The organism is Amycolatopsis sp. La24, from assembly GCF_029087445.1.
In the GTDB taxonomy this organism is placed as follows: Bacteria; Actinomycetota; Actinomycetes; order Mycobacteriales; family Pseudonocardiaceae; genus Amycolatopsis; species Amycolatopsis nivea.
Map to the genome: position 1 here is coordinate 111,569 of NZ_JARACH010000013.1, position 43,632 is coordinate 155,200.

Genomic DNA, 43,632 nt, shown 5'->3' on the forward strand with positions numbered 1-43,632 from the left:
TGCTCACGAAACCCAAGAAGCCCGACATCCCCGGCGTCGACGACTTCGCGGGCACGCTCATGCACACCGCCCGCTGGGACCACGGCGCGGATCTGACAGGCAAACGCGTCGCGATCATCGGCACCGGCGCCTCGGCGGTGCAGATCATCCCGTCCATCGCGCCGGACGTCGAGCACCTCACCGTTTTCCAGCGCACCCCGATCTGGTGCCTGCCCAAGCCCGACGCCGGCATCGCCGGACCGCTTCGGACCGCACTCGGACTCGTCCCGGGCAGCAAGGCCGTCGCCAGGCTGATCAGCCAGTCCTATGTGGAAGTCACGTTCCCGCTCGCCGCGCACTTTCACGGCTATGTCCCGACGGCCAGCTTCGGGGAAAAACTCGGCCGCCTCCACCTCAAGCGCTCGGTCAAGGATCCGGAGGTGCGCCGAAAGCTCACCCCCGCGTACTCCCTGGGGTGCAAGCGTCCCAGCTTCTCCAACAGCTACCTCAAGACGTTCAACCGCTCGAACGTCCGCCTCGAGACAACCTCCATCGAGGCGATCGCCCCGACCGGCGTGCGCACGACCGACGGCCACACGCACGAGGCCGACGTCCTGATCCTGGCCACCGGCTTCAAGGTCTTCGAGAAAGGCAACATGCCGGCGTACCCGGTGCGCGGCTCCGGCGGAACCGACCTGGAGACGTTCTGGACCGAGAACCGCTTCCAGGCCTACCACGGCGTCAGCGTGCCCGGCTTCCCCAACTTCTTTTCGATTCTCGGCCCCTACGGATACAACGGATCGTCCTACTTCACCCTGATCGAAACCCAGAGCCAACACATCATCCGCCTGCTCAAAGCAGCCAGAAAACGCAACGCGACCCGGATCGAGGTCACCCAGGAAGCGAACGCCGAGTACTTCCAAGCGATGCTCGGACGACGCGACAAGCAGATTTTCTTCCAAGGCCAGTGCTCCTCGGCGAACAGCTACTACTTCGACGAACACGGCGACGCGCCTCTCCGCCCGGCGTCCACATTGGAAACCATGTGGGACGCCAACCACTTCCCCCTGAGGGCCTACGAATTCGGCAGTTCCGCCCGATGACCGCGGCTGCTCGCGTCTCGCGGCCGGGACGCGAAGAACGCATAAAACCCTTTGCGCAATGCGGATTTCACGTTGACAGTGCATGATCAACTGCTCGATTCGGGTGTTGATGGTCCGAGGCACGGACAAGTGCCTGAGCTGGCGAGCGAAATCATCCGCGCGGAACGTGTTGGGTATGTCCGAAGTTCCCGGAATCGCCCTTGACCGGCGCGATCGCTCCCTCGATAGTGGGCGCATGCATGACTTCGACTTTCTCTTCGGCTCCTGGAACGTGGCCAATCGACGACTGGCTGCCCTCCTCGAGTACTCGACGGAGTCGGCAATATCGATGAGGTGACCTTCCCGACGCACGGGTTCGGCGGCGTCACCCTGCGCCTGTTCGACCTGGAGAAAAAAGTGTGGCGCATTTACTGGTCGGACACCCGCACCGGCGTGCTGTTCCCGGCGGTCGAGGGGGTCTTCCGGCACGGACGCGGCGACTTCTACGGCGACGACGTTCACGACGGCGCGCCGGTCCGGGTCCACTTCGTCTGGTCCGGCACCACGACGGACACTCCGCGCTGGGAGCAGCGGTTCTCCCGCGACGGCGGCGAGACCTGGGAGACGAACTGGACCATGGACCTATCCCGGGCTTGACCCGGGACTGGGGCATCCGGAGCCGGCGGTTGCTTTTCGTTGCCGGAAAAGGAGACCCGGACATGGTCGCCGACTGCCATACTTCAGTGTTGCCAATGCCGCGGCAGACAGTCGACCGGTTGATCGGCCGGTCATGAGACGACGCGGATAACGGCAAGGTTCGATCGCAAAGGGCTCGCGAGGAGGAACAGTGGTCACTGCCGAGGACATCCGCGCGCTCACCGCGTCGTTGCCGCGAAGCGAGGAAGGAGTCGTGCGAGACCAGGTGAAGTTCCGCGTCGGACGGCTCGTCTACCTCGCGTTGTCACCGGACGAATCGACGATGGGGTTCGCGTATCCGAAGGAGCATCGCGCCGGACTCGTCGCTGCCGAGCCGCACAAGTTCCAGCTTCCCCGTGAGTCGGACCTGCGCTTCAATTGGGTCCGTGCGGTGCTGAGCGAACTCGACGCTGACGAACTCGCCGAGCTGGTGGTCAACGCTTGGATGATGTGCGTGCCCAAGAAGGTGGCGGCGGCGTATCTGGACGCGGGCTGAACCGAGACGGCCACTGCCTGGCGCGCACCGCCGCGGCTGCGTGACCTCGACCCTGATCAGTGCCTCGTCCGGCCGCGGGCGGAAAGCCGAAGTATCCCGGCACGCCCGAGGCAGAAGCGTCGGGCGGCACCGTGATCGTGACTGAGCCGGAACCCCGCTCGCGGACGACAGCCGCTCGAACCTGGACCGCGATGCGTCATGCTGATCGTGCCGACTGGTCGATCACGAGCGCAGCGGCTCCTGGACGTCTTCGAAAACTGCGGAAACCTCGGCTGGAAAAGGAAACAAATACGTTTTGCATCGATATTGAGGTGCAAATTATCGCGTTTCATGGAAGCATTCTGAGCAAGGTGGCGTTGCTTGAGCCTATGCGACGACGCCTTCGCGGGCGGCGAGGAAGTCACGAGTCAGGGGAGTGCCGACGGGGTATGCATTCAGTATGGGAGGACGAAGACCAGAGGAGCTGGAACCCGGCGAAACGGTCCTGTGGACCGGCCATTCCCCGTTCCGGAAGCGGCCCCGGTGGCCGTGGGTGTTGTTGCTCGGATACGTGACCGGACTCGCGGTGCTCGGGTTTGCCTGGCGTTGGGGTGTCGCCATCCAGGCGGGCCTTACGACGTTGACCTTGACGCTGGCCGATCGGCAGTGGACGAAGGCGACTCTCACGCGCGGCCGCTACACCGTCACCACCCGGCGGGTTCTGGTCGAGGCAACGTGGTGGGGACGTCCGATCTGCCGCGCCGAGCGCCTGTCGGACCAAAGTACTTGGGATACACGAAGACCGAGCAGGTGTCCGCAGGTAATACAGCGATCTGGGAGAACATGGATGCCGTTTTCAAGGGTGCGAATTTCCGAAATCCCTTCCAGCCGACTAAGGACTCAGCTCGAGATGGAACCTGCGGACTGGACATCGGGCCTGATGGAGAGCTGTGAGGGCTGACATGGCTGGCGAAATGAGCAAGGAGTTGATCATCAGCCCTCGCAGTGAGCGAGTGAGAGAGGGGTTGGCAGACGCAGATGCCTGGAGTTCGTATGCGGCAGCACTGCGCCAGGTGCTCACTGCGGTGATCGCGAAGAGCGGCATTGACTTTCTAGAGGTCGGCGAGCTACTGGTGAATGACCCCCTTCCTGACAGGCACCGCGGCCTTCGCAACGGCGCGGAGGTCCAGTTCCCGCAGGCGATTGACCTTGTCGAGGGAATGGCAGCGGGGCGCGGGCCGTATTGCCAGCTTTCCATCCCGGAGCGGCTTCAGATCGAGTCGGGATGGGACGGGGCTGTACACCTCTACCTGACGCGAGCGGTGGCCGCCGATCTCGCGAGACTCCGTTCCCAGGACGCGATTCTCCAGTGGCGCGACGCAGCTCCTGAGCCCACCGCGATCTCGAATCCTGTTGGTGCCGTCGCGGACGAGAGTTTTTGGGAGACGGTGGCGAAGATATCCGAACGCCTCACCTTAGTGTGTGAGCGCTGGGCGTACGGTACCTCCGGGTGCCGATGGTTCCGCGTAAGTCGGGAGAACGCAGCCGAGGTGGCCCGGCTCATGCGGCCACGTTCACTGGTTTGCGTGATAAGCGATCCGGCGTTGCAACCCCGGAATGAGCTATTGGAGGACGACTTCACGGCCTTCGCAGCCCCACTGCTGCCCGGTGAGCTGCGCTATCGGGCCTACCCCGGTGGTGCCGATACGCTCTCTGAGGTTACGGGTGAGGGTTTCTCCCTCATGCTGGCGGACAGATTGATGGGCGATTGGTGCGCCGTGATGCCGGACTCGGACGGGGTGAACAGGGCGCAATGGGAAAGCCCAGGGGCCTAGTTTATAGGCCAACACTCTAGGTCGGCGTCCTCAGTTAAGTGCTCAACGGTTGGCCTGAGGTCGGGTTGTAGCGGAGTGAGCCGGGTGGGATGTTCCGAATACTTCTCCGTGACATGCTGATGCCCGTATAGCCCCGGCGGCGTTCGGATACCTTCGCCCTGAGCCGCAACAGAAGCGCCAGCGCGTGGGCGCGTGTGCTCGGACGCAATACTCGCGTCGGTCGATCCCCGGATCCGCGCTGCCGTGCGTGCCGCAGCCGACGCGCTCGAGAGGGCCGGGCGTGAACTGGTCGAAACCGACATTCGGTTGAGTGAAGAAGCGACCGCCGCTTATTTCACGGCCTGGGTCGCATATGTCGCGCAACTGCCGGTCCCTGTCGGACGCGAGAACGATCTGCAGGAGGTGACCAGGCTACTGCGGCGGCTCGGAGCCGCTGTGGTGCCGGCCGACCTATCAGGCGAGGTCGCGTTGCTGGACGCTGCCCACAACCGAGTGGATGTCGAGCTCGGTCCCGGCTGTTCGCGTCCGAAACTGGCGATCGGTGAGCTGCGGCGTTCCGACCCGGTGGCTGCTGTAGCAGCGCAAGCTGAGTTCGCGCCGTTCACGATCCCTGCCAACGTCGAAGGCAGACCAAGCATCACAGTCCCGGTTGGGCTCCCGGCGGACCCGGGCCCCCTTTCGCTGTAATGCTGTCCGCACGCCGTGGATATGATTGGTGGCTCTTGGTATTTGCAGCCGAGGTCGAGCACGCTGTGGATGGCTTCCGACGGCCGGAATGCCCATCGCGCACGTGCACCACTGGGGGAGATTCGTGGTGACAGCATCGTCCAGTACAGCGGAGAAAGCCGTGCTTCCCCGCATTTTTCACGTCTGGCTGGGCGGTGCTCTGGTGTCGCAACTCGGCGACGCCGCTTTGTACTTCGCATTGGGGTGGGCGGCCTCGGCTCACGGCGGCCTGGCGGCCGGTTGGATTCTGTCGGCGGTCGCGCTGCCGCGGACGATTCTGCTCTTGTTCGGCGGCGCCGTCGGCGATCGGCTCGGTGCCCGACAGGTCATGATCGTCGGTGATGCCGTGATGCTGGTTGTCGCCGTAACACTGGCTGTCGTGTCGGGGGCAGCTGGGGCACCGTTGGCCATTCTCGTGATAGCTGCCCTCATAGTCGGCACAAACGACGCCTTCTACCTGCCCTCGTCCGGATCGATGCCCCGCCGGCTCGTCGAGCCCGAATTGCTCCCGCGGGCAGTCGCGCTTCGTCAGAGCGGAACGCAGGTGATTAGTCTGGTCGGTGCTCCTATCGGTGGTGCCTTGGTGGCATTCGCCGGGCTCTCCGCAGCGGCATGGGCCGACGCGATCACCTTCGCCGTGGTACTGGTCGTGCTGGTTGTGGTGCGTCCGCCGTTCACCCCGCCGTCGCCCGCGCAGCGCAAGCACATCCTGCGCGAGGTGTGGGAAGGGATCCAGGTCGCGGTCAGGACCTCCGGACTGGGACCCGTCCTGTTGCTCGTCGCGGGCGCGGCGGGATTCGTGCTGCCTTTTGCAACTTTGCTGATCCCGCTGCTGGCGCGAGAGCACGGATGGGGTTCGACCGGTGCGGGGTTTGTGGTCGGAGCCCAGAGCATGGGCACGATCGTCGTAACCCTGATCATCAGTCGCCGCGGGATCTTCGCCCGCTCCGGCATTGTTGCCGCGCTCGCGCTGGCGGTGGTCGCCGTGGGCGAACTGGCGGTTGGCCTCGCGCCAGCGCTGCCAATGGCCATCACGGGCGCGTTAGGCGTCGGCGCGGCGAGCGGCATGTTCGTCAGCCACCCCAGCCCGCTGCTCCTCAGCGCCGCTCCTGATACTCATCTCGCTCGTGTACAGGCAATCCTCTCGGTGATCCAGAGTGTGACCCTGTTGGCGACCAACAACATCATCGGCTCGGTTGCCCACGCGCTCGGACCTCAAGCCGGGACCCTCGTGTGTACGGCCGCGCTGCTTATGTGCGCCGCGGCGGGACTCTTCAGCCGGCCCGTCCGCAGGATCGCCCGACCGGCTGGCCGAGCTGTGCGTTCTTGATGGTCTGTCCGCAAGGGCATCGTCTGAACAAGGACAGCGGACGATGGTGCTAGCCACGACACTCGCGGTTGAAATGTCGGCGGCGCATGTCGGTTTTCGGCAGCGGCATCGCGACGTTGCGCGCGTATGAGCCTGCGAGGCCTGGCCGCGGCCGGATCACGTTCCCCCGCCACGAGCCCGTGCGCCCGCTCAACACGAACAGCCGGCCCGACGAACTGCCTGGCGTGCTCACTCCGGACGGGAATCCGTCCGGGGCGCTAGTCCTGGGGCAGTTGTCGTTCGGGGATGCCTGCGCTGACGTTGGTCGCGGAGCGGCGGAACGCGGTCGGCTCAGGCGGGCGGGAGCGCTGTTCGCGGTCGGCGCACTGTTGGACATGATCCGCAGGTCCGCGATGGACATCCTATTGCGCTGGCTAATGGACACCTACGAGCAAGGTGGTCGGCCCGCTGTCCACCATGGACGGCATCGCGTTCTTCGTCGAGACGATCTTCCCCGGCCTCGATTTATACGCCTGGGGCCATCTCCTGCCACGACGGCACCTTCATCTGGAGCAAGTGCTGGCCGAGTATGTCGATTACTTCAACCCCCATCGACCTCATCGCTCCTTGCATCAACGGCCGCCCGATCAAGTCTCGGTACCCGGCCGCATGACCGGCTCGGGGCGGGTTCGGCGTCGTGATCGGCTCGGCGGACTGATCCATGAATATCAGCAGGTCACATGACGTGACACAGTTCTCGGCACTCACAGGATGCTGCGGCATTCCTCGATCACCGTCACCTCCGACACCTACACGACGGTCTTGCCTCAGGTGGCGTTCGCGGCGGCGGAAGCGACGGCGGCGATCATCCCGCAGCAGTCGGCGAGAAGTCTCGGGCTCGCCAACGACCACAATGGACAATCCAGAACCGGAAGAAAACCCTGTGGGTGCCGGAAACGCTGTCATAGGTTCTGACCAGCTGGTTCGTGGCGTGTGGGCGGGTGGTTGATGGGGTGACTGCCCGGTGGTCGATGATCACGAGTTGTGGTCATAAGGTTTCTGTATCTGCTGGTGGCGCGGGTGTTCGGGTGGCTGGTGCTGTGTGCGCGGCCCGCGGCCGCGAAGGATGTGGAGATCCTCGTGCTGCGTCATCAGTTGGCTGTGCTGCGGCGCCAGGTGACGCGGCCACATCTGACCTGGGCTGATCGCGCTGTGTTGTCGGCGTTGGTGCGGCTGGTGCCGAACTGGCGTCGGTTGCCGTTGATCGTGTCGCCACGGACGATCTTGCGATGGCACGCCTCGTTAGTGCGGCGTAGGTGGACCTGTCGACGCCAACCAGGGCGCCCGGCGGTCGCGGCAGCGATCCGCCGGTTGGTGCTGGAGATGGCCCGGGACAACCCACGATGGGGCTACCGACGAATCCACGGTGAACTCGTCGGGCTGGGGCACACAGTCGCGGCATCGACGGTATGGACGATCCTCAAGGGTGCAGGCTTGGACCCGGCGCCGCGCCGAACGGGACCGACATGGAAGCAGTTCCTCACTACCCAGGCTAAGGGCATCCTGGCGGTCGACTTCTTCCACGTCGACACGGTGTTGCTGCGCCGGTTGTACGTGTTGTTTTTTGTTGAACACGACCGTCGTCGTGTCCATGTTGCAGGGGTGACCGCTCATCCGACTGCGGAGTGGGTGGTTCAGCAGGTCCGGAATTTGCTGATGAAGCTTGATGGTCGCGTGGACAGTTTACGGTTTCTGATCCGTGACCGAGACGCGAAGTTCACCACTGCGTTCGATGCGGTGTTCGCCTCGGTCGGCATCGACATCCTGCGCAGTCCTGTTCGGGCGCCGCGGGCGAACGCGATCGCTGAACGCTGGGTGGGCAGCGTTCGCCGCGAGTGTCTGGATCGGATGCTTATCGTCAACCGGCCTCATCTCGAACAGGTCCTGGCCGAGTATGTCGATCACTTCAATCACCATCGACCTCATCGCTCCTTGGGCCAACGACCGCCCGAACGGCAGGTTCCGGTCCGGATGCGTGATGCCAGATCGGTACGTCGGCACGGTCGACTTGGCGGTCTGATCTACGAATATCAGCAGGTCGCATGATGTGACATAGTTTTCGGCACCCACAGGCATATCAGGACTTCCGGTGGCGGCCGTTCACCGCGGAAGAGCAGGAGATCGCGTGGGCGGCCAGTCTCTGGCCCGCGGTGCACGACGTCCGATGGGAAGCTTTGCACGGCGCTTCTGCGGGGGCTGGCGACGCGGTTCGCGCGCAGGCAGCCTAACGCCTCCGCCGAGCCAACGCCTAGCCCGGCCGCGAGCGCCCAGTTCCGGAGGACGGACTGTTCCGGTTCGCGGTTCTGGCGCAGCTTCGTCATCGTTCCTCCTCGAGATCAGCGAGGAGAGTCGACGGAGGCCGAGATCCGGCCTTTCCGCCCCGCGTCGCGGCCCGATTTCTGGGGATGAAGACGTCGCTGTCGTAGGCGATCCCATCCGCATGCGCGTGGCTGCGCGCGAGAGGCTTCTTGAATACGTGGAAACGGTGCGTCTTCACCGTCTCGACGAGCAGGAACTCTCTTTGCGCTAAAGGGAGCTGCTCAATGTCCTCGTCCAGCTGACGTCGCCGTTCGCTCCGTCGTTGAAGGCGATCACCATTTCTCTCGGTCGACGCAAAAAGTACACGACCGGCAACGCCGGTCGAAGGGGGGCGGCATGCTGCGCCGGCAGAGGTGACCGTGCGGTCTCCGTCCGTGCGGGGGTCGTCTGTCCGGCGGCAGCTGACTACGGCCGGCCGGTTGCGGATCAAAGGCTGAACTTCGCCGCGTCGCTCTGGGCGGTTTCCGAGGTCTTGGAGCCCAAGGGCGCACACCAGGCCCAACGGTTCCCGCGGTGCGTTGTCGGCGCGAGGTAACCGGGTGGACGAGGCAGAGAGCTGCGTTCCGGGCGGCGGCCGCCGGCGCGGGGACGCTAGTCCCGAGGCGACTGCTTTCCGATCTCGAACTCGCCGCGGTCGGCGCGTTCGCGTACGCCGCGCCAGAACTCGAGGGCGGCGTATTCCATGCCGAGCCCGAGTTCCAGGGTGATCATCCGGCCGGCGACTTCCTCGATGTGGCCGAAGCGGCGCTGCATCTCCTCGTATTCGGCGATCCGGCGCTCGTGCTGCTCGACCTGACCCTTCGCGAGCTGTGCCACGTCGTCCGGTCCGGCCAGCTCGCTGAAGAACAGCTTGATCTCCGCTACGTCGCGCAGTTCGAAATGCTCGTCGACGGGCTCGGTCATCCAGCCGCGCAGCGCCTTCTGGCCGGCTTCGGTGATCGAGAACGTTTTGCGCCGGCGCCCCGAATCTTCCTCGTCGAGTTCCAGCAGGCCGGCTTCCTCGAGCCGTTTGGGTTCCGAGTACAGCTGCGCGTGCGGGAAGTTCCAGAAGTAGCCCACTGAGCGGCCGATCGCGCGTTTGAGGTCGTAGGACGTGGAAGGACCGCGCAGCGCGATCATGCCGAGCACCACGTACGACGTCGTCGACAACCGAACCGTTGACATGCTCCGAACCATATCGTAGCTTCGCAACCATCCGAAACAGACGGTCAGAATCGTACCGTGTGTTACGTACGGTAGTTCCGATCGGCACGACCGCTGTCGCGATGGAGGGACGGTCATGGATCTGGGCACGGTTCTGCGCTGGACGGCGGAGCGTTATCCCCGGCGTCGCGCGGTGGGCGGCAGAAGCCCCATGACCTATGCGGAGTGGGATGCGCACACCGACCGGCTGGCACGGGCGCTGGCCGAGCTCGGCGTCCGGCCCGGCGAACGGGTGGTGCTTTCGCTCGCCGGTGGCGAACCGCTGGCCAGCCTGCACCTGGCCGTGCAGAAGCTCGGTGCGGTCTCGGTGCCCCTGTCCTTCCGGTTCGCGCCGCCCGAACTTGCCTACTGCGTCGCCGACGCCGCGCCCGCCCTGGTGATCACCGACGCCTCGACCGCGGCTCTCGCGGACGAGGCGCTGGTTGGGCTGCCCCCGGTGGCCCGGATCGCCTCCGGGTCAACGGGCGAGGACACCGTCGAGCGCCGGGCGCTGGCTCAGCCGAGCGGCTGCCTGGGCATCCGAGTGTCTGATCAGGACATCAGCGTGATGCTCTACACCTCGGGCACCACCGGGAAGCCGAAGGGCGTGCCGCGCACGCACTCCGCCGAGCACCACGCGGCGATCGCGCATTTGATCCAGAGTGGACAGTCTCGCTTCGACGCCACGCTGGGCGTCATGCCGCTGTTCCACACGATGGGGCTGCGCACTCTGCTGGCCACTCTGGTCGGCGCGGGAACCTGGGTGCCGCAGGTGAAGTTCGACGCGGACGAGACGCTCGAATTGATCACCGCGGAGGGGATCGGTTCGCTGTACCTGGTGCCGACGATCTACTGGTCGCTGGTGCGCACCGGCCGGCTCGCCGAGGCGCGAACCGTGCGCAGGCTGGCCTACGCCGGCTCGTCGATGACGCCGGCGTTGGCCGAGCAACTCGCTGGCGCGCTGGAACCGGAGTCGTTCGTCAACCACTTCGGCAGCACCGAGATCTACACCTTCACGATCGGCCCGGACGTTGTCGCGAAGCCGGGGTCGGCGGGCCGCGCCGGCATCTTCTCCCGGGTCCGGCTGGTGGACCCGGATCCCGCGGCGCCGCCGGACGCCGAAGTGAAGCCGGGGGAGCAGGGGCAGATCGCCGTCTCGATGTCCAGTCCCGAGGCGTTCGCCGGGTACTGGCGCCGTCCCGACGCCGACGCCAGCTCCATTCGCGGCGGCTGGTATTTCCCCGGCGACCTGGCGATCGCCGACGAGGACGGGGACCTCTGGGTCGCCGGCCGGGTCGACGACATGATCAACTCCGGCGGCGAGAACATCTACCCGGAGGAGATCGAGGACGCGCTGATCCGCTGCGCGGCGGTGCGCGAGCTGGTCGTCGTCGGCATCGCGGACGACCGGTGGGGCCAGGCCGCCACCGCGTTCTTCATCCCGGGCGACGGCATGACCCCCGAACACGCGACCGAAGTGCTGGAGACCTTCGTTCGCGAGCAGTCCGGGCTGCCGTCGTTGAAACGCCCCAAGCGGTTCGTCGCCGTCGAGACCATTCCCAAATCCGGGGTGGGCAAGATCCTGCGCCGCGAACTGAGCTCCGGCAACTACCGCGCGCTGTCCGACAGCGCCGCAGAAGCAGGCAGGTGAGCCGAATGAACGCAGTCTCCGACAAACCGGCCAGGAGGACGGCGCGAGTCGAGGACCCCGCGCTGCTCACCGGCCGCGGCAGGTTCCTCGACGACATGGACCCGTTGCCGGGCACGCTGACCGCGGCGATCGTGCGCAGCCCGCACCCGCACGCCCGGATCCGCGGCGTCGACCTCGAGCGGGCCCGCCGGCACCCCGGGGTCGCCGCGGTGATCGGTCCCGAGGAGGTCAAGGCGACCCTCCGGCCGTTCCCGCTGGCGCTCAAGACACCGATGCCGTACTACCCGACAGGGACGGACAAGGTGCGCTTCGTCGGAGAACCGGTCGCGGTCGTCGTCGCAGGCGACCGGTACCTGGCCGAGGACGCGGCGGAACTCGTCGAAATCGACTACGAGCCGCTGCCGCCGGTGGTCGACGTCGAGAAGGCGCTCCTGCCGGACGCGCCGCGGCTGCACGAGGACGCGGACGGCAACGTCGCGACCGACCGGACCTTCGCCTTCGGCGAGGTGGACGAGGTGTTCGCCAACGCGGATCACGTGGTGAAGGGCAAGTACCACTTCCCGCGCTACTCCTCCACCCCGATGGAGTGCTACTCGGTCGTCGCCGAGTGGCAGGACGAAGTGGACGGTCCGGCCATCCAGGCGTGGGCGAACTTCCACGGCCCGTTCTCCATGGTGGCGGTGCTGGCCGGTGCCTTCGGCCTGCCCGCGTCGCGGATCCGGCTGATGATCCCGGCCGACAACGGCGGCAGCTTCGGCATCAAGGCGGGAATCTATCCCTATGTCGCGCTGATGGCGCTGGCCAGCAAGCACGCGGGCCGGCCGGTGCGCTGGACCGAGGATCGCATCGAGCACCTGCTGGCCAGTTCCGCCGGGTCTGACCGGGCGATGCGGTTCGAGGCCGCCGTGTCGGCCGACGGCATCGTGCAGGGGCTGCGGGCCGACCTGGTGGACAACGTGGGTGCCTACTTGCGGCCGCCGGAGCCCAGCACGCTGTACCGCTGCTTCGGCAACATCACCGGCGCCTACAAGATCGACGCTGTCGAGATCCGCTCGCGTGCGGTGGTGACGAACAAGACGCCCACCGGACTCAACCGCGGCTTCGGCGGCCAGCAGCTGTACTTCGGCCTGGAACGGCTGATGGACAAGGTCGCCGAGACCTGCCGCCTGGACCCGGTCGAGCTGCGCAAGCGGAACTTCGTGCGGCACGAGGACTTCCCGTACGCCACGCCGACCGGCGGCATCTACGACTCCGGCGACTACGACCGCGCACTGGACATGGTCGTGAAGAACGCGAACTATCAGGCGCTGCGGGAAAAGCAACGGGAAGCGCGGGCGAGGGGCGAGTACTTCGGCCTCGGCGTGGCCACCATCGTCGACCCGTCCGCGACCAACATCGGCTACGTCGGCCTGGCCACCCCGGCCGAGCAGCGGGCGTCCGGGCGCGGCAAGTCCGGCTCCACCGAGCACGTCCGGATCAGCGTGGACCCCAACGGGCTGGTGTCGGTGCTGCTGGGCACCGTGCCGCAGGGCCAGGGCCACGCCACCGTCGCGCAGCAGGTGGTTGCCGAGCAGCTCGGCCTGCCCCTGGACCAGGTGCGCCCGATCGTCGAAATGGACACCGCCACCACCCCGTGGACCATCAGTTCGGGCAGCTACTCCTCACGCTTCGCACCGCTGCTGACCAGCGCGCTGGTCGAGGCCGCGGAGAAGCTCGCCGAGACAGTCAAGATCGCCGGAGCCACCCTGCTCGGTGTCGCGGCCGAGGACGTGGAGCTCGCCGAGGGACACGTCCGGCAGCGCGGCGAAACGGGCCGGGCGGTCCCGTTCAAGCACGCGGCCGGGTTGGTGCACTGGGATCCCGGCGCGCTGCCGGAAGGCACGTCCGCGCGGTTGTACGAGGAAGCAGCGTTCACCCCGCCGCAGTCGAAGGCGGCGAGCCGCACAGACCAGATCAATTCCAGCCTGTGCTACGGCTTCGTCGCGGAACTGGCCGTCGTCCGGATCGACCCGGACACCCGCGAGGTGAAGCTCGAGCAGGTAGTCACCGTGCACGACGCCGGCACGATCCTCAACCCCACCCTGCTCGAAGGCCAGGTGCACGGCGCGCTCGCACACGCACTGGGCGGCGCGCTGTTCGAGGAGATGCGCTACACCGACGCCGGGCAGCCCACCGCCACCTTCATGGACTACTTGTGCCCGACCACCGCGGAAACGACCTTCGAGCTCAACAGCGACCACCTGGAAACACCGTCCCCGCTGACCCGGCTCGGGGCGAAAGGCTGCGGCGAAGGCAGTTGCATGAGCCTGCCGGTCGCGATCGCCAACGCGGTCGCGGACGCGCTCGCTCCGGCCGGAGTGGACGTCACCAGCCTGCCCCTGCACGGAAACGTGCTCCACGAGCTGCTGACCGGCAGCACCTCGCAGAACGAAAGGAACCACTGACGATGGCACTCACCGGAGGCGAGATCAGGCTCGACCGCGGCCACGAAGGCCGGGTCGCCTACCTGACCCTCGATCACGGCAAGTACAACATCATCACCTGGGAGACCCGTCAGGTGATGGCCGACCGGTTCGCGGAGATCGACGCCGACGACGAGATCAAGGTCGTGGTCGTCCAAGGCGCGGGGGAGCACTTCTCCTCCGGCGGCGACATCGCCGGGTTCATGGAGGTCGACCCGATCGACTTCACCGACCTGGGGCAGAACGTCACCGCCCCGGCACGCAGCCCCAAGCCGGTGATCACCGCGGTCGACGGCTACTGCTTCGGCGTCGGGCTCGAACTCGCGCTGTCCACCGACATCCGGGTGGCTACCCGGCGCGCCGAATTCGCGCTGCCGGAAATGCGGCTGGGCATGATTCCCGGCTCCGGCGGCACCCAGCGCCTCGCCCGGCTGATCGGGCTGTCCCGAGCGAAGTACCACGTGATGACCGCGTCCCGGATCAACGCGCAGCAAGCCGGGGACTGGGGCCTGGTGGCGAACGTGGTCGAGGACCGGGCCGCGCTGGACGCCGAGGTGGAGCGGATCGTGGGCGTGCTGCTCGGGTTCTCCCCGCTCGCCGCGCGCACCGCCAAGGAGGTGCTCGACAAGGGCGTGGACGCGCCGCTGTACTCCGGCATCGAGCTGGAGCGCAAGGCGTACTCGATGCTGCGCTCCAGCAACGACTTCGCTGAGGGCGTCGCCGCGTTCACCGAGAAGCGCGCACCGAAGTTCCAGGGCCGGTGAGCTGACACCATGAAGGCCGCACCATTCGCCTACGTCCGGCCGTCGAGTCTGTCCGACGCGATCGCCGAACTCGCGAGCACGGGCGGCGGCGGCAAGGTCATCGCGGGCGGGCAGTCACTGGTCCCTGTGCTGGCCATGCGGCTCGCCCGCCCCGAAACCTTGGTGGACATCAATTCCGTCCCGGAGCTGGACCGGGTCGACACGGCGGGCGGGTACCTGGAAATCGGCGCCACGGTGCGCCAGCGCCGGGTCGAACGGGACCCGGCGGCTGCCACGGTTCCCCTGCTGGGCATGGCGTTGCCGTGGGTCGGGCACCGGGAACTGCGCAGCCGGGGCACCGTGTGCGGGAGCCTCGCGCACGCCGATCCCGCCGCCGAGCTGCCGGCCGTCGCGTGCTGCCTGAACGCCGAGCTGACCGTGACCGGCACCGAGGGTTCCCGTCAGGTGCCGGCCCGGGAGTTCTTCTCCGGCGCGATGACCACCGCGCTCGGACCGGACGACATCCTGACCGCGGTGCGCTTCCCGGCAGGCGGCGATCGGGAAGGCTTCGGGTTCGCCGAGATCGCGCGCAGGCACGGCGATTTCGCGCTCGCCGGGGTCGCGGTCCGGGTCCGGGTGCGCGGTGCGGAGACCGAGGCGGAGCTGACCGGGTTCGGCGTGTCCGATCGGCCGGTCACCCGCTCCGTCCGCGCCGAGCTCGCCACCGCGCTCGGTGAGTGCGGCGGCGACGTGCGCCGCCTGGCGAGCGCTCTGTCCGACCCGCTCGCGGCGGTGGCCGACGAACTGGTCGACACCGACGGCGACGCCCACGCGTCCCGCGACTACCGTCGCCGGCTTTTCCGCACGTTGGCGAGCCGGGAACTGTGCAAGGCATACGAGCGCGCTCGCAGGAGCGCCGGTGAGGTGACCTCGTGAAGACTGTTCCGGAAACGACCGAACCCTTGGCGCAAAAAGGAAAACCGCGTGCGGTCAAGGCGGCCGCGGACGCTCCCGTCGAGGTCAGGATGACGGTGAACGGAACGCCTGCCGTGCTCAGCGTGCCCGCGCGAGTGACGCTCGCCGACGCGCTGCGGGACCACCTCGGGCTCACCGGCACGCACGTGGGTTGCGAGCACGGCGTGTGCGGGATGTGCACGGTGCTCGTGGACGGGGAAGCAGCCCGGGCCTGCCTGCTGTTCGCGGTCCAGCTCGACGGGGCGGACATCGTCACCGTGGAGGGCCTGGGCCGGCCGGACGACCTGCACCCGCTGCAAGAGGCATTCGGCCGCAACCACGCGCTGCAGTGCGGTTTCTGCACCCCCGGCTTCTTGATGAGCTCGTACGACCTGCTCAGCAACAAGCCCGAAGTGACCGAGGACGAACTGCCCGAGGAGCTGTCCGGGGTCATTTGCCGCTGCACCGGGTATCGCAACATCCTTGCCGCGGTCGAGGAAACCCGGGCGGCGCACCCGGACGGCATTCCCGCCCCGGGCAACTGCGCGCGCCGGGCGCTTGTGGGCCGGGCCAGCGGTCAAGCGGGCAGCACCGACGGCCGCGAAGCCGACGAGGACAGCAACGCCGCCGAGACCCGCCGGGTCGACATCGTGCTGCCGGACGGCGATCCGACGATCGCGGTCGACATCGAGACCGAGATCGGCGTGCCGGTGGACGCGGTGTGGCGCGTGTTCGACGATGTGTCGCTGCTCGCCCGGTGCCTGCCAGGAGCAGAGCTCACCGAGGACCTGGGCGAAGACCACTATGCCGGCCGCGCGCGCGTTTCGGTGGGCCCGATCAAGCTCGCGTTCAAAGGGGTGGCGCACGTCGTCGAGCACGACCGCGCCAGTCAGCGGTTGCGCGTGCTCGCGCAGGGGCAGGACACCGGCGGAGCGCAGACCCAGGCCGACATCGTGCTGCGCACCGAGGCCACCGCCGCCGGCACCGCGATGCGGGCCGAAGCCAAGGTCTATCTCACCGGGCGCATCGCGCAGTTCGGCCGCGCGCTGGCCGGGGACGTGAGCCGACGCATGTTCGAGCAGTTCGCGGACACCCTGGCCGAAGCCGCGACCTCCGGGCAGGCGCCCAGCGGTCCGGTCAAAGCGCCGAGCGCGCTGAAACTCTTGTTCGCTCCGCTGTTCGACCGGATCCGGACAGCTTTGCGTCGCCCGCGCCGGAAGTCCCGCTGATCCGGATTCGCGGGCAGGAGTTCACGTTTCGGATTCCTGTCCTGGTTCTCGCTGTCCTGTCTCGTCTCCCGTGAGGGGAAAACCTTGACACCCGATATCGCACCACGGTCAAAGTCGCCTCGTGCCGCGGTATTCGCATCCGTCGCCGGCTGGTCCTTCGACTTGTTCGACCTGTTCCTGCTGCTCTACGTGGCCGGCCCGATCAGCAAGAACATCTTCCCGAGCACCAGTCCGACCCTGGGTATCGCCGCGGTGTTCGGCTCGTTCGCGGTCACCGTCGTGATGCGCCCGGCGGGTGCCGCGATCTTCGGCGAGCTGGCCGACCGCAAGGGACGCAAGGCCACCATGGTGCTGGTCATGGGCGGCGTCGGCATCACCACCGCCGCGATGGGCCTGGTCCCGCCGCACGCCGCGGTGGGCGTGCTCGCCCCGATCTTGTTCCTGGCGCTGCGGATCGCGCAAGGATTGTTCGTCGGCGGCGTCACCGCGACCACCCACACGCTCGGCACGGAGAGCATCGGCGCGCGCTGGCGCGGCCTGATGAGCGGGCTGATCGGGGCCGGCGGAGCGGGCCTCGGCGCCGCGCTGGCCAGCTTGGCCTACATCGTGGTCTCGGCGATCTTCACCGGCCCGGCATTCGACCAGTGGGGCTGGCGGGTGCTGTTCTTCTGCGGACTGCTCAGCGCGCTGCTGAGCTTGTTCGTGCTGCGCAAGGTCGAGGAATCTCCGGAGTTCGAAGGGAAACAGCGGGCTCCGGTGCCGTTCCGGGAACTGGTTCGGGGCCGCGGAAAGAAGATCCTCGCGCTCAACATCGCGGTGGCCGCCGGCGGCGGCGCGCAGTACTATCTGACGTCCGGGTACTTGCCCACCCTCCTCAGCGAGGTGGTGGGGGTACCGGCAGGTCAGCGCGGCACCATCCTGCTGATCAGCAGCGTCGTGGTGATCGGGGCGGCGATCGGTGCGGGCGAACTGAGCGAACGGCTCGGCCGCCGCCGCACCATGATCGGGTTCGGCCTGTGCAACCTCTTCGCGTTGCCGTTGCTCACCTGGGGCATCGCCTCCGCCGGAGGCCATCGCGGCGCGGTCGTCGCGGTGCTGTGCGTGATCATGGTGATGCTGTCCAACGCCGCGTACTCGCCGCTGATGATCTTCCTCAACGAGCGGTACCCGACCGAATTGCGGGCCAGAGGCACCGCAGTGAGCTGGAACCTCGGCTTCATGCTGGGCGGGCTGATGCCGACCGTGGTGAGCCTGCTCAGCCCGGCTCTGTCGGACGTTCCCTCGCGGCTCGTGATCTTCTTGGCGGGCGCGACCCTGGTGTTCGTCATCGCGATCCTGGCCAGCCCGGAAACCCGGGGTGCGCTCGATCGTGAGCGCGGCGCCAGGACCGCGGCCGACGACGCCACTCCCGTCTGACAGTGGCGGGACACCGGATACGTGCTCTTCGGTCGGTGGGCGAGGCAGGGCATGCGGCTCGATCCGGACGCCGGGGCGGCTGGGCACGTGACGCGCTTCCGGCCCGCGCCGGCTGATCGGGATGCCCGGACCTACTACCGGTGTGCCGCGCGTGTCGGTGGCCAGTTGAACTCCCAGCTAACTCCCCTCTGGCGGCCAGTTAGCGGGAGAGTTATCTGCCATGCGCCCGACTGCGTAGCGTGCCTCCCGGCGCGTTCGCGGAAGCCGGTCAGGACGAATAGCGGCCGGTAGCTCCCGATCGACATGGTCGTGCCGAGTGCGACCGCGCTCTGGGTGCAGTCCGCGAGTTCGCCCAGCAACCGGCCGAGTTCGCCGGTTATCTATCGATAAACCGATGCGATGAACGCAAGACTATGGTTTGATTATCCGGTGAGATGCGAGTCATCGTGCTCGCCAGCGGAGCTATCCGACCAGTCGTTTTCCTTTATGGCAGAGTCTTCGGCTGGCTCTCGCTGTCGCCGAGGCGGCGAACACGGCCAGCGAGACGCTAGCCGTCGAGAAACATTCCATCGAGTTCGTGCCGATCTTCGGGGCTCGATGATGTGCAGTGCAATCAGACATTGTGGGATCTGGTTTCCGACGGAATACTGCATTCCGTTGCGAGTGGCGCTGCGACTCCCTCAAAAGGTAATCGCGACATTCGCAAACTCCCAGGTGGTCACTTGAGCTGAAGGCGGCGCTTGTCGCACGTCGCCATTCGCGTTTATCGCACAGTTGAGCAGTAGGCCGACGGGGGCGTTTCGCCGGCGCGCCACGGCCCGCCGAGCACGGCCCGCCGAGCACGGTCAGTCGTGCCGGAGCTTCCCAGCGGTATTCCTGTTGCGCACTGCACCGAACAATGCGCAAGCCACCCCTTCGGGATACCCCGAAGGGTGCACTTCGTCAGTCATGGCTTTCGGGTTTCCGCGGCCATTTTGTTCTGCCTGACCCCGAAGACGGCCGCGTGTCCGTGAACCCGACGCTGCCAAGGCGCGGAAACGCCGCCACTGCGGCAGCGGAGCACGCGGAACATCCGACGTCGCCAATCGGTCATCTCGACGTGGCCGTACTCGGAATGCCTCCTCCGTCAGCCGATCGTGGTCGAGATCGCGCTGAACCAGATCGCGAGGAGCAGCTAGCGGTCGCCCTCGTCGACACCGCCGTTTTGTACAAGGACCTGCGCGGCTCGGACTGCTTCGGCCAACCGGTCGCCAGCACGGCGCACGCACTCGGCGGGCAACTCGTCGAAGGATCCGAAGCACGGGGCTGCTTCGCGAACCCGGGATTCCCGGCGTTCCCGCGGGATGTCTGCGGCGGGCCCGGGGATGCGTATCCTTTCGGGCGAAGCCTCCCGATCGCATTACTTTCCCGCACCCTGCCGAAACGAGCCAGGAGCAACCTGGGAATGCTCAGATCGGTGAAAGGAGAGACCGGAGCGATGACGCTGGACCCGACGTCCCTGAAACTGTTCGTGCAAGTGGTCGACCACGGCACGATCGCCGAAGTCGCCGACCGCGAGCATCTCGCCGCCGCCGGGATCAGCAGGCGGCTGCGCGATCTGGAGCAGATGCTGGGAACGGAACTGCTGGTGCGCACCAACCGCGGAATCACCCCGACGGCGGCCGGTGCCGCTTTCGCGGTCTCGGCCCGGCAGGTGCTCGACGACCTGGCAGACCTGACGCGACGGATGCGGGACTTCTCGTCCGGGGCGCGCGGGCTCGTGCGTCTGCTGGCGAACATCTCCGCGGTGTCGACCTTCGTGCCGCCGCTGGTCGCGTCGTTCGCCGCCCGCTATCCCGGCGTCCGGCTGCAGGTGCTCGAACAGGACAGTCTCGCGATCACCGAGGCGGTCGCCGAGAACCGGGCGGATATCGGGCTGTTCACCAGCCTGCCGTACCACGCCGACATCGAGGTCTACCCGTTCCGCCGAGACGAGCTGAAGGTGCTGGTGCCGGAACGGCATCCGCTGGCCGCGTGCGATTCGGTCGGCTTTGCCGAAACGCTCGACCACGAGCACGTCGTGCTCCGCACCGGAACGCATCTGCGGCTGCAGATGCTGACCGCCGCCGGGCAAGCCGGGCGGACGCTGCGGCATCAGATCGAAGTCGCGTCCTACGACGCCCTGTGCCGGATGGTCGAATGCGGCCTGGGGATCGGCGTCGTTCCGGCCGGGAACCTCGTGGGGTACGCCTTGACCGGCACCAGAACGCTGGCTCTCGACGAGCCGTGGGCCAGCCGCGACCTGTCCCTGTGCGTCCGCCGAGCCGAGGCGCTGCCACCCGCGGCGCGGCTCATGTTCGAACACCTCCTCAGCGACGAAGGACGCGCCCTCCAGCCATGACGGCAGGTGATGGCGGTCTCGCGAATCATTGCTGTGCAACGGCAACGCGTCCTGCTTAATCTTCATCGTCCGCTCAGGACCAGCCGTCGGGCACTGGCACCGGAACATGGGAACAAGGGAGAGAGGGGACATCGATGATCCGTGCTGACTCGCCAGAGTCGCCGTCTGCCGGCATGGGCCCGGTCGCACCTTCCGTGCGCTGGAAAACGCTCGGAGGTTGCTGGGGTGCTTGGCTTTTCGACGCGCTCGACGCCGCAGTGTTCAGCTTCGTCCTGCTCGCGGTCGCGCACACGTTCCACACCACACTCGCCGAGGTAGCGTCCTCCGTCGCCTGGTTCTTGCTGGCTACCGGTTTCGGCGGCTATCTTTTGGGCTACCTCTCGGACCGCATCGGGCGGAAACGCACGTTGCTGGTATCGGTCGTCACCTATGCGACCGGAACCCTGCTCTGTGGCTTCGCGCACAATGTCGTGGAGCTGAGCGTCTACCGGCTGTTGGTCGGCATGGGCGTCGGCGGCCTGTGGTCGGCCGCGGTCGCGCTGGTCAGCGAAGTCTGGCCGACGCGGAAACGCGCGTGGGCGATCGCGGTCATGCAGACCGGATGGTCCGCGGGCAACCTCCTGGCAGCGGTCCTCGCCTGGACCGTGCTGGATCCCGCCGACCCGGCGTCATGGCGCAAGCTGTTCGTCATCGCCGCGATCCCCGCGTACGTCGTCGCTCTCGGCATTCTCGTCGCGGTGAGCGAATCTCCCGTCTGGATCGCCGAGCAAGCACATGGCGGACGCGAAACCGCCCGGCCCGGCATCGCGGCGATCTTCCGGCGGGAACTCCGCGCGACCACCGCGAAAGCCTTGTCGATCTCCGTCCTGGGCATGTTCGGCTACTGGGTGATCATGACGTTCACACCGACGTTCCTCCAGAGCGTGCTGCACGTCCGGATCGACCAGGCACCGGTTTTCCTGGTGTGGACAGGGGTAGGCGCGACTGTCGGCTACCTGCTGTTCGGTGCCCTCGCCGAGCGGATCGGCAGGAGGCGGGCATTCGCGTTCTTCTTCGTGGGCATCGCCGTCTCGATCCCGCTGTTCGCCTACGGCGTGCGCATGATCCCGCTGAGCGACGGAGGAATGGCCTGGACGACAACGAACGTCGCGATCGTCGGCGGGCTTTCGGCCCTGCTCGGCTTCTTCACCGGGTACTTCAGCGGATTCGGCGCCTGGTACGCCGAACTGTTCCCCACCCGTGTCCGGGCTGCCGCGGCCGGGTTCTGCTTCAACTTCGGGCGGGTCGGGGCGATCGCGGGAATCGTCGTCGTGCCGCTGCTGGTGCCCGTCGCCGGCTTTGCCCTCACCTACTGCCTGGCCTCCGTGACCTACCTCCTCGCCGCCGGCCTCGTTTTCACTTTGCGCGAAACCGGCGGCGAGGAACTCGACGCGAACCACCACCCCGTTTCCGAGGAGAACGCATGACCACCAACTTCCGCATCGGCCAGATCGTGCCGAGTTCGAACACGACGATGGAGACCGAGATTCCCGCGATGCTGCACGCGCGGCACCGGCTCTTCCCCGAAGAGCGCTTCACGTTCCATTCCGCGCGGATGCGGATGATGCACGTGGATCCCGACGAGCTCAAGCGCATGGACCTCGACAGCGACCGCTGTGCCGTCGAGCTCAGCGACGCGCGGTGCGATGTGCTCGCCTACGCATGCCTGGTGGCGATCATGTGCCAGGGGCCGGGTTACCACCGCGTGTCCGAGCAGCGGCTCGGCGAGGTGGCCGAGGCTAACGGGGCACCGACGCCCGTGATCAGCTCGGCCGGGGCGCTGGTCGCCGGTCTCAAGACGATCGACGCCAAAAAGGTGGCGATCGTGACGCCGTACCTGAAGCAGCTGACCGCTCAAGTCGCCGGATACCTGGAGAGCGAGTCGATCGAGGTGACCGACGCGCTGAGCCTGGAAGTGGCGGACAACCTCGCAGTGGGCCGCCTCGACCCCGCCGACCTGCTCGACCATGTCGAGCGCCTGAACATCACGGGTGCGGACGCTGTCGTCCTGTCCGCGTGCGTCCAGATGCCCTCGCTGTCCGCGATCGAGCCGGTGCAGGACAAGCTCGGCGTGCCAGTGGTCACCGCGGCCGCGGCGACCGTGCATCGCATCCTCACCACGCTGCGTCTCGACACCACGGTGCCGGACGCCGGTCATCTGCTGTCCGGCGCCTACTGACTCCTCCATACGGGATACCTCGAACGGACAGTCGTGCGGTGCCGCAGGCGTGCTGCCTCCACCGGGCAGAACGTGCGCCAAACGGCCGCAACGGCAGGCAAACCGGCTACGTCGACGTTCTCCATTACGTCCACTATGGAGCGAATCGATGACGTCCGGCGAAGCGTCCCTGCGACGCAGTCTGTCCACCCGCGCCGTGATCGCCACCGTCGCGATGGTGTTCACCGCACGGTCGCCCGGCGCGGCCGGGGCAGGCCACTCGGAGGGCCCGATGTGAGCACCCCGATTCCGTTGTGCCGCCTGGATATCGCGGATCGCCCGGAAGGAGCCGTTGACCGGATCCGGTTCCCGGGCGTGGGCGAAAGCCGGCGGCGCTCGCTGTGCCGAGAGAACCTGTGGTGCATCCCGTGTTCGGGGATGTCATGCGACGAAGCCTGTCTTGGTACCTCGCGCCTGGCGTTGGGAAATCCTTCGTCCAGTTGAGGTTCGCTCGTGCTCTGGACACGGGTGCGAGCGTTGGCAGAGGGCCGGTCTGGCGTGCCTAGCCGCCCGGGCGAGGGCAGCCGCGTGCACGGTTGAGTGGTAGTGGCAGCGGTTGCTCCTTCGATGAGGCCCATGTCCCGCAGCATCGCTAGTTACCGGTGTGCTGAGGGCACCGGACTCGCCCACTGCTCAGCAACCTCCTTCACCGAGGCGTCGGCCGCTGGGCGGCGAAGGCGAACAACATCACCAGTGCCCGGCGAGCGCTGTCGAGTTTCGGGCGTGTCACCCCAGTGTCCTCTGCGGCTCCTTCCCAGTCAGAGCTGCCGCCCGAGTTCGGCCGCGTGCTGTTGCATGACCGGCCGGACACGGTCGCGGAACTCCTCGACAGTGACCCGGGAGCTCGAGGCGCTGATGGAGATGGCGGCAACGACCTGGCCGGCCGGGTCGCGGACCGGCACGGCGATGGAGAGCAGTCCTGGTTCGAGTTCCTCGTCGCCGATGGCCACACCGTCCGCACCGGCGTCCTTGACGCGCTGTGCGACGGCGTCGGCAGTGGTGGGCGTCTTGGGGGTGCGCGCTGGAAATGGCGCGGCGGCGAGGTAGTCGGCCAACTCGGATTCGCTCAACGCGCCGAGCAGGATCTGTCCGGTCGAGGAGGCATAGAGCGGGATTCGCGCGCCCACCCGAATGCTGCTGTTGAGGATCCGGGTGCCCTCGCTCCGGGCGACGAACAGCGAGTCGTTTTCGTCGCGGACCGCCAGCGAGACGGATTCGTCGATCACGTCGCGGATAGCCGCCAGGTGTGGTCGTGCGAGCTGCGGGAGAGCTGCGGACTCGGTGTAGGCGGCACCGATGCGGAGGACCCGGGGAGTGGGGGAGAAGAACTTCCCGTCGAAGGTGACATAGCCGATTTCCGCAAGCGTGGTCAGACAGCGTCGAGCGGCGGCGCGGCTCAGCCCGGCGGCCTGGGCGGCGTCGCTGATCGTCAGCCGGGGCGTGGCCGTCCCGAATGCCTCGAGGACAGCGAGCCCTTTGGCGAGTCCGGCCATTCCTTCGACTGCCATGCAGCCCTCCTCTTGACATGCGCGCCCCGCGGCACGTCTACTGAAGCAGATGTTCGGAAAGCGGTTATACGTTCGCATACCGAACGGAATTAGTCAAGTGTCTCCGGAGGGAATGCGTTGAACGAGTCGAGAGGGGCAGGGGCGGCGTCGCAGGCCGCGGCGCGTGCCGACATGTCGAGCCGCGCGTGGCCTGTGTCGCTGACCGAAGTTCCGTACTGGGTTTTCCAGGACGAGGACGTCTATCGAGCCGAGCAGCAGAACATCTTTCACGGCCCCACGTGGAACTACCTCTGCCTGGAAGCGGAGCTCGCCGAGCCGGGAGACTTCTGCGCCACCTTCATCGGAGAGCAACCGGTGCTCGTGACCCGCGATCACGACGGCCAGATCTATGCCTTCGAAAACCGGTGCGCACACCGCGGCTCCTTGATCGCGATGGAGCACTACGGGCATACCAAGGACTTCACGTGCGTCTACCACGCCTGGACCTACAACCTCCAAGGCGACCTCACCGGCGTTGCCTTCGAAGACGGCATCAATGGCAAGGGCGGAATGCGCAAGGAGTTCTGCAAGGCCGCGCACAGTCCGCGGCGGCTCCGCCTCGCGAACGTCCACGGCCTGATCTTCGGCAGCCTCGACAACGACGTACCCGCGATCGAGGAGTACCTCGGCCAGGAGATCCTCGACCGGATCGAGCGTGTTCTCGGCGGGCGCAAGCCGGTAGTGCTCGGGCGGTTCACCCAGACGCTGCCGAACAACTGGAAGCTGTACCTGGAGAACGTCAAGGACTCTTACCACGCCAGCATCCTGCATCTGTTCTTCACCACCTTCGGGCTCAACAAGCTGAACCAAAAGGGCGGCATCATCGTCTCCGAGTCCGGCGGCAACCACGTGAGCTGGTCGGCGATCAACCGGGAGGCCGAAGCCAAGACCGCTGAGCACTACAAGGACCAAGGCATCCGCTCCGACTCGGAATACCAGCTCGAGGACCCCTCGCTGGTGAACAGCTTCCGCGAGTTCGGCGACGACGTCACCCTGCAGATCCTGTCGGTCTCGCCGGGATTCGTGCTGCAGCAGATCCAGAACTCCATCGCGGTGCGCCAGGTGCTCCCGACCGCGGTCGACTCCACCCGCCTCAACTGGACTTACCTCGGCTTCGAGGACGACACCGAGGAACAGCAGCTGGTGCGGATGAAGCAGTCGAACCTGGTCGGCCCAGCCGGGTTCGTCTCGATGGAAGACGGCGCGATCGGCGGCTTCGTGCAGCGGGGCATCGCCGGCGCGAGCGGTGAGTTCGCCACCGTTCAGATGGGCGGCGACCAGGCGGTTTCCAGCGAGAGCAGGGTAACCGAGGCCTCGATCCGCGGCTTTTGGAAGGTCTATCGCGAAGCCATGGGTTTCTCGATCGACGAGTGCGAAGGAGTGCGCCGGTAATGGACGCGTTCACGCTGATCAGCAGGGCCCAGGGCAGTTACGTGCGCGCCATCGACGACGGCCCGATCGAAGACTGGCCCGAGCATTTCGCCGAGGACGCCTTCTACAAGGTGACCACCGCCGACAATCACCGCCGCGGCCTGCCCGCTGGCCTCATCTGGGCCGACAACAAGGCGATGCTCAAAGACCGGATCTCCGCGCTCAAGGAAGCCAACATCTACGAGCCGCACGTCTACCGGCACCTGCTTGGCCAGCCTGCGATCCTCGCCGAGAGCAAGTCCGGCGCCACCAGCGAAACCGCCTTCCTGGTTCTTCGCATCGCCGGCAACGGGCCGACGGATGTCTTCGCCAGCGGCCGCTACCTTGACGAGTACGTCTTCGCCGACGGCGCGGCGCTGTTGAAAAAGCGGGTGGTGGTCTGCGACAGCTCCCGCACCGACACATTGCTGGTGCTTCCGCTGTGAGCGAGCCGCGCAGAGCGCTGCTGAGCATCGGTGACCCGAACGGCAGCGGCCCCGACATCGCGGTCAAAGCGGTTGCGATGCTCGGCGCCGCCGCACCGGTCGTGGTGGGAGACCGGCACGTCCTCGTGGAACCTGCCCGCAAGGCCGGCCTTGCCCTTCGGGCAGCGGTCCCCGGGGCGAGGGCCGACGCGGGAATGTGCGACGTGATCGACGTCGGCGCACTCGATCCCGCGGAGCTGGCCATCGGCCGAGTGACCGCTGCGGCAGGCGCAGCGACCATCGCCTATGCCGCCAAGGCAGTTGCGCTGGCGATGGACGGCGGCTACCGAGGCGTCGTCGCCTGCCCGCATTCAGAGAACGCGGTCCGCCAGGCCGGCATCGCCTTCGCGGGCTACCCGCCGCTGATCGCCGAGCTGACCGGTACGCCGATCGACGAAGTCTTCTTGATGCTGGTCGGCGGCGGCGTCCGGATCGCGCATGTGACTCTGCATGAACGGCTCGTCGACGCGATAGGCCGGCTGACCCCAGAGCTGGTCGTCCAGGCCGGTGTCGCTCTCCATGCGGCGCTGCGCCGGATGGGCATTGCCGCGCCACGGATCGGCGTTTTCGGGATCAACCCGCACGCAGGCGAGCATGGCCTCTTCGGGGACGACGACCGCCGGGTCACCGAGCCTGCGGTGGCGGCCTTGCGTGCGCGTGGCATTGACGTCGAGGGGCCGACCGGGGCAGACGTCTTGCTCGGCGGCACGCGGGACGCGGACGCGTACTTGGCGATGTACCACGACCAAGGGCACCTCCCGGTCAAGACACTGGCCGGGCGCACCGCCGCCGCGATCACGATCGGCGCGGGCATTCCGTTCTCCAGCGTCGGTCACGGCCCTGTTTTCGACAAAGCCGGGAGCGGCACCGCCGACCCGAGCGCCGTGCTCTCCGCCCTCCGGTTGCTCGCACCGCCCGTTCAGGAGGACTGAGATGACCGCCATCAGCGTCAAAGACACCGCTATCACCTTCGACTGCGCGCCCGAACAGAATGTGCTCGACGCGGCAGAGGCCGCGGGGTGGGCAATCCCTTACTCCTGCCGCAAAGGCGTATGCGACACCTGCGTCGGCACCTTGACGGCTGGAGAGGCGGAAATACCCGGCAGCGGCCGAGCGTGCGGTCCTGCGGAAGTCCGGCTATGCCGAGCGCGCCCGATCGGCGACGTGGAGATCGCCCCTCGCCGCATCGAGGCACGCACGCCTCCGGTGCGCAAGAAGCTCACCACCACCGTCTACCGCCGGCGCCAGGTCGCGCCCAGCGTCACGATTCTCGACCTGCGTTACCCGATCGGCCGGCGCACGCCGTTCCGCGCCGGCCAGTTCCTCAACGTCATCCTGGACGACGGCGACACCAGATCCTATTCGCTGGCCAACTCTCCCCAGCACAATGACCTCGCCCAGCTGCACGTGCGCCACGAGCCCGGCGGAGCGTTCTCCGCGAGGATCCTGCAGCAGCTGGAATTCCACGACACCGTAGAGATCGAAGCCCCCTTCGGCGAGTTCTTCGTCGAAGACCCCGCCGAAGGGGCGGACCGGGCCGGCTCCCCGATCCTGCTGCTGGCGACCGGCACTGGATTCGCGCCGATGCGGTCGATCATCCTAGACCACATCGCGCGCCGACTGACCCGTCCCGTCCACCTGTACTGGGGCGCACGCACTGTCGAGGACCTGTACCAGTTCTCCACCCTTCAAGCCTGGGCCGGCCGTTTTGACTGGCTGAGTTTCACGCCCGTGCTCTCCCGGCCGCACCCTGGCTGGGAAGGCGCCACTGGCTGGGTCCAGCAGGTCGTCATCGCCGACCACGCGGACCTCGGCGGCCACCAGGTCTACGCCTGTGGCAGTGAATCCATGACCCGTTCCGCTGCGGAGGAGCTGGGCCGTGCGCGAGGCATTCCTCCCGAGCGGTTCCACTCCGACGCGTTCGTCTCCGCCGTGCCCGTGCCGTACCCCGTCGGCTGATCCTCTCGCACCTGGAGTTCCCATGCCCGAATACACTTCGCCTCCCGCCACCGCCGCCGGGCCGCCGGGACTGTTGCGCCTCCCGGCCTTGATCGACGAACGCCGCCCGGGCCGCTTCCAGTTCGCCGTTGCGCTGCTGTGCGGACTGGTCATGCTGCTCGACGGGTTCGACACCCAGGCGATCAATTACATGGCCCCCGCCATCACCCGAGACTGGGGTATTTCCACCGGCACGATGAGCACGATCTTCTCCGCTGCGCTGGTCGGCCTGATGATCGGCTATCTGCTGCTCGCTCCGCTGTCGGACAAGTTCGGCCACAAACGGCTCGTCCTCGCCGGGGTGGCGGTCTTCTCGCTGTCCACGCTGCTCTCGGTCTGGGTGCGCAACCCCGATCAGCTCCTGGTGCTCCGGCTCGTCACCGGCATCGGACTCGGCATGGCAACCCCGAGCACGATCGCGCTCACCGCCGAGTACAGCCCGAAACGGGCCCGGGCCAGTTTCGTACTGGCGATCTACTGTGGATTCTCTTTGGGATTCGTGGCTGCCAATTACGCCGCCGACTGGCTCATCCCGATGCACGGCTGGCGCTCGGTCTTCCTCGCCGGAGCGATCCTGCCGCTCATTCTGCTGGGCTTGCTGACCTGGCGGCTGCCGGAATCGCTGGCTTTCCACGTGCGCCGCGGCGAGACCGCCAAGGCATACGCCCTGTGCCGGCGGATCGACCGGCGGCTGCCGGATACGACCGCCGTGCGGATCGAGGCGGCGAGCGCCGACCCGCGCAAGCGAGTCAAACTGTCCGAACTCCTCTCTGGTCGGCAGCTGTTCGGCACAGTCCTGTTGTGGGTCGTCTTCGCCGTCAATTTGGCGATGTTCTACGGCCTGCAGAGCTGGATGCCCACCGTTCTGCACGAACGCGGATACTCGGCGGGCACCCTGGCCACCGCTTCCTCGATGACCACGATCGGCGGCATCGCGATCGCGTTCCTGGTCGGCCCCGCGATGGACCGGCTCGGCGCGTATGGCGCGCTCGCCACGCTCTACCTGTCCGGCTGCGGTTTCCTGGCACTGATGAGCGCGGTACTCGGCGCACCGGCGTGGCTCGTCCTCGTCGCCATCTTCCTGATCGGCTGTTCGGTCTCAGGTGGACAGAAGAGCGTGATCGCGCTCGCCGCCGTCTTCTACCCCGAAGAAGTGCGGTCCACCGGTGTCGGGTGGGCACTGGGGATCGGCCGGGTCGGAGGCATCCTCGGCCCGCTGATCGTGGGCGGCATGCTGTCCGCCGGATGGAGTCATCAGCAGTTGTTCCTCACCCTGGCAATTCCGTCCGCGTTCTGCGGGTTGATCGTGCTCTACCTCGGCTTGCGTGCGAAGAAATCCACGCGCACCTGATCCTGGCGGCTCGTCTCGCACGCTTCCTGGCCCGGTGTCGTGAACGCTTGGCCAGGAAGCGGCGACGTACAGCCGGTCCCGGCTCACCCCGGGTGTCAGATGCCGAGTCCACAACCTTGCCGGGCGGCTCTAGGGGCACGTACCTCTGAGCATCGATGCTTTTAAGCTCGTCAGTGGACGGAGACGGGACCTGTCGACTCCCGGATCTTCAGAGTTACCGGCGACGGAGGGGGAGGGGTCGGATCGGTGCCGTCGACCATGCCGAGCAGCAGCTTGACGGCCTGGATGCCCATCTCCCGAGCGGGCTGCCGGACGGTGGTGAGAGCTGGCGTCAGGAGGGAAGCGAACGGCAGGTCATCGAATCCGACCACCGAGACGTCCTCCGGCACCCGCAGGCCAGCGCGGCGACAGTAGGTCAGAGCCCCAATTGCCATGAGGTCGTTCGCGCAGAGTAAAGCAGTGGGCCGATCGTCCGCCGGGCGGCTCAGGATCTCGGCGGCCAACTGCTCGCCCGACGACATCTTGTAGTCACCTACGAGCACGGGGATGCCATCGGGATCCAATCCGGCGGCGGCGATGGCCTCTCGGTAGCCCGAGAGGCGCTGTTCGGCCGTCCAGAGCTCGAGCGGACCGCCAAGGATGGCCAGGCGCTCGTGCCCGAGCGAGGTGAGATGGGTGGCGATCTCCCTCGCGCCCCGACGGTTCTGCGAGACCACGGACGGCAGGTTGAATCCGGGGAGCTTTTCGTCGACGAGGACGACAGGGCCGACCTGGGTCAGCTCGACCAGAGCCTCCATTCGCGTCTCTGACCCGGAGAGGTAGATGAGCCCGTCGAGGCGCTGACTGCGCAGCAGTCTGCTGTTCCAGGACTCGCTGCCACCGGTCGCTTCCGGTGTGCAGAACACCACCAAGACGTCCTTCTCGGACGCGGCTTGTTCCACTCCCTCGGCGATCAGCGCGAAGTACTGGTTCACCAGGTCGGGGACGACGAGGCCGACGGTGGCCACGCTGTGTCTCTTGAGGTTGCGAGCAGACTCGTTGGGCAAATAGCCCAGCGCGCGGACAGCCTCCAGCACCCGCGCACGCCGGTCGGCCGCGACGGGCCCGCTGTCGTTGAGCACGTAACTTACCGTGCTGATAGCGACTCCTGCCCGCTCAGCAACCTCCTTCATCGTGGGCCTGCGCGTCGGCATGGCTCCCGAGTTTCGGGTCAAGTCACCCCCACGTGTCCTCATGCGGCTCTTCGTTCACGTCGCGAAGGGTAACCATAGCTGATTCCAGCTCAGAGATAGAACGGTTTCCAGAACTACTGCTGGACTAGGCTGGCCGCGAGTGGCGCAGCGTCCCCGATGTCGCGGGTGGCGCGGGTCTGTCGGCCGCTGCGCATCGCCGCTCCGCGCCCCGGTTCGGGCGCTGGCCGCTGAGGCGGCCTGGAGCCGCAAGCCCGCCGGACACGAGGGGGCGCGGCCAGTGACGGCCGAGCAGTGATCCGCGGTAGGGGGTGGTGGCACCGGAATCTCCGACCTCTACGGTCACGACATCTTCGAGTTCGATCGAGAGCTCGACCGCCGTCAGGTACCCCTGGCCGGGCCGCTCGGGTCCTCCCGGGCCTGGTTCCCTCCGGCCGATCGAAACTCACCGTTTACAGAGCCGATCTGCCGCTGATACAGTCCGGTCGCTAGAAAGGTTTCTACCCGCTGGGTCAACGATACTGAGCAGCGAAAGTCGTGGTCGCAGACCGCATGCTTCGGCACCTGTGTAGAATCGTTAATGGCCTGCCGGCGACTGCTGGTGACTACTCCAGTCGCGGGGCGACCGAGAGGAAGGACAAAGATGTCCCTGGGCGAGCAGTTCGACAACATCATCGTCAACACCGACAACTACAAGCATTGCCACTACTCGCTGTACCCGCCGGGCACCGAGTACATCTCGTCGTACATCGAGTCCCGCGGCGGCGAGTTCCCCGTCACGATGTTCGTCGGCCTCCAAGCCTTCATCCGGGATTACCTGATGCGCCCCGTGACGCTTGAGGATGTCGATGAGGCCGAGTACCTCATGCGCGAGCAGGGGATGCACTTCAACCGCGACAACTGGATGGGCATCATCAACGACCACGGCGGCTATCTGCCCGTCGAGATCGAGGCGATCCCCGAGGGCACCGTGCTGCCCAGCAACAACGTGCTCGTGCAGCTCATCAACACTGACCCGAAGTATCACTGGGTGACCAGCTTCTTCGAGACCGCCCTGCTGAGGGCGGTGTGGTACCCGACCACGATCGGCACCCTGAGCTGGCTGTGCAAGCAGGTGATCCGCACCGCCCTGGAACGTACTTCCGACAACGAGGGAGCGCTCCGGCACATGCTTCACGACTACGGCGCACGGGGCGTCAGCTCGCAGCAGTCCGCCGCGCTGGGTGGCATGGCGCACTTGGTGAACTTCAGCCAGAGCGACACCACCCCGGGCATCCTCGCCGCCAAGCGCTGGTACAACGCCGTGGCTCCATCGAACTCCGGCCCCAACTCCGAGCATGCCGGCTTCACCGCCTGGGGGCGAGACTTCGAGGTCGACGCCATCCGGAACATGCTCGAGACCTACCGCGACAACGGCTTCGCGCTGGTCTTGACCGACACCTACGACCACGAGCACTGCGTCAAGAAGATCCTCGGCGGCGAGCTGAAGGAATTGATCCAGAACTTCCCCGGCCTGGTGGGCGCGCGCCCCGACTCCGGCGACGTCGTCCAGGTCACCTCCGACACCACCGAGTGGCTCATGGACGCCTTCGGCTACGAAGTCAACAGCAAGGGCTTCAAGATCCTCCCTCCGTTCATCCGAGTGGTGCAGGGCGACGGCGTGACCGGCGAGAGCCTCAGGGCGGTCCTCATCGAGATGGAGCGCCGCGGCCTGGCGGCAGACAACGCCGTCTTCGGCATGGGCGGCGGCCTCCTCCAGCACGTCAACCGCGACACCAACAACTTCGCGCAGAAGGCAAACGCCGTGTGCGTCAACGGTGAGTGGCGCGATATCTCCAAGCAGCCCACCGGAGCCAGCTTCAAGAGGTCCAAGGCCGGGCGGCTCGCCCTCGTTCTGGAGGACGGTGAGTACAAGACCGTGCCGCGCGACTCGGTCAGCCCTGAGCAGAACCTGCTCAAGCCCGTCTTCCGCAACGGAAAGCTGCTGAAGAAGTGGGACTTCTCTGAGCTGATCGCTGCCAGTGAGGCACCAGTGCCGCAGGAATGGTACGGCGATTACCTCGCGCCGATGGTCACCGGATCCGCACCGGCACCCGACGGCGCGGCCGTCAGCTGAATCACTCACCCGCGAGGCATTCATGAAGCAGTTCACGGCATCGTGGTCTTTCCCGATGGCGTGGACTGCCGCGCCGAGAGCCTCGGGGGTTGGTCCTGCGGTCCCCTTGGAAGTCAGCGAACAAGAGTTGAGGAAAACACGATGGCAATGAAGTTCTGGGTTACGGCGCCGTTCTTTTATCCGGACACGACCCGGCCCTGGTCCGAGGTTTTGGACAGCATGCTCAGGATCGTCGATGCCGCTGAGGAGTTCGGCTTCGAGGGGATCACGATCAACGAGAACCAGTTCCAGAACTACGTAGCCAATCCCTCGGCGATGATGTTCGCGACGGTCGTGGCTCAGCGGACCAAGCGGCTGCGGATCGTCCCGGGTGTGGTCGTCCTGCCGGCTTACAACCCGCTCCTGGTCGCTTCCGAGATGAGCCTGCTGGATCATCTCGCGCCAGGTCGGATCGGGATCGGCGTGGCACGCGGCGGGAGCAGGTTCCAACTCGATCGGCTCGGGGTGAAGCCGGAGAACCAGCGGGCAATGTACGAAGAAGGGCTGGAGATCGTCCGTCGGCTCTTCGCTGAAGACGACGTGTCCCATGACGGCCAGTTCTATTCATTCCCGCCGACGACCCTGGTCCCGAAGCCGGCGACGAAGCCGCATCCTGACATCTGGGTCGCATCGCAGAGCAACGAAGGTGTTCGCCGGGTCGCTCAGCAGGGCCTGAATCTGATCACGGCGCCGAACTACGGCAACTTCGAGCCCTACGGCGACCTTGAGGAGCTCATCGGGAGCTACAACGACGAGATCGAAAAGACCGGGAATCCTCGCGGTGAGGTCATGGTGCTCCGCCACACCTGGGTCGGTCGTACCGAGGAAGAGGCGTTGGAGTACTTCGACGACGTCGTGAACGAGTACAACTACTACATGGCCCTGGTCAAGGGTCCCGGCACGGTCGACACCAAGGAAGAGCGGCTCGCCACCCGCAATGTCGGCGAGAGCCGAGACTATGTGCACCGCGGGAATATGACACCTGAGCAGCATTCCTTCTCCAGGGACAACCTGCTGGATAAGTACGCCGACCCGGTGTTGACCACGCCGGATCGCATGATCGAGCGGTTCAAGTCCTACGAGAAGCTTGGAGTGGACCACTTGGCGTGCCTCATCGCGGTCGGTCAGCCCACCGACGCGATCGTCAAGAACATGAAGATGATGGCTGAAGAGGTCTTTCCCGCGTTCGCGGACTAGCCCCCTTCGCGTCTCCAAGTGCGCCTGAGCGATACCAGCCGTGGACGTCCACCCGTCGATTGCCGTGAGGGCTCAGAAGGCGAAGACCGCAGAGGAGGTCAACAAGGTGATTTACGAGGTTCGCGAGTATATCCCGGCGGCAGGTCGTTTCCGAGATGTCGTCGACCTGTTCACGTCAGTGGTGGTGCCGCTGTTCAGGAAGCACGGGATGGAGATGACGCAGGTGGGTTGCACCACCATCGGCGACAACTCTTTCAATGAGGTCGTCTACACGATGCGGTTCTCCGACCTTGCTGAGCTGGAGCGCAAATGGGGCACGTTCCTTGCGGACCCTGATTGGGCATCAGCGTTGGCCAGTCGTGAGGAGAACGGTCCGCTGTACCAGGCCATCCGTCGGCGGGTAATCGAATCCACGCCCTTCGAGGGGGTTTTGGATCACGCTGTGTGACGGCGAGTCGCTGGTCCACCGCGTCCAGTTCCTTGGCCACCGGCCTCGCGCCCATCGCCGACTGGGCGCGATCCGATGAAGTGCCGGGTCGGCAATTGACGACAACCACGAGCTCTGCGGTAGCCGACCAGTTGGAGGCGAAGCATTCCGATGACAATCAAGACGCCCAGCGCGCCGATCTCGAATCCGGGGCAGTTCTACATTGACGGGCAGTGGGTCGATCCTTCGACGACCCACACGATCGACGTGATCGAAGCGGCGACGGAGGAGCGGTTTTTCAGTGTCGCTGAGGCCGAAGCGGCGGATGTCGCGCGGGCGGTGGGAGCGGCACGCCGGGCCTTCGACGACGGCCCGTGGCCACGGATGCCGCCGAGCCGGCGGGCGGAGTTCCTTCGCGCCATCGCTCAGGCCGCAGCCAAACGCTCCGATGACCTGGTCCAGTTGTGGCCCCGAGAGACGGGGGTCATCGCCGGCATTGTGCCGGCCGTCCTGCAGGAGGTCCCTGGGGCGTTCGACTACTACGCGGATCTCGCCGATCGGTATCCGTTCGAGCAAGAGGTGCCCACCAGCTCGGGCGAAGGCTTCGGGATGATCGTCGGGGAGCCCGTAGGCGTCGTGGGGGCGATCATTCCGTGGAACACCCCGATGCACCTGGCCGCCTGGAAGCTGGCACCCGCGCTGCTCGCCGGGTGCACGGTGATCGTCAAGGCGTCACCGGAGGCACCGGGAGCTGCGTATGTCATCGCGGAGATCGCTGAACAGGTCGGCCTCCCCCGCGGCGTGGTTAACGTGCTCACCGCTGACAGGGATGCCTCTGAAGCGCTGGTGACCGATCACCGCGTGGACAAGATCACCTTCACCGGGTCTACGGCGGTGGGGAAGAGGATCGCGGGGATCATGGCCGAGCGCATCGGGCGGTACACCCTCGAGCTGGGAGGCAAATCGGCGGCGGTCGTCCTCGACGACATGGACATTGCCGCGGCGGCCGACAGCCTGACCGGGGGCGCGTGCTTTGTTTCCGGCCAGATCTGTGCATCGCTGACTCGGGTGATCGTGGCGCGCCATCGGCACGACGAGATGCTCGAGGCGCTCGCCGAGCGGTTCTCTCGGGTCAAGGTGGGGAACCCGTTCGACCCCAGCGTCCAGATGGGGCCGCTGGCCTCTCGCCGACAGCGTGAGCGGGTCGAGGGTTATGTCCAGATCGGCAAGGACGAAGGGGCCACTCTGGCGTTCGGCGGTAACCGCCCCAAGGACCTCGACCGGGGCTGGTTCATTGAGCCGACCGTTTTCGGGAATGTGAACAACTCCTCCCGGATCGCCCAAGAGGAGATCTTCGGGCCAGTGATCTCCGTCATCGCCGCTGCTGACGAGGAAGACGCGATCCGGATCGCCAATGACTCTGTGTTCGGTCTCAACGCTTCGGTGTTCACCAACGACGCGGACCGTGCTCGCGAGGTGGCCAGGCGCCTGCGCGCAGGGACAGTGGGGCAGAACGGCAACCGGGCAGACTTCGGGATCGGCTTCGGCGGCTTCAAGCAGTCGGGTGTCGGCCGAGAGGGCGGCGTAGCCGGCCTTCTGCCGTACCTCGAGAACAAGACCGTCGTACTCGATCAGAAGCCGCGGTTCTCCTCCTCGTCCGAAGGGCGGCCCTGAAGGTGAACACATCCGCTGAGGCCAGCAAGGTGGGCTGCCTCCATGTCTTCGACATGGACGGCACCCTCCTGAGGAGCACCGCCACGATCGAGCTGGCTCGCCAGATGGGCCAACTCGAGGCCGGGCAGGAAATCGAGAGGGCATGGGGCGAGGGGACGATCTCCGACACCGACTTCTGGTCGAAGCTCCTCGACATCTGCAAGGACGCATCCCCTGCCGACTTCGACGATGCCTTTCAGAGCTCGCCCTGGATGGACGGTGTCGCCGAAACCTTCGAGAGCATTCGATCTCACGGCGAGGACGTGATCGTGATTTCCCAGTCGCCGACGTTCTTCGTCCGCAGGCTGGAGCTTTGGGGCGTCAACGAGACCTACGGCTCGGCCGTCGAGTTGGGCAGCCCGCTGGAGAACTCAGCGACGCTGATGCCAGAGGCGAAGGTGGCAATCACCCAGTCGGCTCTCGCTGCTCGCAACCTGACCGCCGACGAGTGTGTGGTCTACGGGGACTCATCCAGCGACGTGGAGCTGTTCACGACGTTCCCGCACTCGGTCGCGGTGAACCCGTCGCCCGTCTTGGCGCCCCTGGCCGCGAAGACCTACCTCGGGATCGACATCCGCGAGGCGCATGCGCTGGGTCGCCAGCTCAAAGCCGCATCAACCAGAAACCAGTTCGCGCAAGGGAGTTCCAGTTCATGAGCACCATCGGGTCGCCGCTCAGGGTTCTGTTCGTGGGGGAGTCGTGGGTGAAACACACGATCCACATGAAGGGCTTCGACCAGTTCCACTCGACCGAGTACGAGGAGGGCGCGGGCTTCTTCCTCGGCTGCCTGAATGACGCTGGGTTCGACGTCACCTACGTCCGCGGCCACGAGATCACCTTGCGGTTCCCCCGCTCGCCGGAGGAAATCGACGAGTTCGACGTAATCGTCATCTCTGACATCGGATCCAACTCCTTCCTGCTGCCGGACGAGAGTTTCCTGCGATCGGAGAGGTCGCCAAACCGGCTTGGCCTGGTTGCGGATTACGTCAAGCGAGGTGGCGGGCTCGTCATGGTCGGGGGGTATCTTTCCTTCACCGGAATCGATGGCAAGGGCCGCTTCGGCATGAGCCCGCTCGCCGATCCGCTGCCCGTAGCCATGCTCCCGTACGACGACCGTGTCGAGAGGTCGGAGGGGGTCGAGGTGGAGGTCTGCCAGCCTGATCACCCGGTCCTGGGCGGCACGCCTCCGGAATGGCCCCACCTTCTCGGCTACAACAAACTCATCGCGAAGCCGGACGCCACCGTCGTGGCGCGGGTGGGCGAGGACCCGATGTTGGTCGTGGGCCAGCACGGTGACGGCAGGACCGCGGCGTTTGCCTCCGATCTCGCCCCGCACTGGGCACCTCAGGAGTTCCTGGACTGGCCGCACTACGGCGAGATGTGGACGGCGATTGTCTCGTGGACCGCGCAGGCGCAAAAAGCGCCGGCGCTCGGGGAAAAGGTGTCGTGAGCTTGAGCGACGGTGCGCGGTCGGCCGGATCAGGCAGGGGCGGGCGCCTCCTCGTCGTCGGGGCGCTGAACGTCGACATGGTCGTCGCCGCCTCCAGGCTTCCCGGACCAGGGGAGACCGTGGTGGGGGCGGACTTGCAGCGTCACGGCGGAGGGAAGGGCGGCAACGCCGCTGTCGCGGCGGTGCGCTCAGGCACCGACGTCCGCTACGTCGGCGCCGTCGGGCCTGACGAGTTCGGAGTGGCTGCGTTGGCCGAGCTGCGAGCCGAAGGGATCGACGTCAGCGATGTCGTGATCAAGGAGGGGTCCGCTACTGGAGCTGCGCTCATTGTCGTGGATCCCTTCGGGGAGAACCAGATCGCCGTAGCCGCCGGTGCAAATGCGGTGGTGGGCGCTCGGGACGTGAGGGCCGCGATCGAGCGAGCGAGCGGGTGGCCAGGGTGTGTTCTGGTGAGTACGGAGATCTCCGCCGCGGCAGTCGTCGAAGCGGTCGAAGCCGCCACCGCGCAGGGGTGGCTGTGTGTGCTCAACCCGGCGCCTGTCGCCCCCGGCATCCAAGAGCTCCTCAAGCTCGCCCCGATCATCACCCCGAACCAAGGCGAGCTGCGAGACCTCTACCAGCTGCTCGGTGAGCCCGGAGACCCGCCGGCGGAGAAGATGGCGGCCGCGGTGGCATCGCATACGAGAGCGCCGGTGGTAGTCACACTGGGTGCCGACGGGGTGCTGTTGTGCGGTGCTGACGGAGTCAGCACCCGGATCCCGGCTTGGCCGGCACGTCGAGTGGTCGATACCACCGGCGCTGGGGACACCTTCAACGGCGTGTTTGCCGCCAGCTTGGCAGCGGGAACGGACGTCGCCGGCGCGGCGCGGCGCGGAGTGGTTGCTGCGGCGTTGTCGGTTGAGTCGGCGGGCGCGCGCACGGGCATGCCGAGTGCGGCGACGATCGACGCCGTCTTGGCGACCACCGAGCGCCGCGCGGGCACGTAACGGCGGTCGAACCCGCAGCGTCTCCGATTTTTCGGACCGAAGTAGAAAGGCTTCTGCATCGTGAATCTGACCACTGACCGAGGAAGGTCGGATGCGCCCTCGGGCGCCCGTAATCCGCACTGGCGGAGTGGTGAGCTCATGAACGCGTCGTTGCAGGCTAATTGGGGCAGGCGGCTGATGGTGTTCTCCGGCCGGTCCAACGCGCCATTGGCGGGTGCCATCGCTGAGCTTCTTGAGATCGAGCTTGGCAAGGTGACCCTGAAGACGTTCTCCAGCGGAGAGGTCTACAGCAGGTTCGAAGAATCAATCCGTGGCGCGGATGTCTTCATCGTTCAGCCGATGTGCGCGAACCCAGAGACGGGCGTCAATGCGAACGACTCGCTCCTGGAGCTCCTGGTGATGGTGGACGCCGCCGTCGGCGCGAGCGCGCACCGCGTGATCGCAGTGACTCCGTGGTATGGCTACTCGCGGCAGGACAAGAAGTCAGCTCCGCGCGAGCCGATCTCGGCTCGCATGGTGGCTCGCGCACTTGAGGCGACGGGTGTTGACCGAGTGCTGACGATGGACCTGCACGCCGGCCAGTTGCAGGGGTTCTTCGGCATCCCGGTCGACCACATGACGGCGTTGGGCATCCTCAGTGACTACTTCGCCGGCCTCGACGACGACCTGGTGATCGTCGCTCCGGACTCGGGTAGGGTGAAGCTCAACAAGCAGTTCGCCACGCAGATCGGGGCCGGCCTGGCCATCCTGGACAAGGAGCGGCCCCAGCAGCAGGTCGCCGAGATCACCACCGTCATCGGCGATGTCCGCGGGAAGACCGCCATCGTGATCGACGACATGATCGACACCGCCGGCACGTTGTGCGCGGCAGGAGAGGCGCTCAAGCACGCGGGTGCTCGACGAGTGCTCGCCGCAGCGACCCACGGGGTCTTCAGCGGGCGTGCGTACGAACGTCTTGCTGCGTCGCCTTTCGAGCAAGTCGTCGTCACCGACACGATCCCGCTCCGCGCAGGTGCCCCTGACAAGATCAAGGTGCTTTCCTGTGCCCCGCTGCTCGCGGACTCGATCAGCAGCATCTTCACCGACGGTTCCGTGAGCGCTGTCTTCGGCGGAAAGAACCACACCTTCTAAGGGGATGAGAATGTCAGATCCAGCGTGCTTCCCGGGCTCGCGATGACTGCTGGCGACATCGCGATCGAAGGCGGCTTGGTGTGGTCGGGGCCGGGCCAGCATCACAGCGACGGACTCGTGCACATCCGAGCAGGCACAGTGGCCTACGCAGGGCCGCGGGCAGAGGACAGGGTCCCCCCGGGGACTCCCCGGCTTGACGCTGCAGGTTGCACCGTCCTGCCCGGCCTGATCGACGCCCACGTCCACCTGACGACCAATTCCGATCACCAGCACGTAATTGCGAGCGATGTCTTCCGCGGCCAGGTGAGCAAGCCGGCCAAGCTGCTGCACGGGCTGCGCAACGCCCACCGAGCGCTCGCCGCCGGATTCACGACGCTGCGTGTCATGGGGCACCGCGGCGCCGGAGAGCCCGAGCTTCGCGATTTCACCGATGAAGGCTTGGCGGTCGGACCTCGTTTGGTGGTCGCTCCGTGGTGGATCACCATGACCAACGGTCACGGCGATCTGTTCTATCCGCCGTACACGCCACGAGAACAGTGGGACACGGCAGACGGCATCGAGGAGTGCCGCAAGCTCGTGCGCCTCCAAGCCCGGGCTGGTGCGGACTTCATCAAGGTGATGGCCAGCGGCGGGATGTCGAAGGGCGAACGGCCGAGCTGGCCCAACTACAGCATCGCCGAGCTGACCGCCATCGTCGAGACTGCCCACGAGCTGGACCTGCGGGTCGCAGCGCACGCACTCTCTGCCGAAGGCATTCGACGCAGCCTTGCCGCAGGTGTCGACTCCATCGAGCATGGTTCGTATCTCGACGAGGAGATGGCGATCGAGATGGCTGAGCGCGGGACCTTCCTCGTCCCCACCATGTCCTTCAACGACTGGTGTCAACGGGAGGGGACACTCCGGGGCCTGACCGCCCAAGGAGTGGCGGACCTCAGCGAAGCACACGACCGCACGCTGAAGTCGTTCGCACTGGCACGCGAGGCCGGGGTCAAGGTGGCGATGGGCACCGACTCCTCGGGCACGCTGTGTCCGTTCGGCGCGCACGCGCGCGAGCTCGAGCTGTACGTGCGGCACGGCATGTCCGCAGAAGAAGCGATCACCACCGCTACGACGAACGCGGCGTCGCTGTTGGACCGACCGGATCTTGGCTCACTGCGGACTGGTGCCGTCGGCGATGTCGTCGTAGTCGAGGGAAACGTGCTCAACGACATCGGCCGCCTGGCCCAGCCCTCCAACATCAGGCACGTCGTGCGGGCCGGGCGTGAGCTCAGCGGGTATCTGCGAGCCGTATCGGAGGCGCTCGACTTCCAGGAAGCGGAGCACCCGACTCGGGCCGAGGATTCCTGACCGAACAACCACCACGAACTCACCGAGAACGGCGCCAGCGAACGGTGGGGCCGGCCCCAGCCGGGCTCAGACGACTTTCGCACGTGGTAACAACGGAAGAGGAGAAAGAAAGCAATGGCTCACATCGAAGCATCGTTCTTCAAGAGTCGTTTCGACGACGAGACGTTCAGCGCGAAGATGGTCGAGGCGCTGACGCAGGCAGTCGGCTCGGTACTCGGGGACGAGGCTGCCAACGACACAGCCATCGTCCTCCACGGTATCGAGCCCTCGCACTGGGGCTACCGCGGCAAGCTGCTGGGCTGACCAACCGCCGACCCTGCTGACGGAGTTGTGGCCGCGCCTACGGCCTGGGGACCGGCGAGTGCTGGCCGACGACCTGCACGTCGGCCAGCACTGCGCCCGTGCGCGGACTCTGACCGTGATCTGGAGACAACGATGACCGATACCACCTTCGCGGTTCAGAACCCGGCGACCGGCCTTCCTTCGAGCGGACCGCTCCGTACGGACAGGAGCTTCGTGTGATTCGAGAATACCGGTCAAGCGCGCATTCAGAGCTTGTCGCTGTCGCGACCGCTGGGTCTTCTTTATTCTGACCCGGACACAGGGTCATATGATCGGTGCGTCCTGCCGGGCGGGATCACGAACTCGTCCTTTTCCGAGTGGGCACGTTCGAAACCTCGACGTTGTCTCACTCCCGGCTTCCCCGGCAGCAAGTTTCGGGAGCTGGTGATGTGAATGTCCGTGTCATCGTCAGCGAGCGGTCAATTCCTGGGACTGGCCTTGAGCAGCGTCGCGGGCCGATGTCCCGCTGTCGCGCATATGTCGACTCACTGAAGAAGGAAACCGTGCACGGAACAGCTGCAGTCGAGGCGGCCATAGCCGATTTCGCCGCTGGGCGACCGGTGATCGTAGTCGACGATGAAGACCGCGAGAACGAAGGCGATCTGATCTTCGCCGCCCAGTTCGCCACCGTCGAGCTGGTCGCATTCACCGTCCGCCACACGTCCGGATACATTTGCGTGTCGCTGACGAGCGAGGATGCGGACCGGCTCGACCTGCCGCCGATGGTCAACACCAACCAGGATCGGCGGGGAACCGCCTACGCGGTCACGGTCGACGCTAAGCACGGGATCTCGACGGGGATCTCGGCACGCGACCGGGCGAGAACCATTCGCGGCCTGGCTGATCCGGCGTCCACCAGCGGCGACTTCAGCCGTCCCGGTCACGTCGTCCCGTTGCGCGCCAGGCCCGGCGGGGTGTTGCGCCGGAAGGGGCACACCGAGGCGGCCGTCGACCTGGCGGTGCTCGCGGGCCTCGCCCCGGTGGCTGCGTTGTGCGAGCTCACCAGTGAGGACAACCCGGTCGAGATGGCCCGCGGTCCGGAGCTGCAGCGCTTCGCGGAACAGCACGACCTGAGAATGATCTCGATTGCCGATCTGATCGCCTATCGGTGGCGGGTCGAGAAACTGGTCGAACGTGTTGCCTCGGCCCGTCTCCCCTTGCCGTCGGGGCAGTTCACCGCGATCGGCTATTCGTCCCTCCACGACGAGCGTGCGCATATCGCATTCGTCTGCGGCGACTTGTCCGACGGCGAGGACGTGCTCGTCCGCGTGCATTCCGAGTGCCTCACCGGTGACGTCTTCGGTTCGCTGCGCTGCGACTGCAGTCCCCAGCTGGATGCCGCCCTCTCGGCCGTCGCGCGGGAGGGCCGAGGTGTCGTGCTGTACATGCGGGGCCATGAAGGACGGGGAATGGGGCTGCTGCACAAACTGCAGGCCTACCAGCTGGAGGAGCTGGGCGCGGACACCGTCGACGCCAATCTGGGGCTCGGCCCGCCCGCGGACTCCGCCGACCACGGCACCGAGGCGCAGATTCTCAGCGACCTCGGAATCCGTTCTGTGCGCCTGCTGACGAACGATCCCGCCAAACGCGTCGGGCTCGAAGCTTACGGCCTGCAGGTGCTCGGTCAGGTGCCGGTGCCGGCGACCCCCCAGAACATCCGTTACCTGGAGATCAAGCGGGATCGGGCGGGGCACGAACCGAAGCTGATCCTCGACGACGGCCGAGTCGCCCAGTGACCTGAAGGAGCCGATATGGGTGAGCACGTCCTGTGCGCGGTCAGGGGTGTTGTCGTCATCGGCGCGCAGCGCGGGTGAGCGCTGGGTTCCGCACCGCCAACCGCCAATGTGGACCCGGGCGCTACGCAGCCGGTGCAGCCGCCTGATGCTGCACCCGCACTCAGCTGAGTGGGCGACTTCGTCGTTTGTCGTGACTGAGGCGAGCTTGGTGCTGGCGTCGGTGTTGCCGGTACGACCATGAGCAGACGTATTGGGATCGAGACTGTGCCGGTGCACCTGGTTGATTGAGGTTCACCCCGAATGGTGGACAGGGGCTTACGAGGGGTTCAGGCAGCCGTTCGGAGTGCCTGCTCGAAGTTGTCGGGGCTGAGCATCCCGATAGCGGAGTGCCGCCGCACACTGTTGTAGAAAC

At 66.5% G+C, this 43,632-nt stretch carries 37 protein-coding genes (1 of these 37 running past the window's edge); 34 read left to right on the forward strand and 3 right to left on the reverse strand.

The window, feature by feature from the left end; all coding sequences use genetic code 11:
* The 8 genes from PUT80_RS15710 to PUT80_RS15745 all read left to right on the forward strand — a co-directional run.
* On the forward strand, positions 1–1,082 hold the 3' portion of the coding sequence (locus tag PUT80_RS15710) for an NAD(P)/FAD-dependent oxidoreductase (RefSeq protein ID WP_275292516.1). The gene continues 409 nt to the left of window position 1, outside the view; 1,082 of the gene's 1,491 nt are visible here — the last part of the coding sequence; the start codon falls outside the window, past its left edge; it ends in the stop codon at positions 1,080–1,082.
* Positions 1,083–1,415: 333 nt separating this feature from the next.
* A complete protein-coding gene (locus tag PUT80_RS15715) occupies positions 1,416–1,718 on the forward strand; it encodes a hypothetical protein (protein ID WP_240690929.1) in 303 nt (100 codons plus the stop codon).
* 190 nt (positions 1,719–1,908) lie between these two features.
* Positions 1,909–2,253 (forward strand): MmcQ/YjbR family DNA-binding protein, encoded by a 345-nt coding sequence (locus PUT80_RS15720; protein ID WP_037819993.1) that lies wholly within the window; start codon positions 1,909–1,911, stop codon positions 2,251–2,253.
* A gap of 953 nt (positions 2,254–3,206) precedes the next feature.
* Positions 3,207–4,067, forward strand: a complete 861-nt coding sequence (locus tag PUT80_RS15725) for a hypothetical protein (RefSeq protein ID WP_275292475.1) — start codon at positions 3,207–3,209, stop codon at positions 4,065–4,067.
* Between the two features lie 243 nt (positions 4,068–4,310).
* The gene (locus tag PUT80_RS15730; protein WP_167754399.1) at positions 4,311–4,754 is read left to right on the forward strand and encodes an amidase family protein; all 444 of its coding nucleotides are present in this window, start codon (positions 4,311–4,313) and stop codon (positions 4,752–4,754) included.
* 127 nt (positions 4,755–4,881) lie between these two features.
* A complete protein-coding gene (locus PUT80_RS15735) occupies positions 4,882–6,123 on the forward strand; it encodes an MFS transporter (protein WP_275292477.1) in 1,242 nt (413 codons plus the stop codon).
* A gap of 456 nt (positions 6,124–6,579) precedes the next feature.
* A complete protein-coding gene (locus PUT80_RS15740) occupies positions 6,580–6,846 on the forward strand; it encodes a hypothetical protein (RefSeq protein ID WP_134668375.1) in 267 nt (88 codons plus the stop codon).
* A gap of 327 nt (positions 6,847–7,173) precedes the next feature.
* The gene (locus tag PUT80_RS15745; RefSeq protein ID WP_240690895.1) at positions 7,174–8,208 is read left to right on the forward strand and encodes an integrase core domain-containing protein; all 1,035 of its coding nucleotides are present in this window, start codon (positions 7,174–7,176) and stop codon (positions 8,206–8,208) included.
* 864 nt (positions 8,209–9,072) lie between these two features.
* Here the strand turns inward: PUT80_RS15745 and PUT80_RS15750 are convergent.
* Positions 9,073–9,645, reverse strand: a complete 573-nt coding sequence (locus PUT80_RS15750) for a PadR family transcriptional regulator (RefSeq protein ID WP_037817708.1) — start codon at positions 9,643–9,645, stop codon at positions 9,073–9,075.
* Between the two features lie 115 nt (positions 9,646–9,760).
* On the opposite strand from PUT80_RS15750, the gene PUT80_RS15755 reads away from it, so the two are divergent.
* From PUT80_RS15755 to PUT80_RS15800, 10 genes are all read left to right on the forward strand, one after another.
* Complete coding sequence (locus PUT80_RS15755; protein WP_037817702.1) at positions 9,761–11,314, forward strand: AMP-binding protein; 1,554 nt, start codon at positions 9,761–9,763, stop codon at positions 11,312–11,314.
* 5 nt (positions 11,315–11,319) lie between these two features.
* Positions 11,320–13,758 carry a xanthine dehydrogenase family protein molybdopterin-binding subunit gene (locus PUT80_RS15760; protein WP_020661417.1) on the forward strand — a complete coding sequence of 813 codons (2,439 nt, stop codon included), beginning with the start codon at positions 11,320–11,322 and terminating at the stop codon, positions 13,756–13,758.
* Between the two features lie 2 nt (positions 13,759–13,760).
* Positions 13,761–14,540, forward strand: a complete 780-nt coding sequence (locus PUT80_RS15765) for an enoyl-CoA hydratase/isomerase family protein (protein WP_020661416.1) — start codon at positions 13,761–13,763, stop codon at positions 14,538–14,540.
* Positions 14,541–14,549: 9 nt separating this feature from the next.
* Positions 14,550–15,455: an FAD binding domain-containing protein gene (locus tag PUT80_RS15770; RefSeq protein WP_037817700.1), complete on the forward strand. Its 906-nt coding sequence runs from the start codon at positions 14,550–14,552 to the stop codon at positions 15,453–15,455.
* The gene (locus PUT80_RS15775; RefSeq protein WP_275292485.1) at positions 15,452–16,702 is read left to right on the forward strand and encodes a 2Fe-2S iron-sulfur cluster-binding protein; all 1,251 of its coding nucleotides are present in this window, start codon (positions 15,452–15,454) and stop codon (positions 16,700–16,702) included. The genes PUT80_RS15770 and PUT80_RS15775 overlap by 4 nt, the downstream gene beginning before the upstream one ends.
* A 162-nt stretch (positions 16,703–16,864) precedes the next feature.
* Positions 16,865–18,118 carry an MFS transporter gene (locus PUT80_RS15780; RefSeq protein WP_275292487.1) on the forward strand — a complete coding sequence of 418 codons (1,254 nt, stop codon included), beginning with the start codon at positions 16,865–16,867 and terminating at the stop codon, positions 18,116–18,118.
* A 1,477-nt stretch (positions 18,119–19,595) separates the two neighbouring features.
* On the forward strand, positions 19,596–20,498 hold the full coding sequence (locus PUT80_RS15785; protein ID WP_275292489.1) for a LysR family transcriptional regulator: 903 nt from the start codon (positions 19,596–19,598) through the stop codon (positions 20,496–20,498).
* A 134-nt stretch (positions 20,499–20,632) separates the two neighbouring features.
* Positions 20,633–21,964: an MFS transporter gene (locus PUT80_RS15790; protein WP_037817699.1), complete on the forward strand. Its 1,332-nt coding sequence runs from the start codon at positions 20,633–20,635 to the stop codon at positions 21,962–21,964.
* Entirely contained in the window at positions 21,961–22,716 is a 756-nt protein-coding gene (locus PUT80_RS15795) for an aspartate/glutamate racemase family protein (RefSeq protein ID WP_275292491.1), read from the forward strand. Before PUT80_RS15790 ends, PUT80_RS15795 begins: the two co-directional genes overlap by 4 nt.
* Positions 22,717–22,864: 148 nt before the next feature.
* Positions 22,865–22,993 carry a hypothetical protein gene (locus PUT80_RS15800; RefSeq protein WP_275292493.1) on the forward strand — a complete coding sequence of 43 codons (129 nt, stop codon included), beginning with the start codon at positions 22,865–22,867 and terminating at the stop codon, positions 22,991–22,993.
* Between the two features lie 520 nt (positions 22,994–23,513).
* On the opposite strand, the gene PUT80_RS15805 is transcribed toward PUT80_RS15800, so the two are convergent.
* Entirely contained in the window at positions 23,514–24,263 is a 750-nt protein-coding gene (locus PUT80_RS15805; RefSeq protein ID WP_078870664.1) for an IclR family transcriptional regulator C-terminal domain-containing protein, read from the reverse strand.
* A gap of 117 nt (positions 24,264–24,380) precedes the next feature.
* Here PUT80_RS15805 and PUT80_RS15810 point away from each other — a divergent pair, with 117 nt between their 5' ends.
* Genes PUT80_RS15810 through PUT80_RS15830 form a run of 5 tightly spaced genes read left to right on the forward strand, consistent with a single transcriptional unit; the run spans position 24,381 to position 29,546 of the window.
* Positions 24,381–25,694, forward strand: a complete 1,314-nt coding sequence (locus PUT80_RS15810; protein WP_240690817.1) for an aromatic ring-hydroxylating dioxygenase subunit alpha — start codon at positions 24,381–24,383, stop codon at positions 25,692–25,694.
* Complete coding sequence (locus PUT80_RS15815) at positions 25,694–26,158, forward strand: aromatic-ring-hydroxylating dioxygenase subunit beta (RefSeq protein ID WP_020661405.1); 465 nt, start codon at positions 25,694–25,696, stop codon at positions 26,156–26,158. Before PUT80_RS15810 ends, PUT80_RS15815 begins: the two co-directional genes overlap by 1 nt.
* Entirely contained in the window at positions 26,155–27,129 is a 975-nt protein-coding gene (locus PUT80_RS15820; RefSeq protein ID WP_037817694.1) for a 4-hydroxythreonine-4-phosphate dehydrogenase PdxA, read from the forward strand. The genes PUT80_RS15815 and PUT80_RS15820 overlap by 4 nt, the downstream gene beginning before the upstream one ends.
* 1 nt (position 27,130) lies before the next feature.
* Entirely contained in the window at positions 27,131–28,156 is a 1,026-nt protein-coding gene (locus PUT80_RS15825; protein ID WP_275292498.1) for a 2Fe-2S iron-sulfur cluster-binding protein, read from the forward strand.
* 22 nt (positions 28,157–28,178) lie between these two features.
* A complete protein-coding gene (locus PUT80_RS15830; RefSeq protein ID WP_101438503.1) occupies positions 28,179–29,546 on the forward strand; it encodes an aromatic acid/H+ symport family MFS transporter in 1,368 nt (455 codons plus the stop codon).
* Between the two features lie 170 nt (positions 29,547–29,716).
* Here PUT80_RS15830 and PUT80_RS15835 read toward each other — a convergent pair whose 3' ends face one another.
* Complete coding sequence (locus PUT80_RS15835; RefSeq protein ID WP_107051162.1) at positions 29,717–30,781, reverse strand: LacI family DNA-binding transcriptional regulator; 1,065 nt, start codon at positions 30,779–30,781, stop codon at positions 29,717–29,719.
* Between the two features lie 598 nt (positions 30,782–31,379).
* Here PUT80_RS15835 and PUT80_RS15840 point away from each other — a divergent pair.
* The 11 genes from PUT80_RS15840 (at position 31,380) to PUT80_RS15890 (ending at position 43,220) form a co-directional block, all read left to right on the forward strand.
* The gene (locus PUT80_RS15840) at positions 31,380–32,852 is read left to right on the forward strand and encodes a nicotinate phosphoribosyltransferase (RefSeq protein ID WP_020661400.1); all 1,473 of its coding nucleotides are present in this window, start codon (positions 31,380–31,382) and stop codon (positions 32,850–32,852) included.
* A 141-nt stretch (positions 32,853–32,993) separates the two neighbouring features.
* A complete protein-coding gene (locus PUT80_RS15845; protein WP_027927861.1) occupies positions 32,994–34,088 on the forward strand; it encodes an LLM class flavin-dependent oxidoreductase in 1,095 nt (364 codons plus the stop codon).
* 40 nt (positions 34,089–34,128) lie between these two features.
* Complete coding sequence (locus tag PUT80_RS15850; RefSeq protein WP_020661398.1) at positions 34,129–34,536, forward strand: NIPSNAP family protein; 408 nt, start codon at positions 34,129–34,131, stop codon at positions 34,534–34,536.
* 150 nt (positions 34,537–34,686) lie between these two features.
* On the forward strand, positions 34,687–36,189 hold the full coding sequence (locus PUT80_RS15855) for an aldehyde dehydrogenase (RefSeq protein WP_275292505.1): 1,503 nt from the start codon (positions 34,687–34,689) through the stop codon (positions 36,187–36,189).
* A gap of 2 nt (positions 36,190–36,191) precedes the next feature.
* Positions 36,192–36,884 (forward strand): HAD-IB family phosphatase, encoded by a 693-nt coding sequence (locus PUT80_RS15860; RefSeq protein WP_199817982.1) that lies wholly within the window; start codon positions 36,192–36,194, stop codon positions 36,882–36,884.
* On the forward strand, positions 36,881–37,678 hold the full coding sequence (locus PUT80_RS15865) for a glutamine amidotransferase (protein ID WP_037817691.1): 798 nt from the start codon (positions 36,881–36,883) through the stop codon (positions 37,676–37,678). Before PUT80_RS15860 ends, PUT80_RS15865 begins: the two co-directional genes overlap by 4 nt.
* Positions 37,675–38,664, forward strand: a complete 990-nt coding sequence (locus PUT80_RS15870) for a ribokinase (protein WP_037817689.1) — start codon at positions 37,675–37,677, stop codon at positions 38,662–38,664. Before PUT80_RS15865 ends, PUT80_RS15870 begins: the two co-directional genes overlap by 4 nt.
* Before the next feature lie 138 nt (positions 38,665–38,802).
* Complete coding sequence (locus PUT80_RS15875; RefSeq protein ID WP_027927859.1) at positions 38,803–39,795, forward strand: ribose-phosphate pyrophosphokinase; 993 nt, start codon at positions 38,803–38,805, stop codon at positions 39,793–39,795.
* A gap of 42 nt (positions 39,796–39,837) precedes the next feature.
* Positions 39,838–41,142 carry an amidohydrolase family protein gene (locus PUT80_RS15880; RefSeq protein WP_275292509.1) on the forward strand — a complete coding sequence of 435 codons (1,305 nt, stop codon included), beginning with the start codon at positions 39,838–39,840 and terminating at the stop codon, positions 41,140–41,142.
* A 114-nt stretch (positions 41,143–41,256) separates the two neighbouring features.
* Positions 41,257–41,445: a hypothetical protein gene (locus tag PUT80_RS15885; protein WP_037817688.1), complete on the forward strand. Its 189-nt coding sequence runs from the start codon at positions 41,257–41,259 to the stop codon at positions 41,443–41,445.
* A 497-nt stretch (positions 41,446–41,942) separates the two neighbouring features.
* Positions 41,943–43,220, forward strand: a complete 1,278-nt coding sequence (locus tag PUT80_RS15890; protein ID WP_275292518.1) for a bifunctional 3,4-dihydroxy-2-butanone-4-phosphate synthase/GTP cyclohydrolase II — start codon at positions 41,943–41,945, stop codon at positions 43,218–43,220.
* Positions 43,221–43,632 lie beyond the last annotated feature (412 nt).

Bases quoted from the DNA above. Each gene is read 5' to 3' on its own strand.
- PUT80_RS15725 (WP_275292475.1), top strand. From the start codon at position 3,207: ATGAGCAAGGAGTTGATCATCAGCCCTCGCAGTGAGCGAGTGAGAGAG.
- PUT80_RS15740 (WP_134668375.1), top strand. From the start codon at position 6,580: ATGGACGGCATCGCGTTCTTCGTCGAGACGATCTTCCCCGGCCTCGAT.
- PUT80_RS15750 (WP_037817708.1), bottom strand. From the start codon at position 9,645: ATGTCAACGGTTCGGTTGTCGACGACGTCGTACGTGGTGCTCGGCATG.
- PUT80_RS15755 (WP_037817702.1), top strand. From the start codon at position 9,761: ATGGATCTGGGCACGGTTCTGCGCTGGACGGCGGAGCGTTATCCCCGG.
- PUT80_RS15760 (WP_020661417.1), top strand. From the start codon at position 11,320: ATGAACGCAGTCTCCGACAAACCGGCCAGGAGGACGGCGCGAGTCGAG.
- PUT80_RS15765 (WP_020661416.1), top strand. From the start codon at position 13,761: ATGGCACTCACCGGAGGCGAGATCAGGCTCGACCGCGGCCACGAAGGC.
- PUT80_RS15770 (WP_037817700.1), top strand. From the start codon at position 14,550: ATGAAGGCCGCACCATTCGCCTACGTCCGGCCGTCGAGTCTGTCCGAC.
- PUT80_RS15785 (WP_275292489.1), top strand. From the start codon at position 19,596: ATGACGCTGGACCCGACGTCCCTGAAACTGTTCGTGCAAGTGGTCGAC.
- PUT80_RS15790 (WP_037817699.1), top strand. From the start codon at position 20,633: ATGATCCGTGCTGACTCGCCAGAGTCGCCGTCTGCCGGCATGGGCCCG.
- PUT80_RS15795 (WP_275292491.1), top strand. From the start codon at position 21,961: ATGACCACCAACTTCCGCATCGGCCAGATCGTGCCGAGTTCGAACACG.
- PUT80_RS15800 (WP_275292493.1), top strand. From the start codon at position 22,865: ATGACGTCCGGCGAAGCGTCCCTGCGACGCAGTCTGTCCACCCGCGCC.
- PUT80_RS15805 (WP_078870664.1), bottom strand. From the start codon at position 24,263: ATGGCAGTCGAAGGAATGGCCGGACTCGCCAAAGGGCTCGCTGTCCTC.
- PUT80_RS15815 (WP_020661405.1), top strand. From the start codon at position 25,694: ATGGACGCGTTCACGCTGATCAGCAGGGCCCAGGGCAGTTACGTGCGC.
- PUT80_RS15825 (WP_275292498.1), top strand. From the start codon at position 27,131: ATGACCGCCATCAGCGTCAAAGACACCGCTATCACCTTCGACTGCGCG.
- PUT80_RS15830 (WP_101438503.1), top strand. From the start codon at position 28,179: ATGCCCGAATACACTTCGCCTCCCGCCACCGCCGCCGGGCCGCCGGGA.
- PUT80_RS15835 (WP_107051162.1), bottom strand. From the start codon at position 30,781: ATGAGGACACGTGGGGGTGACTTGACCCGAAACTCGGGAGCCATGCCG.
- PUT80_RS15840 (WP_020661400.1), top strand. From the start codon at position 31,380: ATGTCCCTGGGCGAGCAGTTCGACAACATCATCGTCAACACCGACAAC.
- PUT80_RS15845 (WP_027927861.1), top strand. From the start codon at position 32,994: ATGGCAATGAAGTTCTGGGTTACGGCGCCGTTCTTTTATCCGGACACG.
- PUT80_RS15855 (WP_275292505.1), top strand. From the start codon at position 34,687: ATGACAATCAAGACGCCCAGCGCGCCGATCTCGAATCCGGGGCAGTTC.
- PUT80_RS15865 (WP_037817691.1), top strand. From the start codon at position 36,881: ATGAGCACCATCGGGTCGCCGCTCAGGGTTCTGTTCGTGGGGGAGTCG.
- PUT80_RS15875 (WP_027927859.1), top strand. From the start codon at position 38,803: ATGAACGCGTCGTTGCAGGCTAATTGGGGCAGGCGGCTGATGGTGTTC.
- PUT80_RS15880 (WP_275292509.1), top strand. From the start codon at position 39,838: ATGACTGCTGGCGACATCGCGATCGAAGGCGGCTTGGTGTGGTCGGGG.
- PUT80_RS15885 (WP_037817688.1), top strand. From the start codon at position 41,257: ATGGCTCACATCGAAGCATCGTTCTTCAAGAGTCGTTTCGACGACGAG.
- PUT80_RS15890 (WP_275292518.1), top strand. From the start codon at position 41,943: ATGTCCCGCTGTCGCGCATATGTCGACTCACTGAAGAAGGAAACCGTG.